Origin of the sequence: Streptomyces sp. JJ38 (genome assembly GCF_019303475.1) — a bacterium.
In the GTDB taxonomy this organism is placed as follows: Bacteria; Actinomycetota; Actinomycetes; order Streptomycetales; family Streptomycetaceae; genus Streptomyces.
The window spans coordinates 55,373-113,043 of sequence record NZ_JABLSI010000016.1; the positions used below are offsets into that span (position 1 = coordinate 55,373).

General features: G+C 73.2%; 41 protein-coding genes and 2 pseudogenes (1 of these 43 cut by a window edge). 21 read left to right on the forward strand and 22 right to left on the reverse strand.

What is annotated here, in order from left to right; all coding sequences use genetic code 11:
* The first annotated feature begins 83 nt into the window (after positions 1 to 83).
* The 4 genes from ectA (at position 84) to thpD (ending at position 3,601) form a co-directional block, all read left to right on the forward strand.
* Positions 84 to 599, forward strand: a complete 516-nt coding sequence (ectA, locus tag HPT28_RS11135; protein ID WP_257578416.1) for a diaminobutyrate acetyltransferase — start codon at positions 84 to 86, stop codon at positions 597 to 599.
* A gap of 181 nt (positions 600 to 780) precedes the next feature.
* Entirely contained in the window at positions 781 to 2,049 is a 1,269-nt protein-coding gene (ectB, locus tag HPT28_RS11140; protein WP_219090864.1) for a diaminobutyrate--2-oxoglutarate transaminase, read from the forward strand.
* A 91-nt stretch (positions 2,050 to 2,140) separates the two neighbouring features.
* On the forward strand, positions 2,141 to 2,539 hold the full coding sequence (locus tag HPT28_RS11145; RefSeq protein WP_219090865.1) for an ectoine synthase: 399 nt from the start codon (positions 2,141 to 2,143) through the stop codon (positions 2,537 to 2,539).
* A 162-nt stretch (positions 2,540 to 2,701) separates the two neighbouring features.
* Positions 2,702 to 3,601 (forward strand): ectoine hydroxylase, encoded by a 900-nt coding sequence (thpD, locus tag HPT28_RS11150; RefSeq protein ID WP_219090866.1) that lies wholly within the window; start codon positions 2,702 to 2,704, stop codon positions 3,599 to 3,601.
* A 206-nt stretch (positions 3,602 to 3,807) separates the two neighbouring features.
* Here the strand turns inward: thpD and HPT28_RS11155 are convergent, their stop codons facing one another.
* Positions 3,808 to 4,857, reverse strand: coding sequence for an aminotransferase class V-fold PLP-dependent enzyme (locus HPT28_RS11155; protein ID WP_219090867.1), 1,050 nt, complete (start codon positions 4,855 to 4,857; stop codon positions 3,808 to 3,810).
* 543 nt (positions 4,858 to 5,400) lie between these two features.
* Between HPT28_RS11155 and HPT28_RS11160 the strand changes: the two genes are divergently transcribed.
* The 3 genes from HPT28_RS11160 to HPT28_RS11170 are packed head-to-tail and all read left to right on the forward strand — an operon-like array spanning position 5,401 to position 7,598.
* On the forward strand, positions 5,401 to 5,604 hold the full coding sequence (locus tag HPT28_RS11160; RefSeq protein WP_219090868.1) for a hypothetical protein: 204 nt from the start codon (positions 5,401 to 5,403) through the stop codon (positions 5,602 to 5,604).
* 31 nt (positions 5,605 to 5,635) lie between these two features.
* A complete protein-coding gene (locus HPT28_RS11165; protein ID WP_374226952.1) occupies positions 5,636 to 6,355 on the forward strand; it encodes a class F sortase in 720 nt (239 codons plus the stop codon).
* A gap of 58 nt (positions 6,356 to 6,413) precedes the next feature.
* On the forward strand, positions 6,414 to 7,598 hold the full coding sequence (locus HPT28_RS11170; RefSeq protein ID WP_219090869.1) for a TerD family protein: 1,185 nt from the start codon (positions 6,414 to 6,416) through the stop codon (positions 7,596 to 7,598).
* A gap of 72 nt (positions 7,599 to 7,670) precedes the next feature.
* Here HPT28_RS11170 and HPT28_RS11175 read toward each other — a convergent pair whose 3' ends face one another.
* The gene (locus tag HPT28_RS11175) at positions 7,671 to 9,200 is read right to left on the reverse strand and encodes a hypothetical protein (protein ID WP_219090870.1); all 1,530 of its coding nucleotides are present in this window, start codon (positions 9,198 to 9,200) and stop codon (positions 7,671 to 7,673) included.
* A 260-nt stretch (positions 9,201 to 9,460) separates the two neighbouring features.
* Here HPT28_RS11175 and HPT28_RS11180 point away from each other — a divergent pair, with 260 nt between their 5' ends.
* Positions 9,461 to 11,326, forward strand: a complete 1,866-nt coding sequence (locus tag HPT28_RS11180) for an endonuclease/exonuclease/phosphatase family protein (RefSeq protein WP_219090871.1) — start codon at positions 9,461 to 9,463, stop codon at positions 11,324 to 11,326.
* A gap of 13 nt (positions 11,327 to 11,339) precedes the next feature.
* Here the strand turns inward: HPT28_RS11180 and HPT28_RS11185 are convergent, their stop codons facing one another.
* The 12 genes from HPT28_RS11185 to HPT28_RS11240 all read right to left on the reverse strand — a co-directional run bounded on the left by HPT28_RS11185 (position 11,340) and on the right by HPT28_RS11240 (position 21,679).
* Entirely contained in the window at positions 11,340 to 12,143 is an 804-nt protein-coding gene (locus tag HPT28_RS11185; RefSeq protein ID WP_219090872.1) for an EI24 domain-containing protein, read from the reverse strand.
* 207 nt (positions 12,144 to 12,350) lie between these two features.
* Complete coding sequence (gene dapD, locus HPT28_RS11190) at positions 12,351 to 13,340, reverse strand: 2,3,4,5-tetrahydropyridine-2,6-dicarboxylate N-succinyltransferase (RefSeq protein WP_219090873.1); 990 nt, start codon at positions 13,338 to 13,340, stop codon at positions 12,351 to 12,353.
* 85 nt (positions 13,341 to 13,425) lie between these two features.
* The gene (locus tag HPT28_RS11195; RefSeq protein ID WP_219090874.1) at positions 13,426 to 14,379 is read right to left on the reverse strand and encodes an NAD(P)/FAD-dependent oxidoreductase; all 954 of its coding nucleotides are present in this window, start codon (positions 14,377 to 14,379) and stop codon (positions 13,426 to 13,428) included.
* 76 nt (positions 14,380 to 14,455) lie between these two features.
* Positions 14,456 to 14,776: a multidrug efflux SMR transporter gene (locus HPT28_RS11200; RefSeq protein ID WP_219090875.1), complete on the reverse strand. Its 321-nt coding sequence runs from the start codon at positions 14,774 to 14,776 to the stop codon at positions 14,456 to 14,458.
* 128 nt (positions 14,777 to 14,904) lie between these two features.
* Complete coding sequence (locus HPT28_RS11205) at positions 14,905 to 15,246, reverse strand: metal-sulfur cluster assembly factor (protein WP_219090876.1); 342 nt, start codon at positions 15,244 to 15,246, stop codon at positions 14,905 to 14,907.
* Positions 15,243 to 15,710: a Fe-S cluster assembly sulfur transfer protein SufU gene (gene sufU / locus HPT28_RS11210; protein WP_219090877.1), complete on the reverse strand. Its 468-nt coding sequence runs from the start codon at positions 15,708 to 15,710 to the stop codon at positions 15,243 to 15,245. The genes HPT28_RS11205 and sufU overlap by 4 nt, the downstream gene beginning before the upstream one ends.
* Positions 15,711 to 15,724: 14 nt before the next feature.
* Positions 15,725 to 16,981 carry a cysteine desulfurase gene (locus HPT28_RS11215; protein WP_219090878.1) on the reverse strand — a complete coding sequence of 419 codons (1,257 nt, stop codon included), beginning with the start codon at positions 16,979 to 16,981 and terminating at the stop codon, positions 15,725 to 15,727.
* The gene (sufC, locus tag HPT28_RS11220) at positions 16,978 to 17,742 is read right to left on the reverse strand and encodes a Fe-S cluster assembly ATPase SufC (RefSeq protein WP_219090879.1); all 765 of its coding nucleotides are present in this window, start codon (positions 17,740 to 17,742) and stop codon (positions 16,978 to 16,980) included. The genes HPT28_RS11215 and sufC overlap by 4 nt, the downstream gene beginning before the upstream one ends.
* A 6-nt stretch (positions 17,743 to 17,748) precedes the next feature.
* Positions 17,749 to 18,081 carry a non-heme iron oxygenase ferredoxin subunit gene (locus HPT28_RS11225; RefSeq protein ID WP_219090880.1) on the reverse strand — a complete coding sequence of 111 codons (333 nt, stop codon included), beginning with the start codon at positions 18,079 to 18,081 and terminating at the stop codon, positions 17,749 to 17,751.
* Positions 18,078 to 19,250, reverse strand: a complete 1,173-nt coding sequence (gene sufD / locus HPT28_RS11230; protein WP_219090881.1) for a Fe-S cluster assembly protein SufD — start codon at positions 19,248 to 19,250, stop codon at positions 18,078 to 18,080. Before sufD ends, HPT28_RS11225 begins: the two co-directional genes overlap by 4 nt.
* 180 nt (positions 19,251 to 19,430) lie before the next feature.
* On the reverse strand, positions 19,431 to 20,852 hold the full coding sequence (gene sufB / locus HPT28_RS11235) for a Fe-S cluster assembly protein SufB (RefSeq protein WP_219090882.1): 1,422 nt from the start codon (positions 20,850 to 20,852) through the stop codon (positions 19,431 to 19,433).
* Entirely contained in the window at positions 20,849 to 21,679 is an 831-nt protein-coding gene (locus tag HPT28_RS11240; RefSeq protein WP_374226953.1) for a helix-turn-helix transcriptional regulator, read from the reverse strand. The genes sufB and HPT28_RS11240 overlap by 4 nt, the downstream gene beginning before the upstream one ends.
* A gap of 159 nt (positions 21,680 to 21,838) precedes the next feature.
* Here HPT28_RS11240 and HPT28_RS11245 point away from each other — a divergent pair, with 159 nt between their 5' ends.
* Together HPT28_RS11245 and HPT28_RS11250 are read left to right on the forward strand one after the other, a co-directional pair.
* Positions 21,839 to 22,765, forward strand: a complete 927-nt coding sequence (locus HPT28_RS11245) for an ABC transporter ATP-binding protein (RefSeq protein ID WP_219090883.1) — start codon at positions 21,839 to 21,841, stop codon at positions 22,763 to 22,765.
* A gap of 44 nt (positions 22,766 to 22,809) precedes the next feature.
* Complete coding sequence (locus tag HPT28_RS11250) at positions 22,810 to 23,532, forward strand: ABC transporter permease (protein ID WP_219090918.1); 723 nt, start codon at positions 22,810 to 22,812, stop codon at positions 23,530 to 23,532.
* A gap of 8 nt (positions 23,533 to 23,540) precedes the next feature.
* Here HPT28_RS11250 and HPT28_RS11255 read toward each other — a convergent pair whose 3' ends face one another.
* Together HPT28_RS11255 and HPT28_RS11260 are read right to left on the reverse strand one after the other, a co-directional pair.
* Positions 23,541 to 23,741, reverse strand: a complete 201-nt coding sequence (locus tag HPT28_RS11255; protein ID WP_219090884.1) for a hypothetical protein — start codon at positions 23,739 to 23,741, stop codon at positions 23,541 to 23,543.
* Between the two features lie 76 nt (positions 23,742 to 23,817).
* The gene (locus HPT28_RS11260) at positions 23,818 to 26,718 is read right to left on the reverse strand and encodes a type 2 lanthipeptide synthetase LanM family protein (RefSeq protein ID WP_219090885.1); all 2,901 of its coding nucleotides are present in this window, start codon (positions 26,716 to 26,718) and stop codon (positions 23,818 to 23,820) included.
* A gap of 154 nt (positions 26,719 to 26,872) precedes the next feature.
* Here HPT28_RS11260 and HPT28_RS11265 point away from each other — a divergent pair, with 154 nt between their 5' ends.
* The 9 genes and pseudogenes from HPT28_RS11265 to HPT28_RS11315 all read left to right on the forward strand — a co-directional run bounded on the left by HPT28_RS11265 (position 26,873) and on the right by HPT28_RS11315 (position 48,904).
* On the forward strand, positions 26,873 to 29,812 hold the full coding sequence (locus HPT28_RS11265; protein ID WP_219090886.1) for a helix-turn-helix transcriptional regulator: 2,940 nt from the start codon (positions 26,873 to 26,875) through the stop codon (positions 29,810 to 29,812).
* A 181-nt stretch (positions 29,813 to 29,993) separates the two neighbouring features.
* Positions 29,994 to 31,595, forward strand: a pseudogene (locus tag HPT28_RS26770) (condensation domain-containing protein); the annotation flags it as partial.
* Positions 31,596 to 31,612: 17 nt separating this feature from the next.
* A pseudogene (locus tag HPT28_RS11270) lies at positions 31,613 to 34,897 on the forward strand (amino acid adenylation domain-containing protein); the annotation flags it as partial.
* A 17-nt stretch (positions 34,898 to 34,914) separates the two neighbouring features.
* Positions 34,915 to 40,581: a non-ribosomal peptide synthetase gene (locus tag HPT28_RS26775; RefSeq protein ID WP_257578418.1), complete on the forward strand. Its 5,667-nt coding sequence runs from the start codon at positions 34,915 to 34,917 to the stop codon at positions 40,579 to 40,581.
* Position 40,582: 1 nt separating this feature from the next.
* Positions 40,583 to 42,373 carry a carbamoyltransferase C-terminal domain-containing protein gene (locus tag HPT28_RS11295; RefSeq protein ID WP_219090888.1) on the forward strand — a complete coding sequence of 597 codons (1,791 nt, stop codon included), beginning with the start codon at positions 40,583 to 40,585 and terminating at the stop codon, positions 42,371 to 42,373.
* Positions 42,366 to 45,722 (forward strand): non-ribosomal peptide synthetase, encoded by a 3,357-nt coding sequence (locus HPT28_RS11300; protein ID WP_219090889.1) that lies wholly within the window; start codon positions 42,366 to 42,368, stop codon positions 45,720 to 45,722. Before HPT28_RS11295 ends, HPT28_RS11300 begins: the two co-directional genes overlap by 8 nt.
* Positions 45,719 to 47,275: an amino acid adenylation domain-containing protein gene (locus tag HPT28_RS11305; protein ID WP_219090890.1), complete on the forward strand. Its 1,557-nt coding sequence runs from the start codon at positions 45,719 to 45,721 to the stop codon at positions 47,273 to 47,275. Before HPT28_RS11300 ends, HPT28_RS11305 begins: the two co-directional genes overlap by 4 nt.
* A gap of 124 nt (positions 47,276 to 47,399) precedes the next feature.
* Positions 47,400 to 47,609 (forward strand): MbtH family NRPS accessory protein, encoded by a 210-nt coding sequence (locus tag HPT28_RS11310; RefSeq protein WP_219090891.1) that lies wholly within the window; start codon positions 47,400 to 47,402, stop codon positions 47,607 to 47,609.
* A gap of 92 nt (positions 47,610 to 47,701) precedes the next feature.
* Positions 47,702 to 48,904 (forward strand): MFS transporter, encoded by a 1,203-nt coding sequence (locus HPT28_RS11315; protein WP_219090892.1) that lies wholly within the window; start codon positions 47,702 to 47,704, stop codon positions 48,902 to 48,904.
* A gap of 25 nt (positions 48,905 to 48,929) precedes the next feature.
* Here HPT28_RS11315 and pgl read toward each other — a convergent pair whose 3' ends face one another.
* From pgl to tkt, 5 genes are read right to left on the reverse strand one after another with little or no spacing between them, the layout of a single operon-like run.
* Positions 48,930 to 49,712, reverse strand: coding sequence for a 6-phosphogluconolactonase (gene pgl / locus HPT28_RS11320; protein ID WP_219090893.1), 783 nt, complete (start codon positions 49,710 to 49,712; stop codon positions 48,930 to 48,932).
* Positions 49,709 to 50,731: a glucose-6-phosphate dehydrogenase assembly protein OpcA gene (gene opcA, locus HPT28_RS11325; protein WP_219090894.1), complete on the reverse strand. Its 1,023-nt coding sequence runs from the start codon at positions 50,729 to 50,731 to the stop codon at positions 49,709 to 49,711. Before opcA ends, pgl begins: the two co-directional genes overlap by 4 nt.
* Positions 50,728 to 52,275, reverse strand: coding sequence for a glucose-6-phosphate dehydrogenase (gene zwf, locus HPT28_RS11330; RefSeq protein WP_219090895.1), 1,548 nt, complete (start codon positions 52,273 to 52,275; stop codon positions 50,728 to 50,730). Before zwf ends, opcA begins: the two co-directional genes overlap by 4 nt.
* 5 nt (positions 52,276 to 52,280) lie before the next feature.
* Entirely contained in the window at positions 52,281 to 53,399 is a 1,119-nt protein-coding gene (gene tal / locus HPT28_RS11335; RefSeq protein WP_219090896.1) for a transaldolase, read from the reverse strand.
* 39 nt (positions 53,400 to 53,438) lie between these two features.
* On the reverse strand, positions 53,439 to 55,523 hold the full coding sequence (tkt, locus tag HPT28_RS11340; RefSeq protein WP_219090897.1) for a transketolase: 2,085 nt from the start codon (positions 55,521 to 55,523) through the stop codon (positions 53,439 to 53,441).
* Positions 55,524 to 55,880: 357 nt separating this feature from the next.
* Between tkt and HPT28_RS11345 the strand changes: the two genes are divergently transcribed.
* Both HPT28_RS11345 and HPT28_RS11350 read left to right on the forward strand, forming a co-directional pair.
* Positions 55,881 to 56,831: a heme o synthase gene (locus tag HPT28_RS11345; protein ID WP_219090898.1), complete on the forward strand. Its 951-nt coding sequence runs from the start codon at positions 55,881 to 55,883 to the stop codon at positions 56,829 to 56,831.
* A 107-nt stretch (positions 56,832 to 56,938) separates the two neighbouring features.
* Positions 56,939 to 57,301 (forward strand): hypothetical protein, encoded by a 363-nt coding sequence (locus tag HPT28_RS11350; protein ID WP_219090899.1) that lies wholly within the window; start codon positions 56,939 to 56,941, stop codon positions 57,299 to 57,301.
* 138 nt (positions 57,302 to 57,439) lie between these two features.
* On the opposite strand, the gene HPT28_RS11355 is transcribed toward HPT28_RS11350, so the two are convergent.
* On the reverse strand, positions 57,440 to 57,671 hold the 3' end of the coding sequence (locus HPT28_RS11355; protein ID WP_219090920.1) for a heme A synthase. Its footprint extends 764 nt past the window's final position; the window shows 232 of its 996 coding nt (coding positions 765–996); the start codon falls outside the window, past its right edge; its stop codon occupies positions 57,440 to 57,442.

Consider the following 57,671-nt stretch of genomic DNA (forward strand, 5'->3'; position numbering starts at 1 on the left):
ATCTGACTTTTTCCTGGGTAAATTGAATCGACATGACCCCCGCACAAGCTGACCATGCAAGTGCCCGAAGCGAATTTCTCGAAATGCCCGAGGGGCTGAAGCTCGACACGCCAAGGGTCGACGACGGCGCGGCCATCTGGCGCATCGCCCGCGACTCCCAGGTACTCGACCTGAACTCCTCGTACAGCTACCTCCTGTGGTGCCGCGACTTCGCCGCCACCTCCGTGGTGGCTCGCGACGGGAACGGCGAACCGGTCGGCTTCATCACCGGCTACATCCGCCCGCAGTCACCGCAGACGCTGCTGATCTGGCAGGTGGCGGTGGATCACAGCCAGCGGGGCCGGGGGCTCGCCGGTGCCATGCTGGACGGACTGACCGCACGGGTGTCGGAAGACCTGGGCGCCGACCGGATCGAGACGACGGTCACCCCCGACAACGCACCCTCCAACCGGCTGTTCACCTCCTTCGCCGAGCGCCACGGCGCCGAGCTGCACCGCGAGGTGCTGTTCGACGGCGCCGTCTTCCCCGGCGACGAGCACGAGCCCGAGGTGCTGTACCGGATCGGCCCGGTGCGCACGCTCGCCGGCGCGCTCGGCTGAACCCGGTGCCCGGCCGTCGCGCGGCCCGTCCTGGCGCCCTCCGGCCCGGTGCGGACCGCCCCGGCGCGAGCCGGTCCGGACGTGGGCCGTACGGCCTCCCGGACCGCCGGCCCGGCCGACCGCCGGTCACCCCCCGACCGCAGACTTCCCTCCCTTCACGACTCACTCCCAGGAGCCTTCCGTGACCATCACCCAGCCGGACCTGAGCGTCTTCGAGACCCTGGAGTCGGAGGTGCGTGGCTACTGCCGTGGCTGGCCCACGATCTTCGACCGTGCCCAGGGCAGTCACATGTACGACGAGGACGGCCATACGTACCTCGACTTCTTCGCCGGTGCCGGGTCGCTCAACTACGGGCACAACAACCCGGTGCTCAAACGCGCCCTGATCGACTACCTGGAGCGCGACGGCGTCACCCACGGCCTGGACATGTCCACCGTCGCCAAGCGCGCCTTCCTGGAGACGTTCCAGAACGTCATCCTGCGCCCGCGTGACCTGCCCTACAAGGTCATGTTCCCCGGCCCGACGGGCACCAACGCCGTCGAGGCCGCGCTGAAGCTGGCCCGGAAGGTCAAGGGCCGCGAGTCGATCGTCTCCTTCACCAACGCCTTCCACGGCATGTCGCTGGGCTCGCTGGCCGTGACCGGCAACGCCTTCAAGCGCGCCGGCGCCGGCATCCCGCTGGTGCACGGCACCCCGATGCCGTTCGACGCCTACCTCGACGGGCAGACGCCGGACTTCATCTGGTTCGAGCGGCTGCTGGAGGACTCCGGCTCCGGTCTGAACAAGCCCGCCGCCGTGATCGTCGAGACGGTCCAGGGCGAGGGCGGCATCAACGTCGCCCGCCCGGAGTGGCTGCGGGCCCTGGCCGACCTGTGCGAGCGGCACGACATGCTGCTCATCGTCGACGACATCCAGATGGGCTGCGGCCGCACCGGTGCCTTCTTCTCCTTCGAGGAGGCGGGCATCACCCCGGACATCGTCACCGTCTCGAAGTCGATCAGCGGCTACGGGCTGCCCATGTCCCTGACGCTGTTCAAGCCGGAGCTGGACCTCTGGGAGCCGGGCGAGCACAACGGCACGTTCCGCGGCAACAACCCGGCCTTCGTCACGGCCACCGCCGCCCTGGAGACCTACTGGGCCGACGGCCAGATGGAGAAGCAGACCCTGGCCCGCGGCGAGCAGGTCGAGGCCGCTCTGCGCGAGATCGCCGCCGAGCACCCGGACGCCGTCGTGGAGTACCGCGGCCGCGGCCTGGTGTGGGGCATGGAGATGGCCGACAAGGCCGTCGCCGGTAAGATCGCCCGGCGCTGCTTCGACCTGGGCCTGCTGGTGGAGACCTCCGGCCCGGAGAGCGAGGTCGTCAAGCTGCTGCCCGCCCTGACCACCACCCCCGAGGAGCTCGACGAGGGCCTGCGCATCCTGGCGCGCGCCATTCGCGAGACCCTCTGACCAGCAAGGACACCCGGCCCGCCCCGACCGGGGCGGGCCGCCCCGTGGCTGGGCCAACCCGTAGCCGAACGACCAGAAAGGCACTCCGACTGTGATCGTCCGTTCCCTTCAGGAGATCGAAGGCACCGACCGGGACGTCAAGTCCGCTTCCGGCACCTGGCGCAGCAAGCGCATCGTCCTCGCCAAGGAGAAGGTCGGATTCTCCCTGCACGAGACGGTGCTCTACGCCGGTACCGAGACGTCCATGTGGTACGCGAACCACATCGAGGCCGTGCTCTGCGTGGAGGGCGAGTGCGAGCTCACCAACGACGAGACGGGTGAGAAGCACTGGATCACCCCCGGCACGATGTACCTCCTCGACGGGCACGAGAAGCACACGCTGCGTCCGAAGACCGACTTCCGCGTGATCTGCGTCTTCAACCCGCCGGTCACCGGTCGTGAGGACCACGACGAGAACGGCGTCTACCCGCTGCTCACCGAGGACGACTGAGGTTTCGGCACGGGCTGTAAGCCTCCGAACAGGGGGTTTGCGGCCCGTGCCGTCATTGGAACGTTTCCTGCGGGGAACACTCCATCTCACGGGTCTCGCGACCCGCAGGCAACGATCCGGAAAGAGGACAGGGCCGTACGAGAGGAGAGGAAGGAAACTCCCATGACCTTCGCACCCGAGCGCATCACCGACCTGTATCCGACCCGGGGGGCCACCGAAGTGGCCAGCCCGCGGCAGGACCCGGTGGTGTGGTCCGCACCGGGCGCTCCCGGCCCCATCTCGGCCGGGCACCTGGCGGACTACGAGCGTGACGGGTTCCTCGCGGTCGATCAGCTCATCACTCCCGAAGAGGTGACGCTGTACCGCGGGGAACTGGAAAGGCTCATCTCGGACCCGGAGATGCTCGCGGACGAGCGCTCGATCGTCGAGCCGAAGTCCCGGGAGATCCGGACCGTGTTCGAGGTGCACAAGATCAGTCAGATCTTCGCCGGTCTGGTCAGCGACCCGCGGGTCGTCGGCCGGGCACGGCAGATTCTCGGCTCGGACGTCTACGTCCACCAGTCCCGCATCAATGTCAAGCCGGGCTTCGGCGCGAGTGGCTTCTACTGGCACTCCGACTTCGAGACCTGGCACGCGGAGGACGGCCTCCCGAACATGCGGACCGTGTCGGTGTCCATCGCTCTCACCGAGAACTACGACACCAACGGCGGTCTGATGATCATGCCGGGCTCCCACAAGAAGTTCCTCGGCTGCGCCGGCGCGACGCCGAAGGACAACTACAAGAAGTCCCTGCAGATGCAGGACGCCGGGACGCCGTCCGACGAGGCGCTCACCGAGTTCGCCGACGCACACGGCATCCGGCTGTTCACCGGCAAGGCCGGTTCGGCCACCTGGTTCGACTGCAACTGCATGCACGGTTCGGGTGACAACATCACTCCGTACCCGCGCAGCAACGTGTTCATCGTCTTCAACAGTGTGGAAAACACCGCTGTAGAGCCGTTCGCCGCTCCGGTCCGGCGGCCCGACTTCCTCGGGGCACGGGATTTCACCCCCGTCCGCTGACCGCTGAGTCCGACCCACCCGGTGGCTCGTCCCCGGGGGCCGGAAAGGCCGGCAGACGGCCCGTCCGGCCCCCGAGGCGGATGACCGGAGCTTCCGAGTGAGCCACGCGGCGCGGTGCGCCCCTTCCTGGAGGGACGCACCGCGCCGCTGTCATGTCCGTGCGCCGCTGTCGTGTGAGGGGCGGCGTGTTCGTTGCGCGGAGGGCGTCAGCGAAGCCCGGCCAGCGCCGCCAGCAGCCGGTCCACGTCGGCGGCCGTGTTGAACAGGTGGAAGGACGCCCGCAGGTTCCCCGCCCGCGCCGAGACGTCGACACCCGCCTTGGCCAGCTCCGGGGCCGCGTCCCCCAGCCCGGGCACCGCGACGATCGCGGAGTCGCCCGGCACCGGACGGTGCCCCGCCTCCACCGCTCCCGCGCGGAACCGCGCGGCCAGTTCCCTGTTGTGCTCCCCGATCGCGGCGGGTCCGACCTCCTCGATCAGGCCGAGCGAGGCGGCCGCGCCCACGAAGGGCAGGTAGGGCGGGCACTCGTCGAAGCGGCGCGCCGAGCCGGCGAGTTCGTCGATCGGCCCGTAGCACGTCTCCCAGCGGTTCTCCCCCGCGAACCAGCCGGCATGCGTCGGCCGCAGCCCGCCGCCGTCCTCCGGCACCGTCAGGAAGGACGTGCCGCGCGGGCACAGCAGCCACTTGTAGGCGCCGCAGACGGTGTAGTCGGCCAACGCCGGATCCATGGGCAGCCAGCCGGTCGACTGCGTCGTGTCCACGAGCACCCGGGCGCCCGCCGCCCGGGCGGCCGCGCTGATACCCACCAGGTCCGCCACCCGGCCGTCGGCGGACTGCACGGCGCTCACGGCCACCAGCCCGGTGCCGGGCCGGACGGCCTCCGCCAGCCCGTCCAGCGGAGCCTGCCGCAGGGTGAGGTCGGGGCGGACGTGGAAGGGGTTGACCAGGGAGCTGAAGTCGCCCTCGGCCACCAGCACCTCGGTGCCCTCCGGCAGGGACTGGGCGATCATCCCGACATGGACCGACACGGCCGAGCCCGTGGCCACGCGCTCGACGGGGAGCCCGACCACGGCGGCGAAGCTCGCCCTGGCCTCCTCGATCCGCTCGATGAGGGCGTAGTGGTCCAGCCGGGCCGCGGCCATGTCCTCCACGGCGGACCGGAGCGCGGCGGCCGTCCTGACCGGGAACACGCCGTGTGCGGCGGTGTTGAGATACGTCGTCTGCGGCGCGAACTCCGCGCCCATCGAAATCGACATGATCGGATTCTCCGGGGCCGAGCCCGGGCTGTCCATGGGAATTCGGGGTCCGTCGAGGCCGCCCGGAGGGCTTCCTCCCGTCCCGCGGGTGTGTGGGTCCTCCGGTGGCGGCCTGTTCGCCGGGTACGCGATGAACCGCTGGGCGATCTGCCACGGGGCCGCCACCGCCTCGGCTCCACGACACCCTGGCGCGGGCGCCGATCCCATGTGTGTCTTACCGCCGCCCTGACCGCCATCCCCTCTCCTCGGCAGGGGTTCCGTCCGCCCCCGGCGGGCGGGGCTGACGCCACCACGGCCCTGACCCGGGCACGGGTACCTCGGGGCGGCGGCGGCCTGCCGCGCGACACGCCGGGTCGCCCGTTCGCCACAGGTCGCTCGAACGCCGTAACCGCGCTGTTGAGCTGCGCGGACGTCCCCGCGCGGGCCGCCCCGGGGCCGCAACGGCGGCCCCCGGGGGCACGATCGTCTCGCGACCGCGGCGGGCCGCCGGTTTCCTCGGTTCATGGACGCCGTTCCCCGTCCGGTGCCGAAGGAGTGAACCGCATGCGTACAGTCCGCGCCCTGACCGGTCCCGCCCTGGGTGCCGCGATACCGGTCGCCCTCGGGTTCGGCGTCGAACCGGCCGTCGCGGCCGGCGGGCGGGGAAGCCACGGCACCGGGGGCTTCCTGGTCACCGCCGCCGTGCTCGCCGTCGGTGCGCTGTGCGGCAGTCTGCTGCACCGCCGGCGCGACCGGGACCGCTCCTGACGAGGCGCCGCCGGGACACGGAGGAGCGGCGATGGGCCACAGGAAGGCCATGACCCCAGCCGAGCGGCGCCGCGAGACGATCGCCGCGACCCTGGTGGCGATCGGACTCTGCACCGGGGTGTGGCTGCTGGACCACGGCCCGCAGGAGGCGCTGCCGCCGCAGCCCTCCCCCGAGCAGGCCGTCCGCCCCGCGGAGCGGCCGGGGGACCGGACCGAGCCGGACGCCGTGGCCCCGCTGCCCCCGGCGGCGCCGGTGCGGATACGGATACCGGAGATCCGCGTCGACGCGGCCATCATGCCGCTCGGGCTGGAGCCGGACGGCGGCCTGGAGGTCCCGCCGCAGGACGCGGAGAACCTCACCGGCTGGTACGAGGGCGGGGTGACGCCCGGGGCCAGGGGAACGGCCATCGTCGCCGGTCACGTGGACAGCGAGTCGGGGCCGAGCGTGTTCTACGGCCTGGGGGCGCTGGAGCGGGGGAACACCGTCGCCGTGGACCGGGCCGATGGTCTCACCGCAACGTTCGAGATCGACGCCATCGAGGTGTACTCCCGGGAGGACTTCCCCGACGACAGGGTCTACGGCCCCTCGGAGGGCGCCGAGATCCGGCTCATCACCTGCGGCGGCGGCTATTCCAGCACCGAGGGCTACCTGGGGAACGTCGTCGTCTACGGCCACCTGACGGAGATCGCCGCCACTCCCGGTTCCGGCCCGGACGACGGTGTGGAGACCGCGGCCCGGTGGAGCGGATAGGGGCGTGGCGGGGAGGAACCGTGCCGCTCGGCCGGTCGTTACCACGGGCATGACCGCAATGACTCCTGGCTCGAACCTGCCCCTCAGCGCGGCCCGCGTGGCCGTCGACGTCTCCGCTCCGGTGCGGCTGGACGTCTCGGGGCTGCTGATCGCCGCCGACGGCAAGGTGCGCTCCGACGCCGACTTCGTCTTCTACAACCAGCCTTCCGGCCCGGGCGTGTCGCACAGCAGCGGCGGTGCCGCGGACACCATCACGGTGGACACGGCGGCCGTGCCGGCCGACATCGAGAAGGTGGTCGTGACGGCGAGTCTGGACGCGCCGGGCGCGACGTTCGCCGGTACCGAGCCGACGGCCACGGTGCGGGACGCCGACTCCGGAGCCGTGGTGGCGACGTTCACCCCACCGCAGCTCGGCCCGGAGACGGCGCTCGTCGTCATGGAGGTCTACCGGCGTGGCGGCACCTGGAAGGTGCGTGCCGTCGGCCAGGGGTACGCGAACGGGCTGGCGGGCATCGCCACGGACTTCGGCGTGACCATCGAGGAGCCTGCCCCCACGCCGGCTCCCGCCTCGGCAGCCCCGCCCGCTCCGGCCGCCGCCCCGGCTCCGCCCGCCCCTGCCACGGCCGCGGCCCCGCCGCCCGCTCAGGCCGCCCCGGCACCCGGGGCCGGGAAGATCAACCTGGACAAGGGCCGGGTGAACCTGCGGAAGAACGAGACCGTTTCCCTGGTGAAGGACAACCAGCCGGTGCGTTCCGCTCTGCGGATGGGCCTCGGGTGGGAGCCGGCCTACCGGGGCAAGAACATCGACCTGGACGCCTCGGTCATCGCCTACGACGCCAACCGCAAGCCCCTCGACGTCTGCTACTTCGGCAAACTGAACATCCTGCGGGGCGCGATCCAGCACTCCGGGGACAACCTCACGGGTGAGGGCGCGGGAGACGACGAGAGCATCACCGTGCACCTGGAGGGGCTGCCGCCCGAGGTCACCGGGCTGGTCTTCACCGTCAACTCCTACCGGGGGCACAAGTTCAGCGACGTGGCCAAGGCGTACTGCCGGCTGCTCGACGAGCGCGGCCAGGAGCTGGTGCGGTTCGACCTCACCGACTCCGAGCCGCGCACGGCCGTGCTGATGTGCAAGTTCATCCGGCAGTACTCCGGCGAGTGGGAGATGACGGCGCTCGGGCAGTTCCTCGACGCCCGCACCGCCCGCGGCCTCCTCAAGCCCGGCGGCCAGGCGCTGTAGGCCGGAAACCGGTTCGGGCGCGGAGCCGGCCCGCTCGCCGCCGGCCCGCCGGCCCGCCGGCCGCCCGGGGGTTCAGCTCTGGTGGGAGCGGGCCTTGTAGGCCGCCTTGCGGGCCGCCTTGGCCGTGGCGCGGTCCGGGTGCGCCCGGGCCATGGCCTCCAGCACGTGTGCGGTGGCCGGGTGGTCGACGCGCCACGCCTTGTCGAAGAACCCGCTGTGCTGGGCCACCAGCCCGGCCATCAGCTCGCCCAGCTCCGGGGGCGCGACGGTCGGGTCCTCCGGATCGAGCTGGGCGGCGAGGGTGTCCACGGTGAGCCAGAAGACGAGCTCCTCGTCCGGTGGCGGCACGTCCTGGGCGCCGCGTTCGGTCAGCCAGACCCGGGCCAGCCCGCCCAGCTCGGGGTCGGAGAGCACCTCGCGCAGGGCGGGTTCCGCCTCCGGGCCGACCACCGAAAGCCCCTGCTGGCACAGCAGCCGGCGGCGGGGGGCCAGCACGTCGGTGCCCCGGGCCGCCGACAGCAGGGCGCGTGCGGCCTCCGCCACCGGGCGGCCGTCGAGCCACTGCTCGAGCTCCGCCTGCGCCGACTCCTCGGGGTAGCCGCACACCGCGGAGAGGACCTCCACCGCGTCGGCGCCCGCGAGATCGCCCACCAGCGGTGCCTCCACGCCCGCCTCCAGCAGCCGGGCCCGCTCCCCGTAGAGCCCGAGCGCGGTGAAGCGGACCATGCCGTAGCGGGTCAGCTCCTCGTCCTCGAGCTCCTCGGTCGCGACCTGCTGTTCGTCCGCCTCCAGCAGCAGGTCCTCGTCCACGGGCCGGTACTCGACGGCGCCCGCGGCCTCCAGCCCGCGCAACTGGGCGTCCAACCGCATCATCACGTCGGAGACCTCCTCCAGCACGGCGTCCGTGGGCTGCTCCAGGCCGTCGGCGTCGTCGGGGAGGACCATCGAGGCGGCGAGTACGGGCAGCGGCACCGGGGCCCCGGCGGTGACGGCCGGGTCGGTCGCGGTGAGGAGGTAGAGGTTGGCCAGCGCCGCGTCGAGGAAGTCGGCCGCCTCGTCGACGTCCCACTCCGCCTCCGCGGCCTCGGTCGGATCCGCTTCGCCCGAGCCGTCGCCGGGTGTGGCTTCGAGGAGGTCGCCGACGAGCTCGTCGAGGGGCGGTACGAGAGCCAGGGCGAGGGCCGCCCCCCACACGTCGCGCCAGACGTCGAGCACGTCGCCGGGGCCGCCCGCCGTGAGCAGCTTGACCGCCTCGCCCGCGGTCGCGACGTCCTCCTCGTCGCCGGCCTGCGGGGCGATGTTCACCAGACCCGACTCCACGGCGATCCGCCAGGCGTCCATGACCGGTTCGTCGCCCTCCCCGCCCTCGGCACCGGCAACCTCGTCCGCCGGCCGGTCTGCGGTGAGCCCGAGCGCCTCGCGGGCCTGCGCGAGCCGTTGCGCCGGCAGTTCACCGCCCACGGTGAGGCGCACACCGTCCCCGGCCCACCGGGCCAGGGCCACCGCCCGGTGGAGCAGGGGTGCGGCCAGCGCGTCCCGGGCCAACTCGGCCTCGGCGGGCAGCCGCACGGGCGGCATGGACGGACGGTCGTCACCGGTCATCGGCGTCGGACTCCTCGCGCGGATCGGAAGGGCAGGCGGCCTCCGCGCACCGGTGCGTCGAAACCCCGTTGGTGCACGGCAGTTATCAGCCGGTCACCCAGACTAGACGGAAGACGCCCCGGACGCCGGATTCACCGATCCGTCCCCCGCGGGCAACCTGGCATGCCTTGACACGGGCCGCGCGCTGAGCGACTTTTACGCGCGTAGAAGTTCCCCTCACAGACCCCTTGTCGCACCACTCCGTCCCGGAGGGACCGCACGTGACCACTCGACAGATATCCAGGCCCGGTGCCGCGTTGGCCGCGCTCACCGTCGCGGCCGTGACGTCCACGCTGCTCGCCGTCGACGCCTCGGCCGCCGACCCGGCCGGGGCCGCCGCCACGGCGGGCACGGCCGGCACCGCCGACGTCCGTATCCACGACATCCAGGGCGATTCCCGGGTCAGCCCGCTGGCCGGGCAACGGGTCAGCCACGTGCCCGGGATCGTGACCGGCGTGCGCCCCTACGGCTCACGCGGCTTCTGGTTCCAGGACGCCGACGGGGACGGGAACCCCGCCACCAGCGAGGGTGTCTTCGTCTACACCGGCCGGACGCCGACCGTGGAACCGGGGGACGTCGTGCGCGTCAGCGGCCGCGTCGGCGAGTACACCTACGGGGGCCGGGGCTCCGGCAACCAGTCGGTGACGCAACTCTCCGGCGCCGAGGTCACCGTCGTGTCCTCCGGGGCCGAGCTGCCCGCGCCGACGGTGCTGGACGCGGACGCCGTGCCCGAGCGGTACGCGCCGCGCGGTACCGGCTCCGACGGTTCCATCGACGAACTGCCCCTGCGGCCCGAGCGGTACGCGCTGGACCGTTACGAGTCGCTCGAAGGCATGAACGTGCGGGTGGACGACGCCCGCGTGGTCGGGCCGAGTTCCCGCTACCACGACCTGTGGGTCACCGTGGAGCCGGAGCAGAACCCGACGCACCGGGGCGGCACCCGCTACGCGGGCTACGAGGAGCAGAACTCCGGGCGTTTGAAGATCACTTCGCTCACGCCCGTCTCCCAGCTGCCTTTCCCCCAGGCCGACACCGGTGACGTCCTGGGCTCCGCCGAGGGCCCGCTCGACTACGACCAGTACGGCGGCTACCTGCTCGCCGCCCGCGACCTGGGCCAGGTGCGGGACGCCGGTCTGCGCCCGGAGGCCACCCGCGCCCAGCGCCGCGGCGAACTGGCCGTGGCCACCTACAACGTGGAGAACCTGGACCCGGGCGACGACCGGGCCAAGTTCGACCGGCTCGCCGAGGGCATCGTGCACAACCTGGCCGCCCCCGACGTCATCGCGCTGGAGGAGATCCAGGACGACTCGGGCCCCGAGGACGACGGCACCGTCACGGCCGACGAGACGCTGCGCCTGCTCACCGACGCCATCGCGGCGGCGGGCGGCCCACGGTACGCGTGGCGCGGCATCGCGCCGCAGGACAAGCAGGACGGCGGCCAGCCCGGGGGCAACATCCGCAACGTGTTCCTCTTCAACCCCGAGCGGGTCTCGTTCGTCGACCGCGGCGAGGGCGACGCCACCAGCGCGACGGAGGTCGTCAAGCGTCGCGGCAGGGCGTCGCTGACCCTCTCCCCCGGTCGCGTCGACCCGCTGAACTCCGCCTGGGAGGACAGTCGCAAGCCGCTCGCCGGGGAGTTCCGCTTCCGCGGCCGGACGGTCATCGTCGTCGCGAACCACTTCGCGTCCAAGGGCGGGGACCAGGCGCTGCACTCGCGCTTCCAGCCGCCGAACCGTTCCTCCGAGGAGCAGCGGCTGGCCCAGGCCCGCTCGGTGAACGCGTTCGTCAAGGACGTGCTGGCCGTGCAGAAGAAGGCGAACGTCGTCGTCCTCGGGGACATCAACGACTTCGAGTTCTCACCGGTCACCGACACCCTGACCGAGGGCGGCGTCCTGTCCAGCGCGGTGTACTCCCTGCCCGCCGCGGACCGCTACACCTACGTCTTCCAGGGCAACGCACAGGTGTTGGACCAGACGCTGGTCTCCCCCGGCATCCGCCGGTACGACTACGACATCGTCCACACCAACGCCGAGTTCTCCGACCAGATCAGCGACCACGACCCGCAGGTCCTGCGCTTCCGGCCGTAGCGGGCGCCGCACTCTAGCGGTACGGCCCGAGCGTCCGGGTCCGGTCGTCCTCCGGGACGCCGGCCCCGGGCCCGGGCCAGGTCTCGTCGTACAGCTCCCGCACCAGCAGGGCGGCCCCCGCGACCGCGCCGGGCATCAGGAAGACGGCGACGAAGGGCACCAGGAACGCGGCGGCCAGCGGCACGCCGAAGCCCAGGGCGAGGCGGAGACGCCCCCGCACCAGCCGCATCCGCTCGCGCACCGGCACCTCGCGGCGCTGGAGGGCCACCGAGGACAGTTCCACGGTGAGGAAGAAGCCGGAGACCGCCAGGCCGGCCAGGGGGACGACGGTCTGCCCGAGGAAGGGCACGAACCCGAGCAGGAGCAGCGGCGCCGCGAAGAGCAGGGCCCACATCAGGACGTACAGGCTGTCGCAGGCGGAGCGCCACAACCCTCGCCACAGGGGCTCGTCGGGCGCGCTCGGGCAGCCGCCCTCGCACTCCTCCACCTTCTCCGAGAGCTTCTCGTAGAACGGGTCGCCGATCAGCAGGGTGACCGCGGTGAAGCTCAGGACGGCGAGCATGAGCCCGCCCGCAAAAACCAGTACGGCCACGGAGACCCGCAGCAGCGTGCGCCAGGCGGGATCCCAGTCGTCGGCGAAGGGGGTCGCCCAGGCGGCGAGGTCCCCGGCGAAGAGGCCCAGAAGGACCAGGGCCGCCGCGTACAGGACGAGGGCGATCGCGGCCGGGATCAGCCCGAAGCCGTACCACCGCCCGTGGCCGGCCACCCAGCGCTGACCCCGGCCCAGGCAGCGCAGCCCCGTTGCGAGATCACTCATGCGGCCAGCGTAGCGGTGCGCCCGAGCGGCCTCGGCGGCGTGCCCGAGCGGGGTCCGGGCGGCCCGTACGGGTCTCGTACCGGCCCTGGAACAGTCACGGAACGCGCGAACGCCGTGCGCCCGGGAGCGTCCCCGTCGCGCACGGCGTTCCGGCGTCCGGCGTCCGGCGTTCCGCGTCCGGCCGACGCGTTGGGCGGCCGGAAGCGCCTAGTTGTGGCTGTGCAGCGCCTCGTTCAGCCCGCCCCACGAACCGCTGCGGGGCAGGGCCTCCACCGCACCGGTGGTGGAGTTGCGGCGGAACAGCAGGTTCGTCACGCCCGAGAGCTCCAGCGCCTTGACGACCTGGCCGTCCGGCAGGGTGACGCGGGTGCCGGCCGTGACGTAGAGCCCGGCCTCCACGACGCAGTCGTCGCCCAGGGAGATGCCGATGCCGGCCTCGGCGCCCAGCAGGCAGCGCTGTCCGATGGAGATGGTCTGCTTGCCGCCGCCGGAGAGGGTGCCCATGATCGAGGCGCCGCCACCGATGTCCGAGCCGTCGCCGACGACGACGCCGGCGCTGATGCGGCCCTCCACCATCGAGGTGCCCAGGGTACCGGCGTTGAAGTTGACGAAGCCCTCGTGCATGACGGTCGTGCCCTCGGCCAGGTGGGCGCCGAGCCGGACGCGGTCCGCGTCACCGATGCGCACGCCCCCCGGCATGACGTAGTCCGTCATGCGCGGGAACTTGTCGACGCTGGTGACGTTGAGCTGGCGCCCCTCGGCCCGGGCGGCGAGGCGCACGTCCTCCAGCCGGTCCACCGGAACGGGGCCGAGGGAGGTCCAGGCGACGTTGGCGAGCAGGCCGAAGACGCCGTCCAGGTTGATGCCGTGGGGCTTGGCCAGGCGGTGGCTGATGAGGTGCAGCCGCAGGTAGGCGTCGTGGGCGTCGGCGGGCTTCGCGTCCAGGGAGTCGAGGACGGTGCGGACGGCGACGATCTCCACGCCCCGCAGCGGGTCCGGGCCCAGGGCGCGGGGGGCGGCCTCGCCCAGCAGCTCGGCCGCCTGCTCGGCGGAGAGCCGCTCGGTTCCGGCCGGGCCGGGCTCGGCGGCCAGCTCGGGGCGGGGGAACCAGGTGTCGAGGACGGTGCCGTCGGCGGTGACGGTGGCGAGCCCGGCGGCTACGGCGCCGGTGGTGCTGGTGGTGGCTGCATCGGTCATGTGGAAAACCTAACGTCACGGGGAGCCCGCCCGCGAACCGGTCTCGCACAGTGGCCTCCGGGTCGCGGACGGACTCCTGCCGGCCTCACCGACGGGCTTCGACCGCCCGGCGGGTCTCCTCGGCGATGAGGTCGGCGTTGATCTGGGCCGCCGCCGTCGTGCCCGCCGCGGCGGCGGGGCCGACCTGGGCGGAGGGGTCGGTCACGTTGCCCGCGGCCCACACACCGGGGACGTCGGTGCGGCCCGCGGCGTCGACGGGGAGATGCTCACCGGCGCCCGAGGGGTGCGGCACCGGCTTCAGGCCCAGCCCGGAGAGGAACCCGGCGCGGGCCACCATCCGCGGGGCCACGACCAGCGCCGCGCGCCGGACCACCGTGCCGTCGCTCAGCCGCACGCCCGTCATCCGGCCGTTGCCGACCCGCACGGAGGCCACCTCGCCGTGGACCACGGGGATGCCGCGGGCCGCCAGCTTCTCGGCGTCCTCGCCCTCCGGCGGGGGCATGGTGTGGGCGAAGTACGTCACGTCCTCGCTCCACTGACGCAGCAGCAGCGCCTGGTGCACGGACAGCGGGCCGGAGGCGAGCACGCCGATGGGCTGGTCGCGCACCTCCCAGCCGTGGCAGTACGGGCAGTGGAGCACATCGTGCCCCCACCGCTCGCGCAGGCCCGGCACCTCGGGCAGCTCGTCGACGAGCCCGCTGGCCACGAGCACCCGGCGCGCCCGGACGGACGCCCCGTCGGCGAGCGCGACCCGGAACCCGTCCTCCTCCCGGACGACGGCGATGGCCTCGCCGGAGAACACCTGGCCGCCGTAGCGCCGGACCTCCTCCCGGCCTCGGGCCAGCAGCTCGCCCGGCGGCATCCCCTCCCTGCCCAGCAGCCCGTGCACCCCTTCGGCGGGGGCGTTGCGCGGGGCGCCGGCGTCGATCACCAGCACGGAGCGCCGGGCCCTGGCCAGGGTCAGCGCCCCGCTCAGTCCGGCCGCTCCGCCGCCGAGCACCACCACGTCGTACCCGCTGTTCCTCAGCGTGTCGGTCATCGTGACCACCTCCGCGACCGACGATGCGAGCAACGCCCCCGAATCAGCAAACATCGTTGCCGATTCCGCAACAACGTCAGTGCGCGCCGCCGAGATTCAGTACGAGGACGCCCGCGATGACGAGGAGGATGCCGGAGATCCGCGCGAGGGTCACCGGCTCGTTGATGAAGACCATGCCGATGACGGCGATCGCGGCGGTGCCCACCCCGGACCAGATGGCGTAGGCGGTGCCGACGGACATCGTCTTGAGCGCCTGCGCCAGCAGCACGAAGGCGATGAGGTAGCCGACGCCGGTGCCCAGCGTCGGCCAGAGCCGGGTGAATCCGTCGCTGTATTTCATGGAGGTCGTGGCCAGCACCTCGGCCAGGATGGCCGCCCCGAGCATCGCGTACACCATGCCGATGATCGTACGCGCGCCCTCGGCCCACCCGGTGCGGCCGGGAAACGGCCCGGGAACACGACGGCGCCCCGGCCGGTAGGGCCGGGGCGCCGTCGCGGACCGTCGGGTGGAGATCCGAGACGGTCTCAGACGTTGAAGCCGAGGGCGCGGAGCTGCTCGCGGCCGTCGTCGGTGATCTTGTCCGGACCCCACGGCGGCATCCAGACCCAGTTGATCTTGAGTTCCTTGACGATGCCCTCGGTGGCCGACTTCGCCTGGTCCTCGATGACGTCGGTCAGCGGGCAGGCCGCGGAGGTCAGCGTCATGTCGATGGTGGCGGTGTTGTCGTCGGCCACGTGAACGCCGTAGACCAGTCCGAGGTTGACGACGTCGATGCCCAGCTCGGGGTCGACGACGTCCATCATGGCCTCGCGGACCTCTTCCTCGTTGGCCGGGGTGGCCGCGTCGGCGGTGGTCGTCTCGGTCATGCCGTCTTCTCCTTCGCGGGGGAGTCGCCCAGCGCCTGGGCGGTCGCGTCCTTCCAGGCCATCCAGCTCAGCAGCGCGCACTTCACCCGGGCCGGGTACTTCGAGACCCCGGCGAAGGCGACCGCGTCCTCCAGCACGTCTTCCATGGCGTCGTCGGGCGTGATCTGGCCCTTGGACTGCATCAGCTCCAGGAACGTCTCCTGGACGCGCCGCGCCTCGGCCAGCGTCTTGCCGACCAGCAGCTCGTTCAGCACGGAGGCGCTGGCCTGGCTGATGGAGCAGCCCTGCCCCTCGTAGCTGACGTCGGCGACCGTCTCGCCGTCGTAGCGCACCCGCAGCGTGATCTCGTCCCCGCAGGTCGGGTTGACGTGGTGCACCTCGGCGTCGCCGTCGCGCAGCCCGCGCCCGTGCGGGTTCTTGTAGTGGTCCAGGATCACGTCCTGGTACATGGAGTCCAGCTTCACGAGTCAGGCCACCCTCATCCGAAGAAGTTCCGTACGTACTCCAGCCCCTCGACCAGGGCGTCCACCTCGGCCGGTGTGGAGTACAGATAGAACGACGCTCGTGTGGTCGCAGGAATTCCGTAGCGCAGGCACACCGGGCGGGCGCAGTGGTGACCGACGCGCACGGCGATACCCTGCTCGTCGAGCACCTGGCCGACATCGTGCGGGTGGATGTCCCCCAGCACGAAGGAGATCGCCGCGCCCCGGTCCTCGGCCGTGGTGGGGCCGATGATCCGCAGGTCGGGGACTTCCTGGAGCCGCCGCACCGCGTACTCGGTGATCGCGTGCTCGTGCCGGGCGATGTTCTCCATGCCGATGCCGGAGAGGTAGTCGACCGCCGCGCCGAGGCCGACGGCCTGGGCGATGGGCGGCGTCCCGGCCTCGAACTTGTGCGGGGCCGGCGCGTAGGTGGAGGAGTGCATCGAGACCGTCTCGATCATCTCGCCGCCACCGAGGAACGGCGGCAGGTCCTCCAGCAGCTCCTGGCGGCCCCACAGCACGCCGATACCCGTCGGGCCGCACATCTTGTGCCCGGTGAAGGCGACGAAGTCGGCCTGTATCGCCTGCACGTCCAACACCATGTGCGGCGCGGCCTGGGAGGCGTCGACGACGACGAGCGCGCCGACCTCCTGGGCCCGGCGGACGATGTCCTCCACCGGGTTGACCGTGCCCATGATGTTGGAGACCAGGGTGAAGGAGACGACCTTGGTCTTCTCCGTGATGATCTCGTCGATGTTCGAGAGGTCGAGCCGGCCGTCGTCGGTCAGCCCGAACCACTTCAGCTTCGCCCCCGTGCGCTGGCCGAGCAGCTGCCACGGCACGATGTTGGAGTGGTGCTCCATCTCCGTGATGACGATCTCGGTGTCCTGGTCCACCCGGTAGGGCTCGTCCGCCCAGCCGAGCATGTTCGCCACCAGGTTCAGCGACTCCGAGGCGTTCTTGGTGAAGATCACCTCGTCACGGCTGGGCGCGTTGACGAAGGCGGCGACCTTGTCACGCGCGCCCTCGTAGAGCGCCGTGGCCTCCTCGGCGAGGACGTGGACACCACGGTGGACGTTGGCGTTGTGCCGCTCGTAGTAGGTGGTCAGCGCGTCGAGCACCTGACGCGGCTTCTGCGAGGTCGCCGCGTTGTCCAGGTACACGACCCGCTTGCCGTCGTGGATCTGGCGGTCCAGGACGGGGAAGTCCTTGCGAATCGCCTCGGTGTCGAGGAGGCCCGGCAGGTTTGTCACGAAGTCGTGCCACCCTTCACGTACTGCTCGTAGCCCTCCGCCTCCAGCTTGTCGGCCAGCTCGGGCCCGCCGGACTCGACGATACGGCCCTTGGCGAAGACGTGGACGTGGTCGGGCTTGATGTAGCGGAGGATACGCGTGTAGTGGGTGATCAGCAGCGTGCCGACGTCACCGCCCTCGCGCACCCGGTTCACGCCCTCGGAGACGACGCGCAGGGCGTCGACGTCCAGACCGGAGTCGGTCTCGTCGAGGATCGCGATCTTCGGCTTCAGCAGTTCGAGCTGAAGGATCTCGTGGCGCTTCTTCTCACCGCCGGAGAAGCCCTCGTTGACGTTGCGCTCGGCGAAGGCCGGGTCCATGGAGAGCCGCTCCATGGCCTCCTTGACCTCCTTCACCCAGGTGCGCAGCTTGGGCGCCTCGCCGCGGGTGGCGGTGGCGGCGGTGCGCAGGAAGTTGGAGACGGAGACGCCGGGGACCTCGACCGGGTACTGCATGGCGAGGAAGACACCGGCGCGGGCGCGCTCGTCGACGGACATCTCCAGCACGTCCTCACCGTCGAGGGTGACGGCGCCGCCGGTGATCGTGTACTTGGGGTGACCCGCCAGGGAGTAGGCGAGCGTCGACTTGCCGGAGCCGTTGGGGCCCATGATGGCGTGCGTCTCGCCCTGCTTCACGGTCAGGTCGACACCGCGCAGGATCTCTTTGGGCCCGCTGTCGGTCTCGGCGGAAACGTGCAGGTCGCGAATCTCAAGGGTGGCCATGGGGCTTCAGGACTCCTGGGTGACGGAGACGTACACGGCCGCGTCCGGGCCGTCTCCTTCGATCTTTACGGGGTACACGGGGACGGGTCGCGTGGCGGGCAGACCCGAGGGCTTTCCGGTGCGCAGGTCGAAGCTGGAGCCGTGCAGCCAGCACTCGATGGCGCAGTCCTCCACCTCGCCCTCGGAGAGCGAGACGTTCGCGTGCGAGCAGATGTCGTTGATCGCGAACACCTCGCCCTCGGTGTGCACGAGCGAGACGGGGACGCCGTCGATCTCCACCCGCTTCGGGGTGTCCTCCTCCAGCTCGCCCAGGCTCGCGACTTTGACGTATGCGCTCATGCCACCGACGCTTCCAGCTCTTCGTCGATCTTCGCGAGCAGCCGCTCCTGCAGGTCGGGCAGACCGATCTGCTGGACCAGCTCGGCGAAGAAGCCACGCACGACCAGGCGGCGGGCCTCGTCGGCCGGGATACCGCGCGCCATGAGGTAGAAGAGCTGCTCGTCCTCGAAGCGGCCGGTGGCCGAGGCGTGGCCGGCACCCGCGATCTCGCCGGTCTCGATCTCCAGGTTCGGCACCGAGTCGACCCGCGCGCCGTCGGTCAGGACGAGGTTGCGGTTCAGCTCGTAGGTGTCGGTGCCCTCGGCGACCTTGCGGATCAGCACGTCGCCGATCCACACGGCGTGCGCGTCCTTCCCCTGCAGCGCGCCCTTGTAGGCGACGTTGCTGCGGCAGTGCGGCGCGTCGTGGTCGACGAAGAGGCGGTGCTCCTGGTGCTGCCCGTTGTCGGTGAAGTACAGGCCGTACAGCTCGGCCTCGCCGCCGGGGCCCGCGTAGGTGACGCGCGGGTGCAGCCGCACCACGTCACCGCCGAAGGTCACGACGACGGACTTGAAGCTGGCGTCCCGGCCGACGAGCGCGTTGTGCTGCGAGCAGTGCACCGCGGTGTCGGCCCAGTCCTGCACGGAGACGACGGTCAGCTTGGCGTTGTCGCCGAGGACGAACTCCACGTTGGCCGCGCGCACGGCGTCACCGGTGTGGTCGATGACGATGACCGCCTCGGCGAACGCGCCCAGCTCGAAGACGGTGTGGCCGTAGGACACGCCGCCCTCGCCATGCAGGCCGACCCGGATGGGCTCGGTCAGCACGGCCTCCTTGGGGACGGTGACCACGGTGGCCTTCTCGAAGGCGCTGTAGGCCTGCGCGGCCACCCGGTCCACCGGCTTGCCCGCCCGGCCGAGCCGGGCGTCGTCCCGCCCGACGGCCTCGATGGTGACGACGTCGGGCGCCGACACCTCGGCCTTGAGGACACCGGAGGCCTGGGCGCTGCCGTCGTGCAGCCCGCGCAGCCGCTCCAGCGGGGTGAAGCGCCACTCCTCCTCGCGGCCGTGCGGCACGGGGAAGTCCGCCACGTCGAACGAGGGCGGTGCGCTCATCCGGGTGGCGACGGTGGACTCGGCGGCCACCGCGATGGCGGTGTTGCCCGCCGGGTTTGTCTGGGCGTCAGCCATGGCTGTCGTACTGCTCGCTTTCTGCTCTCAAATGTGTTCGCTCGCCTCGGGCGCTTGGCCCGGTGTCGACGGTCGACCGTGCTCGGGCCCTCGTTCCCTCGGGCCCTCCGCGCGCTCTTCCCTCGACACCGGAGCGCCCTCCGGCTCGCTCACGTCGCGGGGTTGCCGGAGGGGGCGGCGTCAGCCGACCGCGCCCTCCATCTGCAGCTCGATCAGCCGGTTCAGCTCCAGGGCGTACTCCATGGGCAGCTCCTTGGCGATCGGCTCGACGAAGCCGCGCACGATCATCGCCATGGCCTCGTCCTCGGCCATGCCCCGGCTCATCAGGTAGAAGAGCTGGTCGTCGCTGACCTTCGAGACCGTCGCCTCGTGGCCCATCGTCACGTCGTCCTCGCGGACGTCGACGTAGGGGTAGGTGTCGGAACGGGAGATCGTGTCCACCAGCAGCGCGTCGCACAGCACGTTGGACTTGGAGTTCTCCGCACCCTCGGCGATCTCGATCAGACCGCGGTAGGAGGTGCGGCCACCGCTCCGGGCCACCGACTTGGAGACGATGTTGGAGGAGGTGTTCGGCGCCATGTGGACCATCTTGGCCCCGGCGTCCTGGTGCTGGCCCTCGCCGGCGAAGGCGACGGACAGCGTTTCGCCCTTGGCGTGCTCGCCCATCAGGTAGACGGCCGGGTACTTCATCGTGACCTTGGAGCCCAGGTTGCCGTCGACCCACTCCATGGTCGCGCCCTCGTAGGCCACGGCGCGCTTGGTCACCAGGTTGTAGACGTTGTTCGACCAGTTCTGGATCGTCGTGTAGCGGCAGCGGCCGCCCTTCTTGACGATGATCTCCACGACGGCCGAGTGCAGCGAGTCGGAGTTGTAGATCGGCGCGGTGCAGCCCTCGACGTAGTGCACGTAGGCGTTCTCGTCGACGATGATCAGCGTCCGCTCGAACTGGCCCATGTTCTCGGTGTTGATCCGGAAGTAGGCCTGCAGCGGGATGTCGACGTGCACGCCCGGCGGCACGTAGATGAAGGAGCCACCCGACCACACGGCCGTGTTCAGCGCGGCGAACTTGTTGTCACCGGCCGGGATGACCGTGCCGAAGTGCTCCTGGAAGATCTCCGGGTGCTCGCGCAGCGCGGTGTCGGTGTCCAGGAACAGGACGCCCTGCGCCTCCAGGTCCTCGCGGATCTGGTGGTAGACGACCTCCGACTCGTACTGCGCGGCGACGCCGGCGACGAGGCGCTGCTTCTCGGCCTCCGGGATGCCCAGCTTGTCGTAGGTGTTCTTGATGTCCTCCGGCAGGTCCTCCCAGGACTGGGCCTGCTTCTCGGTGGACCGCACGAAGTACTTGATGTTGTCGAAGTCGATGCCCGACAGGTCCGAGCCCCAGTTCGGCATGGGCTTCTTCTCGAAGAGCTTCAGGCCCTTCAGACGGAGCTTGAGCATCCACTCCGGCTCGGACTTCTTCGCGGAGATGTCGCGCACGACCTCCTCGGACAGGCCGCGCTTGGCCGCGGCTCCGGCCGCGTCGCTGTCGGCCCAGCCGTACTCGTAGTTGCCCAGACCCTCCAGCTCGGGGTGGGCAGTCTCCGTGGGGAGCGTCATGCGGGGTTCCTCCCGGCGGTGCTTGCAGAAGCAGTTGCGTTTGCGGTGTTCTCTGAGGTCAGCGCGGGCCCGTCTGCTCGCGGGACGAAGGTGGTGCACACCCCGTCGCCGTGCGCGATGGTGGCCAGGCGCTGCACGTGGGTGCCGAGCAGGCGGGAGAAGACCTCGGTCTCCGCCTCGCACAGCTGCGGGAACCGCTCGGCGGCGTGCGCCACCGGGCAGTGGTGCTGGCAGAGCTGCTCACCCCCGGGGCCGCGCCCGGGAGTGCCCTCGGCCGGAGCCGGAGCGCTGCGTGCGGTAGCAGCGTACCCGTCCTCCGACAGCGCCTCGGCCAGCACACGCGTGCGGTCCTCGGGCGCGGAGCCCGCCAGCCGCTCGCGATAGCGGTCGGCCTGGGCGTTCGCCCGGGCCCGGGCGAACGCCGCGACGGCGGCCTCGCCCTTCTCCCCGCCGCCGGCCATCCGCGCTATCCAGCGCATGGCGTCGACGGCGAGCTCGTCGTAGGCCTGGTCGAAGGCGTCCCGGCCGCAGTCGGTGAGCGCGAAGACCTTGGCCGGACGGCCGCGGCCCCGGCTGCCGTAGACCCGCTGGGCGCGGGCCTCGACGGTGCCCTCCGACACCAGGGTGTCCAGATGGCGGCGGACGGCCGCCTGCGTCAGCTCCAGACGCTCGGCCAGCTCCGCCGCGGTGGACGGGCCGTGGTCGAGAATGGACCGCGCCACGCGATTACGGGTGCCGTGCTGTTCGTCCAGCGCGACGTGCACACCCGAAACCGCGGGGGCCACCAGCGGCTCCCGCGTCGTGCGTGCGTCTCCCGTGTTTTTCACAACGCCATTGTTGCGTAATTCCGCGAAGCCGGGCAAGCCTGGTCTGTGACCTGCGGCAATGGGCTGCATCACGTAAGGCAAGCCTTACCCGCGCCGCCCCGCCGACGGCGCGGACACCCGGGGCCCGAGCCGCGGGCGGGGGTTCCTAGACTGGCCGGTATGCACGAGAAGGCGGCCGTCGAGGTCGCGGGGCTGGTCAAACGGTACGGCCGGACGACGGCCGTGGACGGCGTGGACCTCACCGTCGAGCACGGCACCGTCATGGCGGTCCTCGGGCCGAACGGCGCGGGGAAGACGACCACCGTCGAGATCTGCGAGGGCTACCGCCGGCCGGACGCCGGCGAGGTGCGGGTCCTCGGTCTGGACCCCGTCGCGGACGGCGCGGCACTGCGGCCCCGGATCGGGGTGATGCTCCAGAGCGGCGGCGTCTACCCCGGGGTGCGGGCCGAGGAGATGCTGCGCCACATGGCCGCCCTGCACGCCCACCCGCTGGACGTGGCGGCGCTGGTCGAGCGGCTGGGCCTCGGCTCCTGCGGGCGCACCCCCTACCGGCGGCTCTCCGGCGGCCAGCAACAGCGGCTCGCCCTGGCCATGGCCGTCGTCGGCCGTCCCGAACTGGTCTTCCTCGACGAGCCGACCGCGGGCCTCGACCCGCAGGCCCGCCGCGCCACCTGGGACCTGGTGCGCGAGCTGCGCGCCGACGGCGTGGGCTGCGTGCTCACCACGCACTTCATGGACGAGGCCGAGGAACTGGCCGACGCCGTGACGATCATCGACGCCGGCCAGGTCATCGCCCACGGCACGCCCGAGGAGCTGTGCCGCGGCGGCGCCGAGAACAGCCTGCGTTTCAGCGGCAGGCCCGGCCTCGACCTCGGCTCGCTGCTCAAGGCGCTGCCCCCGGAGAGCGCCGCCGTCGAGGTGACGCCCGGCGCGTACCGCATCCAGGGCACCGTGGACCCCCAGCTCATCGCGACGGTCACCTCCTGGTGCGCGCAGAACGGCGTCCTGCCCGACCGCATCGCCGTCGAGCGCCGCACCCTGGAGGACGTTTTCTTGGATCTGACCGGTAAGGAGCTGCGCTCGTGAACGGGGCCTACGCACCGGCGCCCAAAGCGGCGCCCGCCGGGCGGATGGTCGCCGCGCAGGCAGCCCTGGAGCTGCGCATGATGCTGCGCCACGGTGAGCAGTTGCTGCTCACCGTGGTCATCCCGACGCTGCTGCTCGTGCTGTTCAGCGCGGTGGACGTGGTGGAGCTGCCCGTCGACGGCGGCGAGCGGGTCGACTTCGTCGCACCGGGTGTGCTCGCGCTCGCCGTCCTCTCCACGGCCTTCACCGGGCAGGCGATCGCGACGGGCTTCGAGCGCCGCTACGGCGTGCTCAAGCGGCTCGGTGCCTCGCCACTCCCCCGCTGGGGTTTGCTGACGGCGAAGACCCTCGCCGTCGTGGGCGTGGAGCTGCTCCAGGTGGCCCTGCTGAGCGCGGTGGCCCTCGGGCTCGGCTGGTCGCCGCAGGGCAACTGGGCCGTCGTGGCGCTGCTGCTCGTCGTCGGCACGGCGGCGTTCAGCGGCCTCGGGCTGCTGATGGCCGGCACGCTGCGGGCGGAGGCGACGCTCGCGGCGGCGAACCTCGTGTTCGTCCTGCTGCTGCTCGGCGGCGGGGTGGTCGTGCCGCTGGAGCGGTTCCCCGAGGCGGCGCAGGGCGTGCTGGACGTGCTGCCCGTGACCGCGCTCTCGGACGGCCTGCGCGACGTCCTCCAGCACGGCGCCGGCGTTCCCTGGGGTGACCTCGGCATCCTCACCGCGTGGGCGGCGGTCGCCCTGACCGCCGCCGCACGCTTCTTCCGCTGGGAGTGAGCGCCGCCTCAGTTCGGTTCGCTGACCGAGGTGATCGCACCGACGAAGGTCGCCTCGTCGGGCCGTCTGGGTGAGTAGCCGGCCAGCGCGGCGGCACGGGCTCCGACCGGGGTGCGGGAGAAGGGCCTGAGGCTGCCCGCAGGGCGTGCGACGCCGTCCTCGGTGGCCGAAGGGATGCGGGCGGTGTGGACGCTGCTCTCCGTGGACAAGGTTCTCTCCTTCTGTCGTTGCCGGACCGGAACGGCTGTCCCGGCCGTGTGTCGGGCCTGGTCGTGCGCGGGCGGCTCAGACCGTGGCCGCCCGGCGCGCCCCCAGCGGGGGGAGCGGGGGGACGTGCTCGGGGAAGCCGTGGCGGAGGAGTGCGTACCCGATGCCGGCCAGCCCGGTCAGGAGTCCCGGAGTCGGCACGGCGGCCGGGGTACCGCAGCGGGGGCCCTGGTGTTCGAGCGCCCCGAGCAGGAGCTGGCAGCGGCGTTCGAGGAGGGCGGCGGCCTCGGGGCGGCCCGTGGCCGCGGCGGCGGCGATGCCGCTGAGGACGCCCGTCTCACCGTGGCACAGTGTCGAGTCGCGCAGGGGGCCCGTCTCCCGCAGGGCGGTCAGGGCCGCCTCGACGACGCCGGGGTTCCGGGGGGCCAGCAGCGGGTGGGACCACAGGGCGAGCCGCCCGGCGAGGCCGGAGCACCAGCCGACGTCGTCCCCGTCGGCGGGCAGGCCGATGGGGCCGCCGCGCAGGGCCGTCGCCCGGCCGACCTCCGCCGCCGCGGGGGCGTCGCAGGTCTCCGCCAGGCGCAGCAGCGCCCAGGCCGCCCCGGCCGAGCCGAAGAGGAACCCGGTGTCGTCGGCGGGCGCGGTGCCGCGCAGCCGGTCGGTCAGGGAGTCCCCCAGCCGCAGCGCCGTCCCGCGGGCGGTGGCAGAGCCGGTCTCGGCGTGGACGGCGAGCAGCGCGACCACGCCGCCGGCGAGGCCGTCGTGCAGGGCGAGGGGGCCCTCGGGGTCGGCGGCCAGCCCCGTCGCGGCGACGGCGTGGCCAAGGGCGCCGCGCAGCCCGGCGTCGTCCAGGAGGGTGGACAGGCGGGCCAGGACGTAGGTGATGCCGCCCACGCCGGCGAAGGCACCGCAGCCGACGGCGCGGGCCAGCTCCGGGTCGGCGGCGAACCGCTCGACGAGGCCGGGCAGGGGGCGCACGGCCCGGGCGGCGAGCTCGCTGTAGCGGTCGGTGCCGGTGAGCCGGCCGAGCTCGGCGAGGAAGAGCGCGACCCCGCTGTAGCCGGTGGCCAGGCCCGCGCCCATCGGCATGACCTTCCAGTACAGCTCGTCCAGAGCCTCCAGGCCGAGCCAGTTGGCGCGGGAGCCGTCGACGGCGGCGCGGGCGACCAGACTGTCGGCCAGGGCCCGGGCGGCGGTGAGGAAGCGCTGCGGGTCGGCCTCCTCCGCCGGGGGACGGCAGGGGGCGGGCGGCCGGGAGCGGTGCTCGACGGGTGCGTTGCGGCTGGCGAGGGTGGCGGTGATCAGCCACTCCTGGGTCTGGCGGTCCACTTCGCCGAGGGCGCCGATCTTCGCCGCGGCCTGGTCGAGGCCGCTGGCGTCCAGCGCGTTCCGCAGCACACGGCCGCCAAAGGCGTGCAGGTCGGTGTCGCCGGGGCGGCTGTGGAAGACGGGGACGTCGTCGTTCCCCAGCTCGGCGATCTCCTGATCGGTCAGCTGCGTCAGGGGCGGCGGCAGCGGCTCCTCGTGCAGCCGGGCGAAGAGTTCCGCGCGGTCGGCCGCGTCGTGCAGCACGTCCGGGTGGGTGGCCTCGTCGAGCAGCTTGGCGTAGACCTGGGTGTTCCGCAGCAGGACGCGCGCGTCGTCGTCGGCGAATGCCCGCAGCAGCCCGTCGCTGCCGAGGAGTTCGGACCGGTGGGCGGCAAGGGCCCCGTAGGCCGCGCGGAAGCCGCCGAGGAAGGACGCCGTGTGCTGGGCCGGGTCGGCGTAGCGGTCGCCGACGCGTGGGCGGTTGGCGCTGCCGGGGAACAGCGCCGTGCGCCGGACCAGGTGCATCGTGTCGGTCCCGGCGTCGGCCCAGGCGACGGTGTCCCGGGGCAGGAGGGAGTTCTTGTCGCCGCCCATCCCGGAGATGTCGAGCGCGCCGTGCTCGCCGAAGATCATGCGGGGGAGCAGAGCCGTGCGCTCCACCGACGCGGCGAGGGCTCCGGCGGCCGGGCAGGAGCCGGTCGTCGCGACGGGGGTGAACACCGGCTGGAAGAGCGTCTCGATGTCCACGAGGACGGGCTGGTCGCCGGCGGCGACGATGTTCTCGTGGTGGATGTCGGTGGCGTTGACCGCGAAGAGCAGGGCGAGGAGGGCTCCCTGACGGCGGTAGAAGACATCGAATCCGGCCATTTCGGCGCAGGGGGTGTGCTCGATGAACTCCATCCACCCGTAGCCGTCTCCGGGCAGGCACTCCGGGGCCCGCAGACCCAGCTGGGGCACCCGGCCGTTGAACCAGCGCAGCAGCGCCGTGAAGTGGACGTGCAGGTCGAGCGAGCGCGGCTTGTACACCACGGACCGGCCGTCGGCGAAGTGCAGGCGGCTGACGGACCGGCCGCCGCGGTGCCGGTCGCCGAGGCCGCGTTCGACGAGGATCAGCGGGCTGGGCTCGCCGGGCAGCAGCCGGGCCGCGAGGGCGTGCCGGTCGGCGGTCAGGCGGCGCAGCAGTTCGGCGTAGGCGGCCGTGGTCTGGTCGGTGGCCTGGGTCACCAGGCCGGCGAGCACGGGGTGGGTGGCGAACAGGTCGGTCAGCGCGCCGGGTCGGGACATCGAGCGGACGAAGTCGACGAAGCGCTCCCGGCTCGTCCGTCCGGTGAGCCGCTGCTCCCGGCGGGCGCGGTGCAGCTCCACGACCATCGTGCGGGCCGTCAGCCGGGCGAGCCGGCCGGTGAGTTCCGCTCCGGCTCCCGCGGCCACGGCGTCGGCGTCGATCCTGGCGCGGCGGCCCAGGCCCCAGGCGGCCTCCCGCACCTCGGCGACGGCGGCACGCACCAGGGGCAGCAGGGGCACGGCCAGCGCCTCGACGTCGTGTCCCACGGCCGCCTCGTCGACGTGGGGGGGCTGCTCGGCGAGTACGCGCAGCCGCCGGGCCACCGCCTCGTCGGGCGGCGACGTGATGACGGTCCGCCTCTCGGCGGTCGCGGTCAGCTCTGTCACGGTGACGATCCAAGCACCGCGGAGGCGGTCCCCGCATGGGTAACGGTCCCCCAGATTCCCGTGGAGCCGACCCACTCGGGGTGTGGCCGGTACGTGACCTGGGACGGCGGCGTCATCCTGGCAGCGGGGAGGAACGTCGAACTAAGGTGTGGCCATGCGAACACGTGCTTCGTTGCTTGTAGGGCGTGACGCGGAGCTCGAGCAGCTCTCCGGCACGCTCGACGACGTGCGGAGCGGCAGCGGTGCGTGCCTCTTCCTGCGGGGTGAGGCCGGGGTCGGCAAGTCACGCCTGGCCGCCGAGGTGGTGGGCAAGGCCGTCGACGCCGGTATGACGGTGCTGCGGGGCCGTGCGAGCACGACGGGGCCGAGCGTGCCGTTCCGGCCGCTGACCGAGGCGCTGATGTCCCTCGTGCGCAAGGGGGTTCCCTTCGACGAGGAGACGCTCGGCCCGTACCGGTCGGTCCTGGGGCGCCTGGTGCCGGAGTGGGACACCGGGGCCGTCACCCGGACCCACGGCGACTCGCTCGTGGTGCTGGCGGAGGCCGTGCTGCGGCTGACCGCCGTCGCCGGCCGGGAGTCGGGATGCCTGCTCTTCCTGGAGGACCTGCAGGACGCGGACGCCGAGACGCTGGCCGTCGTGGAGTACCTGTCGGACAACCTGCGCTCGGAACCGACGGTCCTGCTGTGCACGGTGCGCTCCGAACCGAGTGCGGCACTGGACGTGGTGCACGCGGTGGCGCAGCGGCAGAGCGGCCGCATCGTCGAACTGCACCGCCTCGGACGGGAGGCGATGCGGGCCTTCGTGGCCAGCTGCCTGAGCGCCGGGGCCGAGGAGGTCCACGAGGCCGTCGTCGAGCAGCTCTGGCGGGACAGCGCCGGGGTCCCACTGGTGATCGAGGAGCTGTTGAACGGGCTGGTCAGCAGCGGTCGGCTCGCCTGTGACAGCGGCGGCTGGCGGTTCATCGGCGACGCGGCGACGGCGCTGCCCGCCACGCTGACCCGCAGCGTCCTGGACCGGGTCGACCGGCTCGGCCCGGTGGGCAGACACCTGTTCTCCGTCGCCTCGGTGCTGGGGCACCGGTTCCCCCTCACCATCGTGCAGGAGGTCACGGGGCTGGACGACCACACCCTGCTGGAGCACCTGCAGGCGGGCGTCGAGGCGCAGCTCGTCACGCCGGACGAGCGCGGCCCCGACTGGTACTCCTTCCACCACCCGTTGACGGCCGACGCCCTGCTGGGCGGCCTGACGCCCGCCGAGCGCGCCCACCTGTCCCGGCGGGCGGCGGAGGCCGCCGACGCCGTGCATCCCGGGCTGCCCCGGAGCTGGTGCCAGCTCGCCGCGAAGCTGTGGTTGCGGGCCGGGGAACCGGTGCGCGCCGCCGCCCTGTTCCACGAGGCGGGCGAACGCGCCCTGGACCGGGGGGCCGTCGGCACGGCGAGGAGCCTGCTCGCGCAGGCGGAGGAGCTGTTCGCCGAGCACGGCGAGACGAGGGCCCGCGCCGAGGTGCTGGAGACGCTGCTGCACCTGCTGGCGGAGTCGGGCAACTGGGCCGGCGTCCACGAGAAGTCGCAGCTCCTCGCCGACGAGCTCGCCGGAATGGCCCCGCAGCGGCGCGTGGCGCTGCACGTGCGGCTGGCGTGGGCCGCCTGCATCACCGGGCGGCACGCCGACGGCGACCGTCAGGTGGCGCTGGCCCGCGCGCTGCTGCCGCCGGGCGCCGGGGTCGACGTCACCGCCCCGGTCGACGCGGTCGCGGCCTATCTGACGCTGGAGGGGACGGGCCGCGAACGCGTCCAGCAGGCCGAGGAGCTGGCGCGCGGGCTGGTCGAGGCCGCCGACCAGGTCACCGACCCCGTCGCCCTGTGCCAGGCCTGGCACCTCATCGGACTCGTGTCACGCGAGCGCGACCTCGGCCACGCCCACCACTGCTTCGAGCGCGCGCTCGACGTCGCCACGCGGCACGGCATCCCGATCTGGCGCGCCTACGCCATGATCGGCGCGGCCGGGGTGGCCTGGCTGCGGGACGGCAACGTCGCGGTACTCCAGAGCGCGCGCAGCGCCGCGCTCAACGTCGGCGGCATCACGCTGGCCGAGAACATGTCCGCGACGATCGTCATGGACACCATCCTGCGCGGCGAGTTCGACCGGGCGGCCGAGCTGCTGGCGGCCTCGCTGGCCACGGCGCGCCGGATGCGGCTGGTCACGGTCGAGCGGTATCTGCAGGTCGCCCGGGCCACGCTCGCCGCCCATCAGGGTCGGCGCGCGGAGATGGAGGAGGCGCTGGCGGCGTTCGACTCCTGCGGTGGCGACCGCCCGCACGAGCAGAGCCTGGCCCTCGGCCTCGCGCGCGGGGTCTGCGCCCTGCTGGAGGAGGACGGTACGACGGCACGCGGTCATCTGACGGACGTGGTGACGGCCGAGGAGCGGTACCCGACAACGTTCTACCTGGCCGGGGCCCACGGCCTGCACCTGCTGCTGCGGGTGCTCGACGGCACGCTGGACGAGGGACGGCTCGGCCGGGCCGCCGCCAGCGCCCCGGCGACCATGCGGTGGAACCAGCAGTTCGTCCTCCTGGCCGAGGCCGTGCTGCACGGCCGGGCCGGCCGGCCGCGGGAGGCGGATGACGCCGTCGCCCGGTCCGCGCTCGCGGCGCGGGACTACCCGACGGCCCGGCACCTGGGGCTGCGTCTCGTCGCCGAGGCGGCCCACCGGGACGGCTGGGGTGAGCCCGTGGAGTGGCTGCGCCGGGCGGAGGAGCACTTCCACGGCACCTCCGTGCCCGCGGTCGCCGGAGCCTGCCGGGCCCTGCTGCGGGCTGTCGGCGCCCCGGTGCAGCAGCGCCGCGCCGGAACCGACCGGGTGCCCGCTCCCCTGCGGGCGCTCGGCGTGACGGTCCGCGAGTTCGAGGTGCTCGAACTGCTGCCGAACCGTCTCACGAACAAGGCCATCGCCGAGCGGCTGCACGTCTCGCCGCGCACCGTCGAGAAGCACATCGCGAGCCTGTTCACGAAGTCAGGCTGTACCGACCGGCTGCAGCTGTCGGACTACGCCTGCACGGCGCTGGCCGCCGAGCCGACCGCCACCGGGGCCTGACGCCTACCCACCCACCGGGCCGTCCCCGCGCGAATGCGGGGGCGGCCTACCCATGCCCGCGCCCGGCCCCCGGCGGCAAGCTGACCGGCGACCGGAACCTCCGGTCTGCCGCGCAGAAGCACCGCGCTGCACCTCGGCGATTTCCTGCAGACCGCACGGGACGGGTGAGAAGGGCGTCAGCATGGACGGCAACCGCACGACGGCAGGACACGGCACGACGGGCACGGCGACGGCGCCCGCCACGCGCAGGAGGCTGCGGGCGCGTCCCGCCGAGCGCGGCCCCCTCTCCTTCGGACAGCGACGGCTGTGGTTCCTGGACCGTTGGCTCGGTGAGAACGCCGTCTACAACGTGCCGTTGACCCTGCGCTTCAGCGGAAGGCTGGACGCCGACCGGCTCGTGCGGGCCGTGACGTCCGTCGCCGCCCGGCACGAGGCCCTGTACACGGTGTTCGAGGAGGACGCCGACGGGGAGCCGCAGCAGCACCTGCTCGACGTCCGCGAGCCGCACTGCCCCCTGGTGGAGCTGAGCGACCTCGCCCCCGCCGAGGCCGAGGAACGCGCCACGGCGGCCGTCGAGGCCGACGCGCGGCTCCCGTTCGACCTGGCCAAGGACCCGATGCTGCGCATGACGCTGTACCGGCTGGCCGAGGACGAGCACTGGCTGCACCTCACGTTCCACCACATCGCCTGCGACGGCTGGTCCCTGAACCTGTTCCAGCGGCAGCTCGACGCGGCCTACCGCGGGGACGGACCGGGCGGCGAGCCGCTGCCCGTCCAGTACGCGGACTACGCGCTGTGGCAGTCCGAGATGCTGGGCGACCCGCGCGTGGAGGCGGCCCTGGCCCGCTGGACCGAGGCGCTGGAGGGCGCCCCCGCCGTCCTCGACCTGGGCATCGACCGGCCCCGCCCCGCAGAGCAGACCTACCGCGGCAGGACCGTCGACTTCCCGCTCGACGGTGTCTCCCTCGCGGCGCTGGAGGACTTCGCCGCCCAGGAGAACGTCAGCCTCTACACGGTGCTGCTCGCCGCCTTCCAGACCCTGGCCGCACGGCACTCGGGCGCCGGGGACATCGTCGTCGGCTCGCCGGTGGCCGGCCGCGACAACGCCAGGCTGCACGAGCTCGTCGGCTTCTTCGTGGACACGCTCGTGCTCCGCGTCGACGTCGCGGACGACCCGTCCTTCCGGGAGCTCGTGACCCGCTCGCGCACCTCGCTGCTGGACGCGATGGGCCGCAGCCGCGCGCCCTTCGACCTCGCCGTCAGCCATCTGCACCCGGAGCGGTCGCTGAGCCACAACCCCGTGGTGCAGACGCTGTTCGCCTTCCACGAGGACGAGCACGACACGGCCTTCGGCGCTCCCGGCGACGGGCTCACCGTCGAGCGGCACATGGTGCCCACGGACACCGCCAAGTTCGACCTCACCTGGACCCTGTACCGCCGCTCCGACAGCCTGCTGCTCCAGGTGGAGTACGCGACGGACCTGTTCGACGCCGACACCGTCCAGACCCTCGTCGACCACTGGCGGGTGCTGCTCGGCCAGGTGACCGCCGCGCCGGACGAGCCGATCAGCCACCTGGGGCTGGCCACCACCGCCGAGCGGGAGCTGGTGCGGGAGTGGGCGGGTGACGGCCTGGACCTGCCGGTGGCGACGATCCACGAGCTCGTTCTGCGCCGGGCGGTCGAGACGCCCCAGGCCGTGGCCGTCGTCTGCGGGGAGGAGTCCCTGACCTACGCCGAGCTGGTGGGCCGGGCCGCGCGCGTCGCCGAAACCCTCACCGCACACGGCGTCGGACCCGAAACATGCGTGGGCGTGTNTGCGTGGGCGTGTGCGTCGAACGCTCCCTGGAGACGGTCACGACCACCCTCGGCGTCATGCTCGCCGGCGGCGTCTACGTCCCCCTGGACACCGCCTTCCCCACCGACCGCATGCACCACATGCTCACCGAGGCCCACGCCCCGGTCCTCCTCGTGCACGGGCCCACCCGTGACACCGTGCCGCAGGGGCCCTGGTCCGTCATCGACGTCAGCGACCGCACGTTCGCCCAGCCCCTCGGCCTCGACGCCGTCACCCCGCCGGAGGGGGTGGGGCCCGAGCACGCCTGCTACGTCATCTTCACCTCCGGCTCCACCGGGCGTCCCAAGGGCACCACCGTCACCCACGCCAACGTCACCCGGCTCTTCTCAGCCGTCCAGCAGCGCCTGGCCTTCGGGCCCGAGGACACGTGGTCCCTCTTCCACAGCTTCGCGTTCGACGTGTCCGTGATGGAGATGTGGGGCGCCCTCACCACCGGTGGACGGCTCGTCGTCGTGCCGTACCTCGTCAGCCGGGACACCGACGCCTTCTACACCCTCGTCCGGGACACCGGCGTGACCATGCTGAGCCAGACCCCCTCGGCCTTCCGCCAGTTCGAGGCCGTGGACGCCGAACGGGGTGACGCGCTCCGGCTGCGCGCCGTCCTGTTCGCCGGCGAGGCCCTCGACCGCCCCTCCGTACGCCGCTGGGGAAGCCGCCGCGGATACGCCGAGCCCCTGCTCGTCAACCTGTACGGCATCACCGAGACCACCGTGCACGTCACCTACACGGAGGTGACCGAGGAGCACCTCGACGGCGTGTTCAGCCTGATCGGGCGGGCCCTGCCCGACCTGCGGCTGCACGTGCTCGATGCCCACGGCCGGCCCGCGCCCCTCGGCGTCACCGGCGAACTGTACGTCGGCGGTCCCGGCGTGACCCGCTGCTACACCGGGCGCCCCGAGCTGACCGCCCAGCGCTTCGTCCCCGACCACCTCGGCGACCGGCCGGGCGCCCGCCTCTACCGCAGCGGCGACCTCGCCCGCTGGCGGGCCGACGGCAGGCTGGAGTACCTGGGCCGGGCCGACAGCCAGGTCAAGATCCGCGGCTTCCGCATCGAACTGGGCGAGGTCGAGGCCCAGCTCAGCCGGCAGCCCGGCATCCGCCAGGCCGTCGCCGTGGTACGGGACGACCTCGGCGGACAGGCCGACCTCGTCGGCTACCTCGTCCCCGACAGCGACCCGCCCTCCGCCGGCGCGCTGCGCGAAGCGCTCAGCGCCGATCTGCCGCCCTACATGGTGCCCCGCAACCTCGTCTTCCTCGACGCGCTGCCGCTGACCCCGCAGGGCAAGCTCGACCGCCGGGCCCTGCCCGCCCCCTCCGGTGAACGCCCCGAACTCGGGGCCGAGTTCGAGCCGCCCCTGCCCGGCCACGAGGAGGTGCTCGCGGACATCTGGGCCCAGGTCCTCGGCGTCGACCGCGTCGGCCGCCACGANGGCCGCCACGACAACTTCTTCCACCTCGGCGGCGACTCCATCCGCAGCATCCAGGTGCTGGGACAGGCCCGCAACCAGGGCATCGGCTTCCAGCTGCAGGACCTCTTCCGCACCCCGACCCTGGCCGGGCTGGCCGAGGTCGCGCACAGCACCGACAGCGAGGGCGCGGCCCGGGACCGGGAGCCGTTCTCCATGATCTCCGCCGCGGACCGGGCCCGGCTCCCCGAAGGCGTCGTCGACGCCTACCCGATGGCGGAGCTCCAGGTCGGCATGGTCTACGAGATGGAGCTGGACCCCGAGCGTCGGCCCTACCACAACGTCGACAGCATGCGGATCAGCGGGCGGTTCGACGAGGCCGCCTTCAGACGGGCCCTGGAGATGGTCGTCGCCCGGCACGCCATCCTGCGGACCTCACTCGAACTCAGCGGATACAGCGAACCCATCCAGCTCGTGCACCGGACCGCCGAGATGCCGTGCCGCGTCGCCGACGTGCGGGACCTCGACCCCGCGGGCCAGGAGGCCGCGATCGCCGCGTACGTCGCCGCCGAGCGCGCCAACGGCTTCGACCACTCCCGGCCGCCACTGCTGCGATTCGGCATCCACCGGCTGAGCGAGGACGCCTTCCAGTGGACGGTGACCGAGCACCACGCCATCTTCGACGGCTGGAGCCTCCACTCCACGCTGGCCGAGATCACCGGGCTCTACCAGCAGCTCGTGGCTGGTGAGGAACCCGAGACCCTCGCTCCTCCCGAGTCCGCCTACCGCGACTTCATCGCCGCCGAGCGCGCGGTCCTGCGCTCGGCGGAGAGCGAGAGGTTCTGGCTGGACCGCGTCGCGGACCGCCCGGACAGCCTGCTCCCCCGCTGGACGACCGAGGTGGACGAGCGGCTCTCCGTCCCCGAGCGGGAGGACGAGTGGCGCGTCGTCCACGAGGCGGAGATGCACGGCGCGATCGAGACGCTGCTCCCGGCCCACCTCTGCGACGCCCTGCTGGACCTCGCTCTGCGCTGCGGCGTGCCGCTGAAATCGGTACTCCTGGCCGCCCACCTGCGGGTGATGAGCCTCGTCACCGGCGATGTGGACGTGATCGCCGGGTTGTCGTCCAACGGGCGGCTGGAGGAGACCGGTGCCACCGAGGTGCGGGGCCTGTTCCTCAACACGCTGCCGTTCCGGCTGCGGCTGCCGGAGGGCAGCTGGGAGGAGCTGGTGCGGGCCGTCTTCGACGCCGAGCAGGAGATGCTCCCCCACCGCAGGTACCCCCTCGGCGCCCTGCAGCGCACGCTCGGCGGAGAGCCCCTCTTCGAGACGAGCTTCGTCTACAACCACTTCCACGTGCTGACCGACGAGTTCGGCAGCGGGCGCCTGGAGATCGTGGACGGCAAGATCGACAGCTTCAGCACGCTGCGGGCCGAGCCGACCAACTTCCCCCTCAGCGTGGGCGTCATCCGCAACCCCTACTCGACGCGCCTCCTGCTGAGCCTCGACTACCACCTCGGGGTCCTGGTCGAGGACCAGGTGGCGTTGTTGCGGGACTACTACGTGCGGGCCCTGGAGGCCATGGTCGCCGACCCGACCGCCGACCACGGCCACGACAACCTCCTCAGCCCCACCGAACGCCAACTCCTCCACCACTGGTCCGGAGACGGCCAGAACCTCCCCGTCACCACCATCCACGAACTCGTCCTCCAACGAGCCCGCGAAACCCCCCACGCCACCGCCCTCACCCACGACAACACATCCCTCACCTACGCCGAACTGGCGGGCCGGGCCGCCCGCATCGCCGAAACCCTCACCGCACACGGCGTCGGACCCGAAACATGCGTGGGCGTGTNTGCGTGGGCGTGTGCGTCGAACGCTCCCTGGAGACGGTCACGACCACCCTCGGCATCATGCTCGCCGGCGGCGTCTACGTCCCCCTCGACACCGCCTTCCCCACCGACCGCATGCACCACATGCTCACCGAAACCCACACCCCCCTCCTCCTCGTACACGAGCCCACCCGCGACACCGTGCCCGAAGGCCCCTGGACCACCATCGACGTCAGCCAACCCGCCTTCACCCAACCGCTCGACCTCGACAACATCACCCCGCCCCAGGACGTGGGACCCGAGCACGCCTGCTACGTCATCTTCACCTCCGGCTCCACCGGACACCCCAAGGGCACCACCGTCACCCACGCCAACGTCACCCGACTCCTCACAGCCGTCCAACAACGCCTCACCTTCGGCCCCGAGGACGTGTGGACCCTCTTCCACAGCTACGCCTTCGACTTCTCCGTCTGGGAGATGTGGGGCGCCCTCACCACCGGCGCACACCTCATCGTCGTCCCCCACCACACCAGCCGCGACACCCACGCCTTCCACACCCTCACCCACAACCACAACGTCACCATCCTCAGCCAAACCCCCACCGCCTTCCGCCAATACGAAGCCACCGACGCACACCACGGCGGCCACCACACCCTCCGCGCCATCATCTTCGGCGGCGAAGCCCTCGACCTCCCCTCCACCCAACGCTGGACCCAACGCCACGGCCACACCCACCCCACCCTCATCAACATGTACGGCATCACCGAAACCACCGTGCATGTCACCTCCCAGAACGTCGATCCCCGGCAGCTCGGCGCCGAGCACAGCAACGTCGGGCGTCCGCTGCCCGACCTCTCCACTCACGTTCTGGACCCGCACGGACAGCCCACCCCCGTCGGCGTCACCGGCGAACTGCACGTCGCCGGTCCCGGCGTGACCCGCGGCTACACCGGACGCCCCGAACTCACCGCCGAACGCTTCGTCCCCGACCACCTCACCACCACCCGGCCCGGCACCCGCCTCTACCGCACCGGCGACCTCGCCCGCTGGCGGCCCGACGGCACGCTGGAGTACCTGGGCCGGGCCGACTCCCAGGTCAAGATCCGCGGCTTCCGCATCGAGACCGCCGAGATCGACGCCCAGCTCAGTCAACAGCCCGGTATCAGGCAGGCCGTCGTCACGGCCCGGGACGACCACGGCGACACGACCGAGCTCGTCGCCTACCTCGTCCCCGACGGCAACCCGCCCACCACCGCCGAGCTCCGCGAGGCCCTGGGCCATGCCCTGCCGCCGTACATGATCCCGCACCACTTCGTCACCCTGGACGCGCTCCCCCTCACCTCCCAGGGCAAGCTCGACCGCCGGGCCCTCCCCGCCCCCACCAGCGACCGCCCCGAACTCACCACCACCTACGAGCCGCCCCTGCCCGGCCGCGAGGAGGCGCTCGCGGACATCTGGGCCCAGGTCCTCGGCGTCGACCGCGTCGGCCGCCACGANGGCCGCCACGACAACTTCTTCCACCTCGGCGGCGACTCCATCCGCAGCATCCAGATCCTCGGCCACGCCCGGGACGCCGGGCTCCGCTTCGGGCTGCCGGAGTTGTTCGCGGCCCCGACCGTGGCGGAGCTGGCCGAGGCCGCCGAGGAGGACGAGCCGGCGGCGGACACGGGATGGCCGCCCCCGCGGCAGCCGTTCGCCATGGTCTCCGCCGCGGACCGGGGCCGGCTGCCCGACGGGGTCGTCGACGCCTACCCGATGGCCGAACTGCAGGTCGGCATGGTCTACGAGATGCAGCGCGACCCCGACCGCAACCCGTATCACAACGTGGAGAGCCTGCCGATGTCCGGCCGGTTCGACGAGGCGGCGTTCCGGCGGGCGCTGCGGCTGGTCGCGCGGCGGCACCCGGCTCTGCGGACGTCGCTGTCGCTGACGGGTTACGGCGAGCCGCTGCAGCTCGTCCACGCCGAGGCAGAGGTGCCGCTGACGGTGGTCGACGTGCGGGGCGAGGGCGCGGACGCGCAGCGTGCGGCCCTGGAGGCGACGGTGCGCCGGGAGCACGCCACGCCCTTCGTCCTGGAGACGGCTCCGCTGATGCGGATGACCCTGCACGTGCTGTCCGACACGTCCTTCCAGTGGACCGTCACCGAGCACCACGCCATGCTCGACGGCTGGAGTGTCGCGTCGACGCTGGCGGAGATCGCGGAGGTGTACCGCGCACTGCTGGACGGGGAGGACGTCGTCCTGCGGCCGCTGCGGTCGGCGTACCGGGACTTCGTCGCCGCCGAGCGCGCCGCCCTCGCCTCGGCCGACAGCGCCGCCTTCTGGCGCGGCCGACTGGCCGACCGCCCCGACGTCCGGCTGCCCCGGCGTGCGGCGGACGACGGTGAGCCGGACGGTGACGGCGTCCTGTACGCGTCGGTCCCGGCGCATGTCGTCGACGCGCTGGAGGAGTTCGCGGCCCACGCGGGCGTGCCGTTCAAGAGCGTGGTGCTGGCCGCCCACCTGCGGGTGGTGGGGCTGGTCACCGGCCGGTCGGACGTGGTGACGGGCCTGACCTCCAACGGACGGCTGGAGGAGACCGACGGCACCGAGGTGCGCGGCCTGTTCCTCAACACCCTCCCCCTCCGCCTCCGGCTGCCCGAGGGCACCTGGGCCGACCTCGCCCGCGACGCCTTCCGCGCGGAGCGGGACCTGCTGCCGCACCGCAGGTATCCGATGGCGGCGCTGCGCCGCGAGCTCGGGGGCGGACCGCTGGTCGACGTCAGCTTCACCTACAACAACTTCGCGCAGTACGGCGGCCTCGCCCGATCCGGTGCCCTGGACACCCAGGGCCCGGGGAGCGGGGTCGAGGGCGTGGCGCTGACCGACTTCCCGTGCAGCGTCACCTTCAGCCGCGAGCCGGTGTTGGGCGGCATGCGCATGGAGCTGGAGTACGACAACAGGGAGATCTCGGCCGCGCAGGCCGAGCGGCTGCGGGACTACCACCTGCGGGCGCTGGCGGCGATGGCGGAGGACGCCGGGGCCGACCTGCGGCAGACCCCGCTGCTGAGCGGGGCCGAGCGCGCCCGGCTGGCGGCCTGGCGCGCGGTGGACCCCGGCGGGGGCGCCGAGGCGGAGAGGGCCGCGGTACCGGAGCTGTTGCGCCGCCAGGTGGCCCGGACGCCCGAGGCGGTCGCCGTCGAGCACGGTGCGGAGCGGCTGACCTTCGCCGAGCTGGACGCCCGGACCGACGCCCTCGCCCACCGGCTGCGCGCCGAGGGGGTGCGCCGGGGCGAGCTCGTCGGCCTGCTGCTGCGGCCCGGGGTCCCGGTGGTGATCAGCCTGTGGGCGGTGTGGAAGGCGGGGGCGGCGTTCGTCCCGCTGGACCCGGACCTGCCGGAGCGGCGGCTGCGGGAGCTCCTGGACGACGCCGGGCCCGCCCTGGTCGTCACGGAGGCGCCGCACGCGGTGCCGCGGGGGCCGCGGACGCCGCGTGTGCTCGACCTCGCCTCCGCCACGCAGGCGGCGGGCGATGCCGGGGGGCTGCCGGCCGTCGGTCACCGTGACCTCGCCTACGCGATCTTCACCTCCGGCACCACCGGGCGGCCCAAGGCCGCGCTGATCGAGCACGGCGGTCTGACGAACTACGCGACGGGCGCGCTGCGGGAGCGGGCGCGGTCCGTGGACGCGCCGGGCCCCGCCCGTCCCCTGCGCGTCGTGACCGGCACTTCCGCCTACGTGTCCGACTTCTTCCTCGGCCAGGTCCTGCTGCTGCTCGACGGGCACACGCTGTGCGTGCTGAGCCCCGAGGAGCGGCGCGATCCGGCGCGGCTGGTCGAGTGGGCGCACGACGCGGAGCGCGCGGCGGACGTCCTGGACATCACGACCGCCCAGGCACAGGTACTGGTCGACCACGGGCTGCTGGACGCCCCGCATCCGCCGCGGCTGCTCGCGGTCGGCGGCGAGGCGTGCCCGCCCGACCTGTGGCGCGGGCTGGCCGCGCGGCCGGGGCTGCGGGCCTTCAACACCTACGGTCCGGCCGAGGCGACGGTCGAGGCCACCGTAGCCCGGGTGGACGCCCGCACCGGGCCGACCATCGGCACACCCTGCCGCGGGGTCCGCGTGCACCTGCTGGACGACTTCGGCGACGAGGTGCCGCCGGGCTCCGTGGGCGAGCTCCACATCGGCGGGCCCGGAGTGGGGCGCGGCTATCTGGGGCGGCCCGGGACGACGGCCGAGCGCTTCGTGCCGGATCCGTGGGGCGCGCCCGGCGCCAGGCTGTACCGGACGGGCGACCTGGCGCGCCGCACCGAGCGGGGCGATCTGGAGTTCCTGGGCCGGGCGGACCACCAGATCAAGGTGTTGGGCCAGCGCGTGGAGCCCGAGGAGGTCGAGGCCGTGCTGCGCTCCCACCCGGCGGTGACCGGCGCGCTCGTGGGCCGCGCGCCGGACGGGGAGCGGCTGGTGGCGAACGTCGTCACGGCCGGCGGCCGGCCGGTGGGGAGCCGGGAGCTGCGGGAGCACGCGGCGGCCCGCCTGCCCTCGGCTGCCGTCCCGGCCCGCTTCGTGCCCGTGGACGCCCTCCCGCTGGCGCCCAGCGGGAAGCTCGACCGGCGGGCGCTGCGCACCGGGGAGGACGCCGACACCCGCGCCGTCGAGACGAGCGGTGCCGCGCCGGCGTGGTCCGAGACGGAACGGCGGGTCGCGGCGGTGTGGGGCGCGCTGGGCCTGCGGCCGGAGCCGGACGACGACTTCTTCGCGGTGGGCGGCCACAGTCTGCTGGCCGTCCGGCTGGCCGCCGAGCTGGGTGCGGCTTTCGGCACGCCCGTGCCGCTCGGGCAGCTCTACCGCACGCCCACGGTGGCGGGTCAGGCCGCGTTCCTGGAGTCCGCCCGGGGTGCGCTGTTCGCCACGGCCCGCGGCGAGCGGAGCGTCGTGGCCATGGGCGGCCGTGCCGGCGCCCGGCCGCTCGTCCTGGTCCACCCGCTGGGCGGCACGCTCTTCTGCTACCTGGACCTGGTCGCCGGGGTGCGGGACTCCTTCGAGGTCCTCGGAGTGCAGGGCGATCTGACGGGCGGCACCCGGTCCGCCGACTTCACGGCGACGGCCCGGCGGTACGCCCGGGAGCTGGCGCCACGGCTGCGCGGTCGGCGGCCGGTGGTCGCCGGCTGGTCGGCCGGTGGCGTGCTCGCCCACGAGGTCGCGGTGCGGCTCGCCGAACTCGGCGTCCTCGCCGAGCGCGTCGTCGTCGTCGACGCGTCTCCCCACCACGGCGGGGAGACGCGGGCCGACGCCGAGCGGCTGGAGCGGCTGCGGCCGGAGGTGGCGCGGCGGGGGCCGCGGCGCCTGCTGGCCGAGGACGGCGCGGGGCGGCTGCTGGAACTCCTCGGGGTGGACCCGGAGGCGCTGGCCGAGCTGGACGGCGGCCTCGTCGCCTCGCTCATGGGGTTCTGGCAGGACATGCTCTCCGGCCTCGCCGGCCACCGGCCGTCCTCGTTCGCCGGGCCCGTCCGTCTCGTCGTCTCCCGGGACGGTGCGCCGCGGGCGCGCGGTGCCGCGATCGACGGATGGCGGCGGCTCGCCCGGTCCCTCCGCGTGTCCCCGGCGGACGGCGACCACTACCAGCTCATGCGGGACCCATGGGTCACGGCCGTCACCGACGCGCTCACCGACCCGACCGAAACGGAAGGAGCTTGACGTGCTGGTGCTCGGTATCAGCGGACTCGACCGGTCGATGTCCGTGAAGAAGGAGATGCTGCCCGGCCTGGACTGGCGGGAGCAGCGGGTCGTGCAGGGGCTGGACTCCGCCGCGGCCCTCGTGAGCGAGGACGGCGTCCTCGCCGCGTCGGCCCAGGAGCGGCACGACGGGAACAAGGGCACCGGGGCCTTTCCGGTGGACGCGATCGAGGCGTGCCTGCGGACGGCCGGGGTGAGCCTGGACGACGTGGACGTCGTGGCGCACGGCTTCCGCTACGAGCCGTCCCCCGCCTTCGAGCGGGACGCGCTCGCCCGGCGCTGGTTCGAGGACGTCTACCGCAGGGAGGTGCAGCTCGACGTCCTGCGCGCCCACTATCCGGACCAGGACTGGGAGTCGAAGTTCACCGGCGTCCGGCACCACCTGGCCCACGCCGCCAGCGCCTACCACCTCAGCGGGTTCGCCGACGCGACGGTGCTGGTGGCGGACGGCATGGGCGAGAGCGAGGCGACATCCGTGCTGCACGGCGACGGTCCGGATCTGCGGTTCGCCCGGACGTACCCCGTCTCCGCGTCCCTCGGCATCCTGTACAGCGTCGTCACCCAGTACCTGGGCTTCCTGCCGGGCATGGACGAGTACAAGATCATGGGCCTGGCGCCCTACGGCGACGCGGGCCGGTACGCGGACCAGGCCGAGGAGCTCGTACGGCACACGTCCGGCGGGCGGCTGGTGGTCCCCGTGCTGGCACACGACAAGTCGCCCGTGGAGCGGGAGACACACCGGGGCGCGATCCGCCGGCTGGAGGAGCTGTTCGGCCCGGCGCGGCACCCGGAGGCCCCGGTGGAGAGCCGGCACATGGACATCGCGGCGGCCCTGCAGCGACGGCTGGAGGAGAGCCTGCTGACCGTGCTGCGGACGGCCGTCTCGGAGGGGGCGCGGTCGCGCAACCTGTGCATGGCCGGCGGTGTGGCGCTCAACTGCACGGCCAACGGTCTGATAGCCCGGAGCGGCTTGTTCGACCGGGTGTTCGTGCAGCCCGCCTCGGGCGACGACGGGACGGCGCTGGGCGCGGCCCTGGCGGAGCTGCGGCGGCGCGTCCCGGCCCCGCCCGCCGCGATGACGATGCCGTACTGGGGCGAGGAGTTCGGCGCCGCCGACATCGACGCGGCGCTGGCGGGGCTCGGCCCGGACTACCGGGTGCGCGAGCTGTCCGAGGAGGCGCTGCTCGCGGAGGTCTCCGCGCTGATCAGGGCGGGCAGGGTGGTCTCGTGGTTCCAGGGCCGGATGGAGTTCGGCCCCCGGGCGCTGGGCAACCGCAGCATCCTCGCGGACCCGACGGCGCCGGGGATGCGGGCCCATCTGAACGCGGTCGTCAAGCAGCGCGAGGAGTTCCGCCCCTTCGCTCCCGCGGTCCTGGCCGAGGAGGCGCACACCTATTTCGAACTGGACCCGGAGCAGGAGTCCATGTACCGGCACATGCTGTTCGTGACGCAGGTGCGGCCCGCCTACCAGGAGCGGCTTCCGTCGATCACGCACGTGGACGGCTCCGCGCGGGTGCAGACCGTCGACCGGGCCACCGCGCCGCGGTTCTGGAAGCTGATCCGGCGGGTGGGCGACGACTCGGGCATCCCCATGGTGGTCAACACCTCGTTCAACCTCAAGGGCCAGCCGATCGTCCGCACGCCCGAGGAGGCGGTGGCCACCTTCGCGCGCTCGACGCTGGACGCCCTGGCGATCGGCGACCGGCTGGTGACGCGCTCCGCCGACGACACCGGGGCGGCCGGCCGTGACTGACCACACGACGACGCGACGCGACGCGCGGCCGGGGACGCTCCGCGCCGAACTGGCCGACGCCTGGCGCTCCGCCCTGGGCCTCGACGTCATCGAGGAGAACACGCACTTCTTCCACGAGGGCGGCGACTCCGTACTCGCCGTCGAGGTGGCGCTGCTGCTGCGCGAGCTGACCGGCACCGAGCTCGACCTCGACATCCTCTACGAGTACCCGGAGTTCGGATCCCTCGTCACGGCGCTGGCCGGCCCCGACGGGGGCGAGGCCCGGCAGGAGGGCCGCGAGCTGACCGGGCCGGAGGAGCGGCTGTGGGCCGTCGAGCAGCTCCACCCGGGAACGGCCGTCCACCACATCTGCGTCGCCTACCGTTTCCCGCACCGGCTGGACGTCGACCGGGTGCGGTCGGCGCTGAACGCGCTCGCCGGGCGGCACGACGCACTGCGGCGGGGCTTCGTCAGGCCGGGCCGGACCGTCACCGCGCCTGAGCCCGTGGTGCCCTGCCGGTGGGTGGACGCCCGGGGCGTCCCGGAGGCGAGCGTGCGCGAGCTGGTCGACACCGAGGCCCGGGCCCCGTTCGACCTCGCCCGGCCACCCCTGCTGCGGGCCCTGGTCGTCGACGAGGGCGAGGCGGGGAGCCGGCTGGTTCTCACGCTCCATCACCTGGTGTGCGACGGGGTCTCCCTGACGCTCCTGGAGGAGGACCTCCAGCGGCTCTACGCGGGCCAGCCCGCTCCCGGGCCGGACGGCGGCCGGGTGATCCCGGTCCGCGCCCGCGCGGTGGCCCCGGACGCGGCGCCCGGGACGGCCCTGGAGGAGTGGCGGGCCGCGCTCGCCGACCGCCCGGAGGGCCTGCGGCTCCCGCACGACCGGCCGCGCCCCGCGCGTCCCGGCACCCGGGGCGCAGCGCACCGCGTCACACCGGACCCGGAGCGGCTGAAGCCCTTCCTCCGGGCCGCGCGGGAGGAGCGGCTCAGCGGGTTCATGGCCTGGACGGCCGCCTACGTCGCCGCCCTCGTCGCCGTCACCGGGGACCGGGATCTCGTCGTCTGCGTGCCGGTGTCCTCCCGGGAGCCGGAGCGGGCCGCGGAGATCGGCATGTTCGTGGACCTCGTGCCGCTGCGGTTCCGGGTTCCGCCGGGGACGACGGCCCGGGAGCTGCTGCGCCACACGCGGCGGGTGATCACCCGTGCGCTGGCCCGCCCCGTGCCGTTCCAGGCGATCGTCGACGCGCTCGGGACGGGCTCCGCCGGGCGGGCCCCGCTGGCCCAGGCCGCGCTCACCTACCTGGACGCGGCCGGGTGCGGCCTGCGGCTGGACGGGCACGCCGCCGACCGGGAGCAGATTCCCACCGGCACCGCCAAGTTCGAGCTGCTGTGGGCGGTGACGCGCGGGAGCGCCGGGACCGTCTGCGAACTGGAGTGGTCCGCCGACCTGTTCGGCGCGGAGCGCGGTGCCGACGTCCACCGGCGCGTGCTGCGGGCCGTCGAGGACGCCTTCGCCGAGCCGGACGCCCCGCTCGCGGCGGCCGCGCACACCCCGGCACCCGTCCCGGCGCCGACCGGGGCCGGGACGTTCGTCGCCGTGCACGAGCGGGTACGGCGTCGGGCCGCCGAGCGGCCGGAGGCCGTCGCCGTGCGCCATGGCGGGCGGGAGCTGAGCTACGGCGAGCTGGACCGGCGGGCGTCGGCGGTCGCGGCCGGTCTCCGGGCGGCCGGGTACGGCCGGGGCACGGTCGTGGCCGTACCGGCCGAGCGCGGGGTCCCGGCGGTCGTCGCCTGCCTCGGCGTGCTGTACGCGGGCTGCGCGTACCTGCCGCTCGACACCGGCCAGCCCGGCGGGCGCACCCGCGCGATGGTGCGCGCCGCGGCCCGGGCGGCGCTCGTCCCGGACGGGGCGACCGCGGACCTGCTCTCCGACCTGGTCCCCGTCCACCGCCTGGACGAGCTGACGGCGCGGGGCGGCGGGCCGTTCGCCCCGCCGCCCGTCACCGGAGCCGACGTCGCCTACGTGATGTGCACCTCCGGCTCCACCGGCCGGCCCAAGGCGGTCGTGGTGCCGCACCGGGCGGTCAGCCGGCTGGTGCCGGACGCGGACTTCGTCACCCTCACGGAGCGGGACCGGGTGGCCCACGTCTCCAACCCGGCCTTCGACGCCGCCACCTTCGAGATCTGGGGCGCGCTCGCGGGCGGCGGCACGCTCGTCGTCGCGGACCGCGACGTGGTGCTGTCCCCGGGCCGGATGCGCGCCTTCCTCACCGAGGAGCGGATCACCGTCATGTTCCTGACGGTCACGCTGCTCAACCAGCTCGTGGACTTCTCCCCCGACGCCTTCCGCGACCTGCGGGTGCTCCTGTTCGGCGGCGAGAAGCAGGACGACCGCCGCCTGGAGCGGCTGTTCGCGGCAGCCCCGCCGGCCCGCCTGGTCAACGGCTACGGGCCGACCGAGAACACCACGTTCAGCACCACCCACGACGTCACCCCCCGGGACCTGGCCGACGGTGTGGTGCCCCTGGGCACGCCGCTGCCCGGCAGCACGGCGTACGTGCTCGACGCCGACGGCGCGCCGGTTACGCCTGGCGGAACGGGCGAACTGTACGTGGGCGGCGCGGGGCTGGCGCACGGCTATCTCGACGCCCCCGAGCTGACGGCCGCGGCCTTCGTGCCGGACCCGTTCTCCGCCGAAGGGGGACGGCTGTACCGCACGGGCGACCAGGTACGGGTCCTGCCGGACGGCGGCATCGCGTACGTCGGACGCCTCGACGACCAGGTCAAGGTGCGCGGGCACCGGGTCGAACCGGCCGAGACCGCCCGGGCGCTGCGGGGCCGGGACGGGGTGGCCGACGCCGTCGTCCTCCCCCGCCGCACGCCCGAGGGCACCGAGCTCGTCGCCTTCGCCGTCCCGGTCACCGGCCCGGACGGGACGCCGGTGGCGCTGGACGGCCAGGCGCTGCGCGAGCAGCTGGCCCAGGCCCTGCCGCCCTACCTGCTCCCGGGGGCCCTCCGCGTCGTCGACCGCATCCCGGTGACGCCCAACGGCAAGGCCGACCGCCAGGCCCTGCTCGCGGCCCTCGACACGGCCGGGCCGGGGCCGGTGGCGGGCACCGCGGACGCACCGGACCCGCTGGCCGAGTCCGTCGCGACGCTCTGGTGCGAGGTCCTCGGCATCGAACGGGCCGCGCCCGGCGACGACTTCCACCGCCTCGGCGGGCACTCGCTCAAGGCCCTGCGGCTGCTGGCCCGGCTGGACGAGGAACTCGCCGCGGAGGTCGATCTCGTCGACTTCTTCGCCGAACCCACCCTGGCGGCACTCACCCGCCTCGCCCGGGCCGCACACGCACAGGAGGAGAACCGATGACCGCGCCCGCACCCGCACCCGCGGCCGACGCCACCGCGAGCAGAACCCCGGCGACGGCGCCCGCCGCCACCCTGGCACGGTTCCTGCACCACGTGGACCGGGCGCCCGACGCGATCGCCGTGCGGGAGCCGGACGGCCGCGAGCTCACCTACGCGGCCCTGCTGGCGGCGGCCCGCGCCCAGGCGGCGGCCCTGACGGCACAGGGCGTGCGGCCGGGGTACCGCGTCGCTGTCGAGTGCGGCTACGGCGGCTCCTACGTGGTCAGCCTGCTGGCCGCCTGGCTGCTCGACGCGGTCGCGGTGCCGCTCGATCCGGCGGCCCCGGCCGAGCGGCGCGGGTACCAGGTCCGGCAGGCCGACTGCCGCGCGGTCGTGAGCGACGCGGCACGCTCCGACGGGGTCGTGCGTGCGGCGGTCGCCGAGGTCGCCGCCACACCGCCGCCCGCGACCGGCGCCGAGGCCGGGCCCCCGGCCGCGTACGTCCTGTTCACCTCCGGCTCGACGGGTCTGCCCAAGGGCGTGGAGATCGAGCACGCCGGGCTCCTCAACATGCTCGACTACTTCTCCGGAGCCCTGGGGCTCGGGCCCGGCGACCGCATGCTGGCGCACAGCAGCGTCGTCTTCGACATGTCGGTGCCCGAGATGCTGACGCCGCTGACCAGCGGCGGGACGATCGTCGTCGCGCCCGGACGCTGCGCCCGCAACCCGGAGTTCTTCGCCCGGTGGCTGCTCTCCCGGCCGCCCGGGGCCGCGTTCGCGACCCCGAGCCAGCTCCGGCTGCTGCTGCCGTTCCTGGCCGGGGAGCGGGTCTTCACCCACCTCGTCAGCGCCGGTGAGGCCCTGACGGCGGCCCTGGCCGAGGAGCTCGAAGGCGTCACCGGAACGCTGTGGAACGGCTACGGGCCGACCGAGACCACGGTCTGCGGCCTGTGTGCGAAGGTGACGCCGCCCTACCGCGACCCGCAGCCCATCGGGGTGCCCATCCCCGGGCTGCGCGCCCACGTGCTCGACGAGGAGGGCCGGCCGGCCGGCCCGGGCGTCGTGGGCGAGCTGTCGCTGTCCGGCCTCGGCGTCGCCCGGGGCTACGTGGGCAGCCCGGAGCTGACCGCGCGGTCGTTCACCACCGGGGAGGACGGCACCCGGACCTACCGCACCGGCGACCTGGTGCGCGTCGGCCCGGACGGCCTCTTCACCTTCCACGGCCGGGCGGACGACCAGGTGAAGATCCGCGGCCACCGGGTCGAGCTGGGCGAGGTCGAAACCGTGGCCGAGCGCACGCCGGGCGTCGCCCAGGCCGTCGCGGTGCTCTCCGAAGTCCTGCGCGGCCGGGCCGAACTCCACCTGGCCCTCGTCCCCGAGGAGGCGGGGGCGGAGCCCGGGGCCCTGCGGGCCGTCGAGGGCGCGCTGCGGGAGCGGCTGGGCCGGGAGCTGCCCGCCTACATGCGGCCCGGCCGGCTCCTCTTCTTCGACGCCCTGCCCCGCAACCGGTCCGGCAAGACCAGCAGACGGGACGTCGTGCGCCTCGTCGAGGACCGCCTGCCGCGGCCCTCCTGACCCCGCTCCCCCCCCCCCNCCCCCCCCCCGGCCCGCAGGGTGCCGTGGCACGCACCGTGCCTCGCCCGCCCACGCGAAGCCGCTACCCACCACCCACACCCACCATCCGAAGGGAACCGGAACCATGAGCGAGCTCACCACCACCGAGCGCCGTTACACCGTCGTCCACAACGACGAGGAGCAGTACAGCCTGTGGCCTGAGGGGCGTCCGCTGCCCGCGGGCTGGCACGACGCGGGCGTCAGCGGTGAGCGGGAGGAGTGCCTGGCCCACATCAAGACGGTGTGGACGGACATGCGCCCGAAGAGCCTGCGCGTCGCCATGGGCGAGAGCTGAGCCGACGCCCGACCGGAGGGCGGGGGCGGAGCACCCGGCCGGGTGCTCCGCCCCCGCCTCCCCCGTACACCAGTGGAGGCCAGCCCGTGTGGGTGCTTCTTCGTCGTAACGCGCAGTTCCGCCGGGTGTTCGCCGGCGAGGCCGTCTCCAGCTTCGGGGACAGCGCCATGTTCCTCTCCCTCGCCATCTGGGCGAAGGACCTCACCGGCTCCGACGCCGCGGCCGGCGGCGTCATCCTGGCGCTGACCGTGCCCGGTCTCGCCGCCCCGCTGCTGGGGCACCTCGTGGACCGGGTGCACCGCAAACCGCTGCTGCTGCGGATGTACGGCGCGATGGCCGTGCTGGTCCTCGCGCTGCTGGCGGTCGAGGACAGCGGGCAGCTGTGGATCGTCTACACGGTCGCCGCGGCCTACGGCGTCCTCGTCGCCACCCCGGCGCGGCAGGCGCTGCTGAAGGACCTGTTGCGGTCCTCCGAGGCCGTCCAGGCGAGATCGCTGCTCATCGCCACCAGGGAGGGGGTGCGGATCGTCTCGCCGGTGGTCGGCGCGGGCGTGTACGTCGCCTTCGGCGGCGGGGCGTTGGCCGCCCTGGGCTCGCTCACCCTCACGGTCGCGGCCCTGCTGCTGGCCTCCGTCACGGTGGTGGAGTCCGAGCCGGAGCCCGCGGGTGAGCGGTTCCGCACCGCGCTGGCCGCCGGCTGGCGCCACGTCCGGGACGTCCCCCTGCTGTTCCGGCTGACCCTGGCCATGACGTTCTTCCTCGGCATGGTCGGCATGCTGGAGACCGCCGCCTTCGCGGCCGTCGACCAGGGGCTCGGGCGGGCCGCCGCCTTCGTCGGCGTGATGGCCTCCGTCCAGGGGGCGGGATCGGTGCTGGGCGGGCTGCTCGCCGGGCAGCTGATCCGCCGTCTGGGCGACGTCCGCACGAGCTGCCTCGGGTACGGGCTCGTCGCACTGGGGCTGCTGCTGTGCGTCTCGACGAGCCTGGTGCCCTTCCTGGCCGGGGTGACGCTCATCGGCGTGGGACTGCCGTTCCTCGCCGTCGTGCTGGGCACCGCCTGCCACCTGTACGCCCCGGCCCGGATGCAGGGCCGCGTGAACGCCGTCGTCAACACCGCCAGGGACGGGGCCCAGTCGCTCTCGCTGGCGGCGGGCGCGGCCCTGATCGGGGTGCTGGACTACCGGCTGATGTACGTGGTGATGGCCGTGTCCACCCTGGGGTGCGCCGTCTCCCTCCTCGTCCGGCCCGTCCGGCCCCCCGAGGTGGTGCCCTCGATGGCCGACGAGCTGGCCTGAGCCCGCCCGGAGCCCGAACCCGCCGTCAGGACGGGGAGGGCTGGAAGTCGGCGGGGAGCCGGGAGGCGGCGGTCTCGTCCAGGAGCCACAGCGTGCGGGTACGGCCGTGGGCGCCCGCCGCCGGAGCCTGGACCTCACCGGCGCCGCTGAGCGCGACGGCGACGGCCTGCGCCTTGTCCTCGCCGGCGGCCAGCAGCCACACCTCGCGGGCGGCCCGGATGGCGGGCAGGGTCAGCGACACCCGGGTGGGTGGAGGCTTGGGCGAGCCGTGCACGCCGACGACGGTCCGTTCCGTCTCCCGCACGCCGGGCAGCTCCGGGAACAGCGACGCGACGTGGGTGTCGGGGCCGACGCCGAGGAGCAGCACGTCGAACGAGGGCACCGGGCCGTGGTCCTGGGGCAGGGCGGCGGCGTCCAGCCTGGCGGCGTAACCGGCCGCCGCGGCGTCGGCGTCGTCCCCGAAGGTACCCCCTGAGGGCTCCATCGGGTGCACCCGGGCCGGGTCGAGCGGCACCGCGTCCAGCAGGGCGGCGCGGGCCTGCGTCTCGTTGCGCTCGGGATCGCCCGCGGGCAGGAAGCGCTCGTCGCCCCACCACACGTCGAGGTGGGCCCAGTCGACCGCGTCGCGGGCGGGAGAGGCGGCGACGGCTTCGAGCAGGGCGATGCCGCTTCGCCCTCCCGTCAGGACGACGGAGGCGGTGCCGCGCTCGGTCTGGGCGGCGACCAGGGTGGTGACGAGCCGGGCCGCGGTGGCGCGGGCCAGCTCCTCCTTGTTGCGGTGGACGACGACTTGGGTGGAGGGGGTCATCGGGCGGCCGCCTTCCGGTTCTGGGCCTTGCGTTTCGGTGCCGGGGCCGCCGCGGGCTCCGACGCCGGCGCCCGGCCGGGCCCGCCGAGGCTGTCCAGGCCGTGGCACAGGGCGTGGTGGTAGGCCTCGTCCGGGTCGAGCCGGCGCAGCTCCTCGGCGATCAGCTCGGCCGTGGAGCGCCGGTGGAGGGCCACGTGCCGGTCGGGCTGGCCGGGGACGGCGAGCAGGGCGAGCCGCCCGTCGGGGCGGTCGAGGCAGATCTCGCCCTCGGGGGTGGCGAGCCGTACGGCGGTGATGCCGGGGCCGTCGGAGAGGGCGCGCTCCACCGGGACGCGCAGCCGGTCCGCGAGCCACAGGGCCAGCAGCTCGGTGCTGGGGTTGTGCTCCTCGCCCTCGACGACGGCGGCGGTCACGGTGATCCGGCGCTGGCCGACCGCCCGCTGGTCCATCGCGGCGGCCAGGACGCTGCGCCAGGGGGTGATGCGGGTCCAGGCCAGGTCGGTGTCGCCGGGGGCGTACGTCCCGGCCCGGTGGGCGAGGGTGGCCGTCGGGTCCTCGGTGCGGGCGGCGTCGGTGATGCGGCGCTGGGCGAGGTTGCCGAGGAGGTCCTGCGAGGGGACGGCCGGGGAGTCCTCAGGCCACCAGACGACGACGGGCGCGTCCGGCAGCAGCAGCGGCAGGACCACGCTGGAGGTGTGGCTGGCCAGCTCCCCGTGGAGCCGCAGCAGGACCGTCTCGCCGGTGCCGGTCTCGCCGCCGAGCCGCACCTCGGCGTCCAGCCGGGCCTGGGCGCGGTCGCGCGGGGAGCGGCCGGGTCGGCGGATGACGACGAGGATGCGGGAGGGGTGCTCGCGGGAGGCGTCGCTGGCGGCCTTGAGGGCGTCGTAGTGGTTGCCCTCGTCGGTGACGATGACGAGGGTGAGCACCATGCCGACGGCCGGGAAGCCGGCCGCCCTGCGGGCCTTGACCAGGGCCGCGTTGATCTGGCTGGACGTGGTGTGTGTGAGGTCGATGTTCATGGCCGCCGCCAGCTCCTACCGTCGCGTGCCAGCATCTCGTCGGCCGCCCTGGGGCCCCACGTACCGGCGGCGTAGGGCTCCGGCTTGCCGTGCTTCTCCCAGTGTTCCTCGATCGGGTCGAGGATCTCCCAGGAGCGTTCGACCTCCTGGTGCCGGGGGAAGAGGTTGGCGTCCCCGAGGAGCACGTCCAGGATCAGCCGCTCGTACGCCTCGGGGCTGGACTCGGTGAAGGACTCGCCGTAGGCGAAGTCCATCGTCACGTCGCGGATCTCCATGGAGGTGCCGGGCACCTTGGAGCCGAACCGGATGGTGACGCCCTCGTCCGGCTGCACCCGGATGACCAGCGCGTTCTGACCGAGCTCCTGGGTGTCGGTGGTGTCGAAGGGCGAGTAGGGAGCGCGCTGGAAGACGATGGCGATCTCGGTGACCCGGCGTCCGAGCCGCTTGCCGGTGCGCAGGTAGAACGGCACGCCCGCCCAGCGCCGGTTGTCGATCTCCAGCTTGATCGCGGCGTAGGTGTCCGTCTTGGACTTGGGGTTGATGCCCTCCTCGTCCAGGTAGCCGAGCACCTTCTCGCCGCCCTGCCAGCCGGCCGTGTACTGGCCGCGCACGGTGTGCAGGCCGAGGTCGGCGGGCAGCCGGACGGCGTTGAGCACCTTCAGCTTCTCCGTCACCAGCGCCTTCGCGTCGAAGGAGGAGGGCTCCTCCATCGCGGTGAGGGCCAGGAGCTGGAGGAGGTGGTTCTGGATGACGTCGCGGGCGGAGCCGATGCCGTCGTAGTAGCCGGCCCGGCCGCCGATGCCGATGTCCTCGGCCATCGTGATCTGCACGTGGTCGACGTAGGAGCGGTTCCACAGCGGCTCGAACATGGTGTTCGCGAACCGCAGGGCCAGGATGTTCTGGACCGTCTCCTTGCCGAGGTAGTGGTCGATGCGGAAGACCTGGCTGGCACGGAAGACGCCGTGGATGGTCTCGTTGAGCTCCTGCGCGCTGCGCAGGTCGTGTCCGAAGGGCTTCTCGACGACGGCCCGCCGCCAGGAGCCCTCGGGGGCGTCGGACAGCCCGTGCTTCTTGAGCTGCTGGACGACGGTGGGGAAGAACCGGGGCGGCACGGAGAGGTAGAAGGCGAAGTTGCCGCCGGTGCCGCGCTGCTTGTCCAGCTCCTCGATCGTCGCCTTCAGGGTCTCGAAGGCGGCGTCGTCGTCGAAGACGCCAGGCACGAACCGCATGCCCTGGGCGAGCTGCTGCCAGACCTCCTCGCGGAACGGCGTCCTGGCGTGCTCCTTGACGGCCTCGTGGACGACCTGCGCGAAGTCCTCGTGCTCCCAGTCCCGGCGGGCGAAGCCGACGAGCGAGAAGCCCGGCGGCAGCAGCCCGCGGTTGGCGAGGTCGTACACGGCTGGCATGAGCTTCTTGCGGGACAGGTCTCCGGTGACACCGAAGATGACCAGGCCCGACGGCCCCGCGATACGCGGGAGCCGCCGGTCCTGTGCGTCACGCAGCGGATTGCCGTCGCCCGCCGGATCTGCTGCCGGGCTGGTCACCGTGCTTACGCCTCCTTCGGGGCGAGACGCTTGAGCTCGGCTTCGGTGGAGGTGAGCAGGTCGGTCCAGGAGGCCTCGAACTTCTCGACGCCCTCGCGCTCCAGCAGAGCCACGACCTCGTCGTAGGAGATGCCGAGCGCCGCGATGGCGTCGAGGTCGGCGCGGGCCTGCGCGTAGGTGCCGCGCACGGTGTCGCCCTTGATCTCGCCGTGGTCCTCGGTGGCCTCCAGCGTGGGCTCCGGCATCGTGTTCACGGTGTTCGGGGCGACCAGCTCGGTGACGTAGAGGGTGTCCGGGTAGGCCGGGTCCTTGACGCCGGTGGAGGCCCACAGGGGGCGCTGCACGTTGGCGTTCTTGGCCTCCAGTGCCTTCCAGCGGTCGGAGGCGATGACCTCCTCGTACGCCTGGTAGGCCAGGCGGGCGTTGGCGAGGGCGGCCTTGCCGCGCAGCGCCCTGGCGTCCTCGGTGCCCAGGGCGTCGAGCCGCTTGTCGATCTCGGTGTCCACGCGGGAGACGAAGAACGACGCCACCGAGTGGATCCGGGAGATGTCCAGGCCCTTGGCGTCGGCCTTCTCCAGGCCGGTCAGGTAGGCGTCCATCACCTGGCGGTAGCGCTCCAGCGAGAAGATCAGCGTGACGTTGACGCTGATGCCGGCGGCGATCGTCTCGGTGATGGCCGGCAGGCCGTCGAGGGTGGCCGGGATCTTGATGAGCGTGTTCGGCCGGTCGACGAGCCAGGCGAGCTGCCGGGCCTCGGCGACCGTGGGCCGGGTGTGGTGGGCCAGGCGCGGGTCCACCTCGATGGAGACCCGGCCGTCCCGGCCGCCGGTGGCCTCGTAGACGGGCCGCAGGATGTCGGCCGCGTCCCGCACGTCGGCGGTGGTGATCATGCGCAGCGCCTCCTCCACGGAGACGCGGCGGGCGGCGAGGTCCTCGAGCTGGCGCTCGTACCCGTCGCCGGCCGAGATCGCCTTCTGGAAGATCGACGGGTTGGTGGTGACGCCGACGACGTGCTGCTGGTCGATCAGCTCGGCGAGACCGCCGGACGTGATGCGCTCACGCGACAGGTCGTCCAGCCAGATCGCGACGCCCTCGTCGGAGAGGCGCTTGAGTGCGTCTGTCATAGGAATTACATCTCCTGCTTGTCGCTGTTCGGGCGGTCGTCAGCGCGCCGCGGCTTCGATGGACTCGCGGGCGGCGGTCGTCACCGCCTCGGCGGTGATGCCGAACTCGCGGTAGAGCGTCTTGTAGTCGGCGGAGGCGCCGAAGTGCTCCAGCGAGACGGCACGGCCGGCGTCTCCCAGGTAGCGGTACCACGACTGGGCGACGCCCGCCTCGACGGTGACTCGGGCCCGTACGGACGGCGGCAGCACCGCGTCCTTCCAGGCCTGGTCCTGCTCCTCGAACCACTCCACGCACGGCATGGACACGACCCGCGCCCTGATGCCCTCGGCCTGCAGCGCCTCCCGGGCCTCGACCGCGAGCTGCACCTCCGAGCCGGTGGCGATCAGGAGCACGTCGGGGCTGCCGCCCTCGGCCTCGAACAGCACGTACCCGCCCTTGGCGGCGTCCTGGTCCGGCTCGTAGGTGGGCACGTTCTGCCGCGTGAGAGCGAGACCGTGCGGGGCGGGGTGGCGCTCGAAGCGCTCCATGATCTCCGCCCACACGACGGCCGTCTCGTTCGCGTCGGCGGGCCGGACCATGTTCAGCCCCGGGATCGCGCGCAGGGCGGCCAGGTGCTCGACGGGCTGGTGGGTGGGGCCGTCCTCGCCCAGGCCGATCGAATCGTGCGTCCAGACGTAGGTGACGGGGGTCCTCATCAGCGCGGCCAGCCGCACGGCGGGCCGCATGTAGTCCGAGAAGACGAGGAAGGTGCCGCCGTAGATCCGCGTGTTGCCGTGCAGCGCCACGCCGTTCATGACGGAGCCCATGGCGTGCTCGCGGATGCCGAAGTGGATGGTGCGGCCGTACGGGTCCGCGGTGGGCAGCTTGTTGCCGACCGGGAGGAACGAGGTCTCGGCGATGGTGGTGTTGTTCGAACCCGCGAGGTCGGCGGAGCCGCCCCACAGCTCGGGCAGCACGCCGCCCAGCGCCTTCAGTACGGCGCCGGAGGCCTTGCGGGTGGCCACGTCCTTGCCGGGCTCGAAGGTCGGCAGGGCCTCGCGCCAGCCCTTGGGCAGCTGCCGCTCCTGGAGCCGGTCGAAGGTCGTGGCCCGCTCCGGGTTGGCGTCGCGCCAGGTGGCCAGCTCCTTCTCCCAGGCGGCCTTGGCCTCGGCGCCCCGCTCCAGGGCCCTGCGGGTGTGGGCGAGGACGGCGTCCTCGACGGGGAAGTCCGCCTCGGGGTCGAAGCCGAGGACGCGCTTGGTGGCGGCGACCTCCTCGGCCCCGAGGGCCGAACCGTGGGAGGCCTCGGTGTTCTGCGCGTTCGGCGCGGGCCAGGCGATGATCGAGCGGGCCGCGATGAGGGAGGGGCGCGAGGTCTCGGCCTGGGCGGCCCGCAGCGCCTGGTGGAGCGCCTTCGGGTCCAGGTCGCCGTTCTCCGCCTGGTCGACGCGCTGGACGTGCCAGCCGTAGGACGCGTAGCGCTTGAGGGTGTCCTCGGAGACGGCCGTCTCGGTGTCCCCCTCGATGGAGATGTGGTTGTCGTCCCACAGCACCACGAGGTTGCCGAGCTTCTGGTGGCCGGCCAGCGAGGAGGCCTCGGCGGCCACGCCCTCCTGAAGGTCCCCGTCGCCACAGAGCACCCAGACGGTGTGGTCGAACGGGGATTCACCCGCGGGTGCCTCCGGGTCGAACAGGCCGCGCTCGTAGCGGGCGGCCATCGCCATGCCCACCGCGTTGCCGATGCCCTGGCCGAGCGGGCCCGTCGTCGTCTCCACGCCGACCGTGTGACCGACCTCCGGGTGACCCGGCGTCTTGCTGTCCCAGGTGCGGAAGGCCTTGAGGTCCTCCAGCTCCAGGCCGTAGCCGGCCAGGAACAGCTGGATGTAGAGCGTCAGGCTGGAGTGGCCCACGGACAGCACGAAGCGGTCCCGGCCCGCCCAGTGCGCGTCGGCCGGGTCGTGCCGCATGAGCTTCTGGAAGAGGACGTAGGCGGCCGGGGCGAGGCTCATCGCCGTGCCCGGGTGTCCGTTGCCCACCTTCTGCACGGCGTCCATGGCCAGGACGCGAACGGTGTCGACGGCCCGCTGGTCCAGCTCGGTCCAGGCGAAGGTCTCGGCATCTGTGGTGTTCGGCTTGGTGCTCACCCTGGCTCAGGGCTCCTCTCCGCATACGAAAAGCCGGTGACCTGTCCCTCACCGCGCGATGCCGAGCCTACCGCCGACCGCGGGGCCCGCCCGCCGGTGCTCACCCTGTGGTCACGTCGTCGGTACCCCGCCGGGGCCCTGACCTCACGTGCGGAGCGGACAAATCCGGACCCCATGCGACCGGGCGGCCCGGGAGTGCATACCGGGCCAACACGGCCACCCCGCGATCTGGCCGAGTAGGCCAGCCGTCTAAAGTGGCGTAGTACGTGCGAGACGCGGCCGGACGCAAGGGGTCTGGCCCTCGCTTGTTCCCACTGCGGTGCGAGCCGCGGATGTCGCTTGTGATCAGGGGTGTTCGTGACGGCCGTCGAATCCCGTCCCGCGGGGAGTATCGCGCCGGACCAGGGGACGCATTCGGGCCCGCCCGCCATGGCGCGGGTGAAGGCGTTCGTGGCCCTCACCAAGCCCCGCATCATCGAGTTGCTCCTCACCACGACCATCCCGGTGATGTTCCTGGCGGCACAGGGTGTGCCCGACCTGCTGCTGGTGCTCTACACCTGCGTCGGCGGCTATCTGTCGGCCGGTGGCGCCAACGCCCTCAACATGTACATCGACCGGGACATCGACGCGCTGATGGACCGCACGGCGCAGCGCCCGCTGGTCACCGGCGTGGTCTCGCCCCGCGCGGGCCTCGTCTTCGGCCTGACCCTCGCGGTCGGGTCCACGCTGTGGTTCGGCCTGCTCGTCAACTGGCTCTCGGCGGCCCTCTCGCTCGGCGCCCTGCTGTTCTACGTCGTCGTCTACACGATGCTGCTCAAGCGGCGCACCGCGCAGAACATCGTGTGGGGCGGCATCGCGGGCTGCATGCCGGTGCTGATCGGCTGGTCCTCGGTGACGAACGAGGTGAGCTGGGCCGCGGTCATCCTGTTCCTGGTGATCTTCTTCTGGACGCCGCCGCACTACTGGCCGCTGTCGATGAAGGTCAAGGACGACTACGCGCGGGTGGGTGTGCCCATGCTCCCGGTCGTGGCCTCCAACCGCGTCGTGGCCCGGCAGATCGTCTGGTACAGCTGGGTCATGGTCGGCGTCTCGCTGGCCCTGTGGCCGCTGGGCTACGTGGGCTGGTTCTACACGACGGCGGCGCTCGCCGCGGGCGGCTGGTGGCTGTGGGAGGCCCACGCCCTCCAGGCCCGGGCGAAGGCCGGTGTCACCGGGCCGAAGCTCAAGGAGATGCGGCTCTTCCACTGGTCGATCGTCTACGTCACGATCCTCTTCTCCGCCGTCGCCATCGACCCGTTCCTGCGCTGACCGCGCTCCGGCGCCGGTCATGTTCCCGCTGAGCGCCCGTCGTCCCGGCGGCGGCCGTGGCGCAGCCCACGCTGCCCCGGCCGACTACCCGGCGGTAGCCTTGGCCCATGGCAGACACGCAGAGCAGCGAGACCCCGAAGCCCGAGCAGAAGGCGGACGCCAGGGCGCAGCGGCAGGCGGCCCGGCTGGCCAAGCAGATCACCGCGTTCACGCGGCAGCACGGCGGCAGCGCCGAGGGCCAGCTCGCCTACATCGGGCAGCGCGGCGTCCGCATCGTCCTCGTCGGTGAGGACGGCGGCTGGGGCGACCTCGTGGCCACCAGCCACGCCGTCGCCGAGGAGGCCGTGCGGAAGGCGGGCATCACCGTCCGGGAGAGCTTCGACGGCGAGATGGCGGCCAAGGTGCGCACCGGACCGTACGAGTGGACGCGCATGGCCGGCATGCAGATCGGCGGCCCCAGCAACAGCTGAGCCCCGCCGCGGCGGCCACCGGGCGCCGCCGCGCACACGCGGTCCGCACCGGGCCCGGCCCGTCCTCCCGCACCGGGAGGACGGGCCGGGCCCGTCGGCTTGGGACCCGGGCCGATCGGCTCAGGGCCTGGCGCCGGCTCAGACGGCGGCGGCCGCGGGGGCGACGGGCTGGGCGCCCTCCCCGGCCGTCTCGGCGGCTCCGGCCACCGGCGGTGTGCCGCGCTCGCGCAGGGACAGCACGACGCGCAGGACGGCGATCCACACGAGCGTCGAGCCGAGCAGGTGCACGCCGACGAGCAGCTCGGGCACGTCCGTCACGTACTGGACGTATCCGACGGCGATCTGCGAGGCGAGCACCAGCGCGAGGTCC

Excerpts from the sequence above, each read along its gene's own strand:
- opcA (WP_219090894.1), bottom strand. The coding sequence starts at position 50,731 with ATGAACATCGACCTCACACACACCACGTCCAGCCAGATCAACGCGGCC.
- dapD (WP_219090873.1), bottom strand. The coding sequence starts at position 13,340 with ATGACCGATGCAGCCACCACCAGCACCACCGGCGCCGTAGCCGCCGGG.
- HPT28_RS11185 (WP_219090872.1), bottom strand. The coding sequence starts at position 12,143 with ATGAGTGATCTCGCAACGGGGCTGCGCTGCCTGGGCCGGGGTCAGCGC.
- HPT28_RS11195 (WP_219090874.1), bottom strand. The coding sequence starts at position 14,379 with ATGACCGACACGCTGAGGAACAGCGGGTACGACGTGGTGGTGCTCGGC.
- HPT28_RS11225 (WP_219090880.1), bottom strand. The coding sequence starts at position 18,081 with ATGAGCGCATACGTCAAAGTCGCGAGCCTGGGCGAGCTGGAGGAGGAC.
- HPT28_RS11160 (WP_219090868.1), top strand. The coding sequence starts at position 5,401 with ATGCGTACAGTCCGCGCCCTGACCGGTCCCGCCCTGGGTGCCGCGATA.
- thpD (WP_219090866.1), top strand. The coding sequence starts at position 2,702 with ATGACCTTCGCACCCGAGCGCATCACCGACCTGTATCCGACCCGGGGG.
- HPT28_RS11175 (WP_219090870.1), bottom strand. The coding sequence starts at position 9,200 with ATGACCGGTGACGACCGTCCGTCCATGCCGCCCGTGCGGCTGCCCGCC.
- pgl (WP_219090893.1), bottom strand. The coding sequence starts at position 49,712 with ATGACCCCCTCCACCCAAGTCGTCGTCCACCGCAACAAGGAGGAGCTG.
- HPT28_RS11250 (WP_219090918.1), top strand. The coding sequence starts at position 22,810 with ATGGTCGCCGCGCAGGCAGCCCTGGAGCTGCGCATGATGCTGCGCCAC.
- HPT28_RS11305 (WP_219090890.1), top strand. The coding sequence starts at position 45,719 with ATGACCGCGCCCGCACCCGCACCCGCGGCCGACGCCACCGCGAGCAGA.
- sufB (WP_219090882.1), bottom strand. The coding sequence starts at position 20,852 with ATGACGCTCCCCACGGAGACTGCCCACCCCGAGCTGGAGGGTCTGGGC.
- HPT28_RS11245 (WP_219090883.1), top strand. The coding sequence starts at position 21,839 with ATGCACGAGAAGGCGGCCGTCGAGGTCGCGGGGCTGGTCAAACGGTAC.
- HPT28_RS11165 (WP_374226952.1), top strand. The coding sequence starts at position 5,636 with ATGGGCCACAGGAAGGCCATGACCCCAGCCGAGCGGCGCCGCGAGACG.
- sufD (WP_219090881.1), bottom strand. The coding sequence starts at position 19,250 with ATGGCTGACGCCCAGACAAACCCGGCGGGCAACACCGCCATCGCGGTG.
- tal (WP_219090896.1), bottom strand. The coding sequence starts at position 53,399 with ATGACAGACGCACTCAAGCGCCTCTCCGACGAGGGCGTCGCGATCTGG.
- sufC (WP_219090879.1), bottom strand. The coding sequence starts at position 17,742 with ATGGCCACCCTTGAGATTCGCGACCTGCACGTTTCCGCCGAGACCGAC.
- HPT28_RS11205 (WP_219090876.1), bottom strand. The coding sequence starts at position 15,246 with ATGACCGAGACGACCACCGCCGACGCGGCCACCCCGGCCAACGAGGAA.
- HPT28_RS11200 (WP_219090875.1), bottom strand. The coding sequence starts at position 14,776 with ATGGTGTACGCGATGCTCGGGGCGGCCATCCTGGCCGAGGTGCTGGCC.
- HPT28_RS11310 (WP_219090891.1), top strand. The coding sequence starts at position 47,400 with ATGAGCGAGCTCACCACCACCGAGCGCCGTTACACCGTCGTCCACAAC.
- HPT28_RS11155 (WP_219090867.1), bottom strand. The coding sequence starts at position 4,857 with ATGTCGATTTCGATGGGCGCGGAGTTCGCGCCGCAGACGACGTATCTC.
- HPT28_RS11350 (WP_219090899.1), top strand. The coding sequence starts at position 56,939 with ATGGCAGACACGCAGAGCAGCGAGACCCCGAAGCCCGAGCAGAAGGCG.
- HPT28_RS11170 (WP_219090869.1), top strand. The coding sequence starts at position 6,414 with ATGACTCCTGGCTCGAACCTGCCCCTCAGCGCGGCCCGCGTGGCCGTC.
- HPT28_RS11265 (WP_219090886.1), top strand. The coding sequence starts at position 26,873 with ATGCGAACACGTGCTTCGTTGCTTGTAGGGCGTGACGCGGAGCTCGAG.
- ectA (WP_257578416.1), top strand. The coding sequence starts at position 84 with ATGCCCGAGGGGCTGAAGCTCGACACGCCAAGGGTCGACGACGGCGCG.